The sequence below is a fragment of the Amycolatopsis sp. cmx-4-83 genome (assembly GCF_046548815.1).
GTDB classification, from domain to species: Bacteria; Actinomycetota; Actinomycetes; order Mycobacteriales; family Pseudonocardiaceae; genus Amycolatopsis; species Amycolatopsis pretoriensis_A.
This window is the reverse complement of the sequence record NZ_JAEBEF010000019.1, coordinates 166,550-209,432: the sequence shown is the minus strand read 5'-3', so window position 1 is coordinate 209,432 and position 42,883 is coordinate 166,550. Positions and strand designations below refer to the sequence as shown.

At 72.3% G+C, this 42,883-nt stretch carries 37 protein-coding genes (1 of these 37 only partly in view); 18 read left to right on the top strand and 19 right to left on the bottom strand.

Annotated elements, in window-relative coordinates:
- Nucleotides 1-82 precede the first annotated feature (82 nt).
- Nucleotides 83-775 carry a YoaK family protein gene (locus tag ACLJQM_RS43880; protein ID WP_410636147.1) on the bottom strand — a complete coding sequence of 231 codons (693 nt, stop codon included), beginning with the start codon at nt 773-775 and terminating at the stop codon, nt 83-85.
- Nucleotides 776-1,065: 290 nt separating this feature from the next.
- On the opposite strand from ACLJQM_RS43880, the gene ACLJQM_RS43875 reads away from it, so the two are divergent.
- Nucleotides 1,066-1,917 carry a helix-turn-helix domain-containing protein gene (locus ACLJQM_RS43875; RefSeq protein ID WP_247012272.1) on the top strand — a complete coding sequence of 284 codons (852 nt, stop codon included), beginning with the start codon at nt 1,066-1,068 and terminating at the stop codon, nt 1,915-1,917.
- A gap of 209 nt (nt 1,918-2,126) precedes the next feature.
- Here the strand turns inward: ACLJQM_RS43875 and ACLJQM_RS43870 are convergent, their stop codons facing one another.
- The 6 genes from ACLJQM_RS43870 to ACLJQM_RS43845 are packed head-to-tail and all read right to left on the bottom strand — an operon-like array spanning nt 2,127 to nt 7,607.
- Complete coding sequence (locus ACLJQM_RS43870) at nt 2,127-3,236, bottom strand: amidohydrolase family protein (protein ID WP_410636146.1); 1,110 nt, start codon at nt 3,234-3,236, stop codon at nt 2,127-2,129.
- On the bottom strand, nt 3,233-3,754 hold the full coding sequence (locus ACLJQM_RS43865) for a GNAT family N-acetyltransferase (RefSeq protein ID WP_410636145.1): 522 nt from the start codon (nt 3,752-3,754) through the stop codon (nt 3,233-3,235). The genes ACLJQM_RS43870 and ACLJQM_RS43865 overlap by 4 nt, the downstream gene beginning before the upstream one ends.
- 26 nt (nt 3,755-3,780) lie before the next feature.
- Nucleotides 3,781-4,533 carry a succinate dehydrogenase/fumarate reductase iron-sulfur subunit gene (locus ACLJQM_RS43860; protein WP_247012277.1) on the bottom strand — a complete coding sequence of 251 codons (753 nt, stop codon included), beginning with the start codon at nt 4,531-4,533 and terminating at the stop codon, nt 3,781-3,783.
- On the bottom strand, nt 4,530-6,446 hold the full coding sequence (locus tag ACLJQM_RS43855) for a fumarate reductase/succinate dehydrogenase flavoprotein subunit (RefSeq protein ID WP_360766542.1): 1,917 nt from the start codon (nt 6,444-6,446) through the stop codon (nt 4,530-4,532). The genes ACLJQM_RS43860 and ACLJQM_RS43855 overlap by 4 nt, the downstream gene beginning before the upstream one ends.
- Before the next feature lie 52 nt (nt 6,447-6,498).
- Entirely contained in the window at nt 6,499-7,323 is an 825-nt protein-coding gene (locus ACLJQM_RS43850) for a hypothetical protein (protein WP_410636144.1), read from the bottom strand.
- On the bottom strand, nt 7,320-7,607 hold the full coding sequence (locus tag ACLJQM_RS43845) for a hypothetical protein (protein WP_360767430.1): 288 nt from the start codon (nt 7,605-7,607) through the stop codon (nt 7,320-7,322). The genes ACLJQM_RS43850 and ACLJQM_RS43845 overlap by 4 nt, the downstream gene beginning before the upstream one ends.
- A 253-nt stretch (nt 7,608-7,860) precedes the next feature.
- Here ACLJQM_RS43845 and edd point away from each other — a divergent pair, with 253 nt between their 5' ends.
- The 4 genes from edd (at nt 7,861) to ACLJQM_RS43825 (ending at nt 14,005) form a co-directional block, all read left to right on the top strand.
- A complete protein-coding gene (gene edd, locus ACLJQM_RS43840) occupies nt 7,861-9,756 on the top strand; it encodes a phosphogluconate dehydratase (RefSeq protein ID WP_247012282.1) in 1,896 nt (631 codons plus the stop codon).
- A complete protein-coding gene (gene eda / locus ACLJQM_RS43835) occupies nt 9,753-10,358 on the top strand; it encodes a bifunctional 4-hydroxy-2-oxoglutarate aldolase/2-dehydro-3-deoxy-phosphogluconate aldolase (RefSeq protein ID WP_247012284.1) in 606 nt (201 codons plus the stop codon). The genes edd and eda overlap by 4 nt, the downstream gene beginning before the upstream one ends.
- A gap of 205 nt (nt 10,359-10,563) precedes the next feature.
- Complete coding sequence (locus ACLJQM_RS43830) at nt 10,564-12,720, top strand: PEP/pyruvate-binding domain-containing protein (protein WP_410636143.1); 2,157 nt, start codon at nt 10,564-10,566, stop codon at nt 12,718-12,720.
- A 19-nt stretch (nt 12,721-12,739) separates the two neighbouring features.
- Nucleotides 12,740-14,005 (top strand): MFS transporter, encoded by a 1,266-nt coding sequence (locus ACLJQM_RS43825; RefSeq protein ID WP_360766532.1) that lies wholly within the window; start codon nt 12,740-12,742, stop codon nt 14,003-14,005.
- On the opposite strand, the gene ACLJQM_RS43820 is transcribed toward ACLJQM_RS43825, so the two are convergent.
- From ACLJQM_RS43820 to ACLJQM_RS43805, 4 genes are all read right to left on the bottom strand, one after another.
- Entirely contained in the window at nt 13,995-14,540 is a 546-nt protein-coding gene (locus ACLJQM_RS43820) for a regulatory protein RecX (RefSeq protein WP_247012290.1), read from the bottom strand. The genes ACLJQM_RS43825 and ACLJQM_RS43820 overlap by 11 nt on opposite strands.
- Nucleotides 14,541-14,672: 132 nt before the next feature.
- A complete protein-coding gene (gene recA / locus ACLJQM_RS43815; protein ID WP_247012292.1) occupies nt 14,673-15,719 on the bottom strand; it encodes a recombinase RecA in 1,047 nt (348 codons plus the stop codon).
- A gap of 239 nt (nt 15,720-15,958) precedes the next feature.
- Nucleotides 15,959-16,153: a DUF3046 domain-containing protein gene (locus ACLJQM_RS43810; RefSeq protein WP_247012294.1), complete on the bottom strand. Its 195-nt coding sequence runs from the start codon at nt 16,151-16,153 to the stop codon at nt 15,959-15,961.
- A gap of 163 nt (nt 16,154-16,316) precedes the next feature.
- The gene (locus tag ACLJQM_RS43805; RefSeq protein WP_410636152.1) at nt 16,317-18,170 is read right to left on the bottom strand and encodes an Hsp70 family protein; all 1,854 of its coding nucleotides are present in this window, start codon (nt 18,168-18,170) and stop codon (nt 16,317-16,319) included.
- A gap of 182 nt (nt 18,171-18,352) precedes the next feature.
- Between ACLJQM_RS43805 and ACLJQM_RS43800 the strand changes: the two genes are divergently transcribed.
- The 6 genes from ACLJQM_RS43800 to def all read left to right on the top strand — a co-directional run bounded on the left by ACLJQM_RS43800 (nt 18,353) and on the right by def (nt 27,904).
- Complete coding sequence (locus ACLJQM_RS43800) at nt 18,353-19,492, top strand: four-carbon acid sugar kinase family protein (RefSeq protein ID WP_410636142.1); 1,140 nt, start codon at nt 18,353-18,355, stop codon at nt 19,490-19,492.
- Nucleotides 19,489-20,517 (top strand): 4-hydroxythreonine-4-phosphate dehydrogenase PdxA, encoded by a 1,029-nt coding sequence (gene pdxA / locus ACLJQM_RS43795; protein WP_410636141.1) that lies wholly within the window; start codon nt 19,489-19,491, stop codon nt 20,515-20,517. Before ACLJQM_RS43800 ends, pdxA begins: the two co-directional genes overlap by 4 nt.
- Entirely contained in the window at nt 20,514-21,791 is a 1,278-nt protein-coding gene (locus ACLJQM_RS43790) for an MFS transporter (RefSeq protein WP_410636140.1), read from the top strand. Before pdxA ends, ACLJQM_RS43790 begins: the two co-directional genes overlap by 4 nt.
- Entirely contained in the window at nt 21,763-22,563 is an 801-nt protein-coding gene (locus ACLJQM_RS43785) for a DeoR/GlpR family DNA-binding transcription regulator (RefSeq protein WP_410636139.1), read from the top strand. The genes ACLJQM_RS43790 and ACLJQM_RS43785 overlap by 29 nt, the downstream gene beginning before the upstream one ends.
- Nucleotides 22,544-27,277, top strand: coding sequence for a DEAD/DEAH box helicase (locus ACLJQM_RS43780; protein WP_410636151.1), 4,734 nt, complete (start codon nt 22,544-22,546; stop codon nt 27,275-27,277). Before ACLJQM_RS43785 ends, ACLJQM_RS43780 begins: the two co-directional genes overlap by 20 nt.
- A gap of 126 nt (nt 27,278-27,403) precedes the next feature.
- On the top strand, nt 27,404-27,904 hold the full coding sequence (gene def / locus ACLJQM_RS43775; protein ID WP_247012304.1) for a peptide deformylase: 501 nt from the start codon (nt 27,404-27,406) through the stop codon (nt 27,902-27,904).
- Here the strand turns inward: def and ACLJQM_RS43770 are convergent.
- The 5 genes from ACLJQM_RS43770 to ACLJQM_RS43750 all read right to left on the bottom strand — a co-directional run bounded on the left by ACLJQM_RS43770 (nt 27,901) and on the right by ACLJQM_RS43750 (nt 32,821).
- Nucleotides 27,901-28,962 (bottom strand): GNAT family N-acetyltransferase, encoded by a 1,062-nt coding sequence (locus tag ACLJQM_RS43770; RefSeq protein WP_410636150.1) that lies wholly within the window; start codon nt 28,960-28,962, stop codon nt 27,901-27,903. The two genes, def and ACLJQM_RS43770, sit on opposite strands and share 4 nt — an antisense overlap.
- Nucleotides 28,963-29,036: 74 nt before the next feature.
- Complete coding sequence (locus ACLJQM_RS43765; protein WP_410636138.1) at nt 29,037-29,873, bottom strand: alpha/beta fold hydrolase; 837 nt, start codon at nt 29,871-29,873, stop codon at nt 29,037-29,039.
- Between the two features lie 15 nt (nt 29,874-29,888).
- Nucleotides 29,889-30,620, bottom strand: a complete 732-nt coding sequence (locus ACLJQM_RS43760; protein WP_410636137.1) for a VOC family protein — start codon at nt 30,618-30,620, stop codon at nt 29,889-29,891.
- Nucleotides 30,621-30,678: 58 nt separating this feature from the next.
- Complete coding sequence (locus tag ACLJQM_RS43755) at nt 30,679-31,446, bottom strand: maleylpyruvate isomerase family mycothiol-dependent enzyme (protein WP_360766514.1); 768 nt, start codon at nt 31,444-31,446, stop codon at nt 30,679-30,681.
- Complete coding sequence (locus ACLJQM_RS43750) at nt 31,436-32,821, bottom strand: SAV_6107 family HEPN domain-containing protein (protein WP_410636136.1); 1,386 nt, start codon at nt 32,819-32,821, stop codon at nt 31,436-31,438. Before ACLJQM_RS43750 ends, ACLJQM_RS43755 begins: the two co-directional genes overlap by 11 nt.
- Nucleotides 32,822-33,035: 214 nt before the next feature.
- On the opposite strand from ACLJQM_RS43750, the gene ACLJQM_RS43745 reads away from it, so the two are divergent.
- Together ACLJQM_RS43745 and ACLJQM_RS43740 are read left to right on the top strand one after the other, a co-directional pair.
- Complete coding sequence (locus ACLJQM_RS43745; protein ID WP_247012314.1) at nt 33,036-33,548, top strand: YbaK/EbsC family protein; 513 nt, start codon at nt 33,036-33,038, stop codon at nt 33,546-33,548.
- Nucleotides 33,545-34,117 (top strand): GNAT family N-acetyltransferase, encoded by a 573-nt coding sequence (locus ACLJQM_RS43740; RefSeq protein ID WP_247012316.1) that lies wholly within the window; start codon nt 33,545-33,547, stop codon nt 34,115-34,117. Before ACLJQM_RS43745 ends, ACLJQM_RS43740 begins: the two co-directional genes overlap by 4 nt.
- A 17-nt stretch (nt 34,118-34,134) precedes the next feature.
- On the opposite strand, the gene ACLJQM_RS43735 is transcribed toward ACLJQM_RS43740, so the two are convergent.
- The 3 genes from ACLJQM_RS43735 to ACLJQM_RS43725 form a co-directional block, all read right to left on the bottom strand.
- Nucleotides 34,135-35,004 carry a DMT family transporter gene (locus ACLJQM_RS43735; RefSeq protein WP_410636135.1) on the bottom strand — a complete coding sequence of 290 codons (870 nt, stop codon included), beginning with the start codon at nt 35,002-35,004 and terminating at the stop codon, nt 34,135-34,137.
- A 209-nt stretch (nt 35,005-35,213) separates the two neighbouring features.
- On the bottom strand, nt 35,214-36,899 hold the full coding sequence (locus ACLJQM_RS43730) for a DUF885 domain-containing protein (protein ID WP_247012322.1): 1,686 nt from the start codon (nt 36,897-36,899) through the stop codon (nt 35,214-35,216).
- A 42-nt stretch (nt 36,900-36,941) separates the two neighbouring features.
- Nucleotides 36,942-37,826, bottom strand: coding sequence for a methylenetetrahydrofolate reductase (locus ACLJQM_RS43725; protein WP_247012324.1), 885 nt, complete (start codon nt 37,824-37,826; stop codon nt 36,942-36,944).
- 206 nt (nt 37,827-38,032) lie between these two features.
- On the opposite strand from ACLJQM_RS43725, the gene merB reads away from it, so the two are divergent.
- From merB to ACLJQM_RS43700, 5 genes are all read left to right on the top strand, one after another.
- Complete coding sequence (gene merB / locus ACLJQM_RS43720) at nt 38,033-38,719, top strand: organomercurial lyase (protein ID WP_410636134.1); 687 nt, start codon at nt 38,033-38,035, stop codon at nt 38,717-38,719.
- Nucleotides 38,720-38,780: 61 nt separating this feature from the next.
- Nucleotides 38,781-39,869 (top strand): polyprenyl synthetase family protein, encoded by a 1,089-nt coding sequence (locus ACLJQM_RS43715; protein ID WP_360766499.1) that lies wholly within the window; start codon nt 38,781-38,783, stop codon nt 39,867-39,869.
- Between the two features lies 1 nt (nt 39,870).
- The gene (gene crtI, locus ACLJQM_RS43710; RefSeq protein WP_360766496.1) at nt 39,871-41,343 is read left to right on the top strand and encodes a phytoene desaturase family protein; all 1,473 of its coding nucleotides are present in this window, start codon (nt 39,871-39,873) and stop codon (nt 41,341-41,343) included.
- The gene (locus ACLJQM_RS43705) at nt 41,340-42,248 is read left to right on the top strand and encodes a phytoene/squalene synthase family protein (RefSeq protein ID WP_410636133.1); all 909 of its coding nucleotides are present in this window, start codon (nt 41,340-41,342) and stop codon (nt 42,246-42,248) included. The genes crtI and ACLJQM_RS43705 overlap by 4 nt, the downstream gene beginning before the upstream one ends.
- 96 nt (nt 42,249-42,344) lie before the next feature.
- Nucleotides 42,345-42,883, top strand: partial view of a hypothetical protein gene (locus ACLJQM_RS43700; RefSeq protein WP_410636132.1) — the 5' portion only. Its footprint extends 16 nt past the window's final position; only the first 539 of its 555 coding nucleotides appear in the window; it begins with the start codon at nt 42,345-42,347; the stop codon falls past the right edge of the window.

The window sequence follows — 42,883 nt, the reverse complement described above, 5'->3', positions numbered from 1 at the left end:
TCACGAGGGCCTCCGTTGATCGGTGTAGACGTCGCAATCCACACCGAACCCGGAGGCCCTCCCTCACACCAAGATCATCCGATCACGTGTCGCCCCGTACCCAACCTCCATGGCCAATACAGCTAGCCCCGGTCTGCAGCACCGCCGCCACGGCCAGCACGAGCACCAGGGCGAGCGTCAGCGCGGTCCACATGGCGACGTGCAGCTGGAGCACCCCGCCCCCGAGCGCCCCCGCGAGCATCGCCCCCACGGCGGCGACCTTCCGCATCGGGTGCGCCCCGGCCCCGCCGGCGGCCTTCGAATCGGCCGCGAAGCCGGTCAGCGTCATGGTCAGCACGGTCGTGGTCAGATCGGGCGCCCCGATCCGCCGGACGGCCGCGTTCTGCAGCCCCATCGCCAGCCCGAGCACGACGATCAGCAGCTCGCTGCCCAGCCGCGTACCGCTGCCGAGCGTCGCGGACAGCACGACGGCGACGGCGATCAGCCCCGCCTGCACCGCGGTGGCCCGCCGGAGGGTGTCGTAGTCGTCCCCCGCCCGCCCCAGCCGCCCGCCGGCGAGGGCGCCCCCGAGGAACGCCAGCACGGCCGTCAGCGAGGCGAGCACGGACAGCGTCGTCTCCCCCGCCGCGGCGAACCCGAGGAAGACGACGTTCCCGGTCATGTTGGCGACGAAGACGCGCCCGAGCCCGAGAAAGCTGACGGCGTCGACGACACCGGTGACGACGGTGAGAGCCAGCAGCAACGCGGCCAGGTCCCGCGGTTTCGGTTCAGCCATGCGGGCAGTCAACCACCACGCGCTCCGGCGTTCTCGGCGAACCACTCGGGCACCCGGATCGCGTCGGCCGGTGACATCCCGGCCGTCGCCTCGTACGATTCCCGAAATGGACGCCATTAATGCCCGCGCTACTTAGCGAAGGTGCGAAGCACGCTTCATTGTGCGAAGCTGCTTCGCAGCGCTTCGCGACCGGAACCCGTTGTCACACAGGCAGAACAGCAACATCCCTTCCGGTGAACCGCTGCGTGGCAGAAGCCGTTTTGTCGGTGCTTGCCTTTAACGTGCGGGGCATGACCGAAAAGAGCACGGTGCGCACCCGGGAGATGGGTGTCGAGCTGAAAACCCAGCGCGAGGCGAGACAAATGTCGCTGCGCGAGGTAGCCCGGCGCGCCCACTGGTCGGCGTCGAAGGTGTCCGGCTGGGAGAACGGCCGCCGGATCTCGCCGATCGACGCGGCGATCTACCTGGCCCACTGCGGAACCAACGCGTCCGAACGCGACCGGCTGCTGCACCTGACCCGGCCGCCGAGCGAGCTGTACTGGGTGCGGCCGTACTTCGACAAGCTCGTCGACCCGATGAAGTCGCTGATCATCCAGGAAAACCTGGCGACCGCGGTGATCTCGAACAGCCCGATGGCCCTGCCGGGCATGCTCCAGACCGAAGACTACGTGCGCTCGGTCTACGAGCTGTCCGGCCGGTACACCACGGATCGGCTCAAGGCCCTCGTCCAGGCGAGGATCGACCGGCAACAGCTGCTGCAGCGCCGGAACCCGCCGCAGTGCCTCTACTTCGTGTACGAGCACACCTTGCGGTCGGTCCTGCGCGACCCGGCGCTGATGCACGAACAGTTGCAGTACCTGGTGCTGGCCACCAACCTCCCGCACTGCACCATCCGCGTCGTCCCCGCTTCCGCACCGCCGTACCACCTGGTCGGCAGCCGGTTCACGATCCTCGAGTTCGCCGAACACCCGCCGGTGGCCTACGAAGAGACCTTCGCGGCCGGGCTGTTCATCGACGAACGCGTGGCGGTCGAAGCCTTTTACGTCCTGCGCACGCGGCTAGAACAGATTGCCCTGTCGGAGCACGAGTCCCGGGCGTTCCTGGTCCGGCTGGCCGAGGAGTTCGACGTCATGGCGGGCTGAACCCGGCCTTTCCCGATCGCCGGACCGGCCGGACTTCGAGGACTCGCCGTACGAGCCGGGCAGGTGTCCGGTCCGGGCCGGTCAGCGCGCGGGATGAGCGGTCAGTCATCCCGGATGCCGCGATCCACCTCGGCACCGGAGATCCTCCCGCACCCCCAGAGCATCCGATCACCTGTCGCCACGGTCGCGACCTCCCCTGGACAGAACACCTAGCCGACCCGGTTGCCGTCGTGCCAGACCGCCCGGATCCGGGTGGGCAGGTCGGTCACGTCCAGGTCCGTGCCGTCGAGCAGCACCACATCGGCACGCAACCCCACCTCGAGCCGGCCTCGGTCGTGCTCCAGCCTCAGCAGGCGGGCGGCCTCGGCGGTCGCCGCCTTCAAGGCGGCCGCGGGGCCGAGCACCGCGGCCAGGAGGCGGAGCTCGGTCGTCAAGTCGACATGGGGACGGGGAGCGAGGTCCGAACCGGCGGCGATCGGGATGCCCGCTTCCGCCGCGAGGCGCAGTGATCGGCGGTGCGTTTCGGCGAATTCGCTGTCGCTGATCGGCGAGAGCGTCGGCACGTACCAGGCGTTCGCCAGTGCGGCCACGGCGTCGTCGTCGAGGAACGTGCCGTGCTCGATGCTGCGGGCACCGGCGCGGGCCGCCGAGGTGACCGACTCGGCGGTGTGCGCGTGGGCCAGGACGTCCCGGCCGGTGCGGCGGGCCTCGTCGACCAGGGCGGTGAGCTCGTCGTCGGCCGGCCGGACGTCCGTGCCCTCGCGCACGGCCCGCAGGGCGCCGCCGGCGCCGACCTTGATCCAGTCGGCGCCTGCGCGCACCATGCGGCGGACGGCCGCCCGGGCCGCGTCGGGCCCGTCGAACACCGGGTCCGGCAAGGACGGGTCGCCGAAGTTGTCGACCGTGCCCGCGGGCGGGTCCCAGCTGTCGCCGAGCCCGCCGGTCGGCGACAGCTGGCGGAGGCTGACCAGCAGGTCGGGCCCGTCGATCCAGCCTTCGCGCAGCGCGTGCTTGAACCCGGCGTCGGCACCCCAGGCGTCCCGCACCGTGGTGATCCCGCGCGCCAGCAAGCCGCGCAGCACCGGCACGGCTTCGAGGATTCGCGCGCTGCGCGGCAACGGCTCGGGCCGCGGGAAGGCGACGTGCACGTGGCAGTCGATGAGCCCGGGGATCAGCAGCCCGCCCGAGCAGTCGACACGCCCGTCGCCGTCGAGGCCCGGGCCGACCTCGGCGATCCGGGCCCCGTCGAGCCGGACGTCGGCCCGGACGACGTCGCCGGTGTCGGGGTCGAAGACGTGCGCCCCGGCGAGCAGCGTCACGCCAGGTCCTTGCGGTAGATCAGGAAGTCGCACGGCGTCGCGAGCGAAGGCGCGAGGTGCGGGTAGTCCTCGGCGAGGTCGGCGCGGTGCGTCACGCGGTAGCCGAGCCGGGCGTACCACTCGGCGAGGAACTGCTTGGACGGGTGCGTCCACTCCCGCGGCACGAGCAGCTCCAGCTGCATCTCGCGGCAGCCGGCATCCCGGCACGTCCGCTCGGCGAAGCGCACCAGCTCCCGCCCGACCCCGGCCCCGCGCCGGGCGGGATCGGCGGCGAGCATGCCGAATTCGCCGGTCTCGTCGTCGAGCCGCCGGACGCGGACCGAACCGGCGAGAGCGCCGTCCACCGAAGCGACGGCGATCTCCCCGGCCCGCACGAACGCGCCGACCTCGTCAGCGGAGGTCCGGTCGGTGCTCTCCCGCCAGAGCCCCTTCTCCGACTCGGCGTAGACGAGGTTGACCAGGTCGGCGATCTCCCCGGCCGAAGCGAGGCCGGACGGCGGTGGGGACACGATCTCCATGCCCCCACCATGCCAGGCGGGTCACCTCACTTGTCGCGGCGGAACAGCTTGTTGCCCAGCCAGACGATCGGGTCGTACTTGCGGTCCGCGACGCGCTCCTTCATCGGGATGAGCGCGTTGTCGGTGATGTGGATGCCTTCCGGGCAGACCTCGCTGCAGCACTTGGTGATGTTGCAGTAGCCGAGGCCGTGCTCCTCCTGGGCCGCGTCACGCCGGTCCGCGACGTCGAGCGGGTGCATCTCCAGCTCCGCGATGCGCATCAGGTACCGCGGCCCGGCGAAGGCTTCCTTGTTCTCCTCGTGGTCGCGCACCACGTGGCAGGTGTTCTGGCACAGGAAGCACTCGATGCACTTGCGGAACTCCTGCGAGCGCTCGACGTCCACCTGCTGCATCCGGTACTCACCGGGCTTGAGGTCCGCGGGCGGGGTGAACGACGGGATCTCCCGCGCCTTCGTGTAGTTGAAGGACACGTCGGTGACGAGGTCGCGGATCACCGGGAACGTCCGCATCGGCGTCACCGTGATCACCTCTTCCTCGGTGAACGTCGACATCCGCGTCATGCACAGCAGCCGCGGCTTGCCGTTGATCTCCGCCGAGCACGAGCCGCACTTGCCCGCCTTGCAGTTCCAGCGCACCGCGAGGTCCGACGCCTGGGTGGCCTGCAGCCGGTGGATGATGTCGAGGACGACCTCGCCCTCGTTCACCTCCACCGTGAAGTCCTGCAACCCGCCGCCGGTGTCGTCGCCGCGCCACACCCGGAAACTCGCCTTGTAGCTCATGCTTTGCTCCCGGGGTGCGCTTCGAGCTCGTCGTCGGTGTAGTACTTCCCGAGTTCGCCGAATTCGAACAGCTCCAGCAGGTCCTGCCGCAGCGGCACCTGCTCCTTCACCTCGACGCCGATGTCCGGGACGACCGGGTTGTCCCCGTCCGAAGCCGAGCACACCAGCAGCTTGTGCCGCCACTCGGCGTCCATGCCCGGGAAGTCGTCGCGCGTGTGCCCGCCGCGGCTCTCGGTCCGTGTCAGCGCGGCCTTCGCGACGCACTCGCTGACCATCAGCATGTTGCGCAGGTCGATCGCGAGGTGCCAGCCGGGGTTGAACTGCCGGTGCCCTTCGACCGTGACGCGCAGGATCCGCTGCCGCAGCTCGCCCAGCTTCTCCAGCGCCTGCTCGATTTCGCCGGCCTTGCGGATGATGCCGACCAGGTCGTTCATCGACTGCTGCAGTTCGGTGTGCAGGGTGTACGGGTTCTCGGCCGACGCACCCGCGGGCGGGTCGAACGGCGCGAGCGCCATCTTCGCCGCGGCGTCCACATCGGACTGCGCGACGGCCGGCCGGTCACCGAGGCCGTCCACGTACTCGGCCGCGCCGAGCCCCGCGCGGCGGCCGAACACCAGCAGGTCCGACAGCGAGTTGCCGCCGAGCCGGTTGGACCCGTGCATGCCGCCCGAGCACTCGCCGGCGGCGAACAGGCCGGGCACGCTCGCCCCGGCCGTGTCCGGGTCGACCTCGATGCCGCCCATGACGTAGTGGCAGGTCGGGCCGACTTCCATCGGCTCGGCCGTGATGTCGACGTCCGCCAGTTCCTTGAACTGGTGGTACATCGAGGGCAGCCGCTTCTTGATCTCCTCGGCCGGCAGCCGGCTCGCGATGTCGAGGAAGACGCCGCCGTGCGGGGACCCGCGGTTCTCCTTGACCTCGGAGTTGATCGCGCGGGCGACCTCGTCGCGGGGCAGCAGGTCCGGCGTGCGGCGGTTGCTCTCCTGGTCGGTGTACCAGCGGTCGGCTTCGTCTTCGCTTTCCGCGTACTGGCCCTTGAAGACGTCCGGCACGTACTCGAACATGAACCGCTTGCCCTCGGAGTTCTTGAGCACGCCGCCGTCTCCGCGCACGCCCTCGGTGACGAGGATGCCCTTGACGCTCGGCGGCCAGACCATCCCGGTCGGGTGGAACTGGACGAACTCCATGTTGATCAGCTTCGCGCCCGCGCGCAGGGCCAGCGCGTGGCCGTCGCCGGTGTACTCCCACGAGTTCGACGTCACCTTGAACGACTTGCCGATGCCGCCGGTGGCGAGCACGACCGCGGGCGCCTCGAAGAGGATGAACCGCCCGCTCTCGCGCCAGTAGCCGAACGCGCCGGCGATCTTCCCGTCGGTGGTGAGCAGCTCGGTGACCGTGCACTCGGCGAAGACCTTGATCTTCGCCTCGTAGTCGCCGGTCTCCTTGAAGTCCTCCTGCTGCAGCGAAACGATCTTCTGCTGCATCGTGCGGATCAGCTCGAGCCCGGTGCGGTCACCGACGTGCGCGAGCCGCGGGTACGTGTGCCCGCCGAAGTTGCGCTGGCTGATCCGCCCGTCCGCGGTGCGGTCGAACAGGGCGCCGTAGGTCTCGAGCTCCCAGACGCGGTCCGGCGCCTCCTTGGCGTGCAGCTCGGCCATCCGCCAGTTGTTGAGGAACTTCCCGCCGCGCATGGTGTCGCGGAAGTGGACCTGCCAGTTGTCGTTCGAGTTCGCGTTGCCCATCGACGCCGCGCAGCCGCCCTCGGCCATCACCGTGTGCGCCTTGCCGAACAGGGACTTGCACACGACCGCCACGCGGAAGCCGCGTTCTCTGGCTTCGATCACCGCGCGCAGGCCGGCACCGCCGGCACCGATCACCACCACGTCGTAGCTGTGCCGTTCGACCTCGGTCATGTAGGAATTCCACCTCGGAAATGGGGACGTCGTTGTCGGGAGGGGGCGGAGACTAGTTCACGAATCTCAGGTCGGAGATCGCCCCGCTGGCCACGAGCATGACGTAGAAGTCGGTCAGCACCAGCGTGCCGAGCGTTGTCCAGGCCAGCGCCATGTGGCGGGTGTTGAGTTTCGAGACCTTGGTCCAGATCCAGTACCGCACCGGGTGCTTGGAGAAGTGCTTCAGCCTGCCCCCGGTGACGTGCCGGCACGAGTGGCAGGAAAGCGTGTAGGCCCAGAGCAGGACGACGTTGGCCAGCAGGACGATGTTGCCCAGCCCGAAGCCGAAGCCGTCGGTCTTCCCGTGGAACGCGGTGATCGCGTCGTAGGTGTTGATCAGCGAGACGACCAGCGCGACGTAGAAGAAGTAGCGGTGGACGTTCTGGATGATCAGCGGCAGGCGCGTCTCGCCGGTGTACTTCGCCTTCGGTTCCGCGACGGCGCACGCGGGCGGGGAGAACCACACCGCCCGGTAGTAGGCCTTGCGGTAGTAGTAGCAGGTCAGGCGGAACCCGAGCAGGAACGGCAGCACGACGAAGCCGAGCGGGATGAACCCCGGCAGGTCGCCGAACCAGTGGCCGAAGTGGCTCGAGCCCTCGACGCAGGACGTGGACAGGCAGGGCGAGTAGAACGGCGTCAGGTAGTGGTATTCGGGCACCCAGTACGCGGTGCGCACGAACGAGCGGACCGTCGCGTAGATGATGAACGCCGACAGTCCGAGCACGGTCAGCAGCGGCTGGAGCCACCACCGGTCCGTGCGGAGGGTGCGCTCGGCGATCCGGGCCCGCTTCGGGGACCGGACGCCGGTGCCGACGCCGTTGTCAGCCGGTGCGCTCACCGCTGGTCGCGCTTGTAGCCGCCGACGCCTTCGTCATCGGCGCCGTGCCAGAGCGCCGGGTCGTAGGGGGTGTCGGGTACCGGGACACGCTCGGCGGCCTTCGCCTGCGCGGGCACGGCCAAGGGCGTGCCGTCGAGGTCCGCGATGTCGATGTCGAGGCGCTCCACGTCGTTCGCGAGCCGGCGCACCGCCGAAGCGTCGCCGTAACGAGAGCGCAGTGCGCCGACGCACTGCCGGAGCTGGCCGATGGTTCGCCGCAGCTCGGCGATCTCGGAGGTGGACATCATGCCTCCCGTGGTGGTGGGGCCGACAGGGAACCGGCCGGGCGAGCGTTCGCCCCTACGGCTTTGCCGCGCGTCGTGCAGTGTGACAACTAGCACACTAACGGTTCGCGGGGTGATCGGGGTCACGCGGGTCGATCTTCTGAATCGATTTTGATTCGGCGTTTTCCCGAGGTAGTGTGGCCAGGGTCACGACCCTGAGGCGTCAGCGTTGCCGTCCCGCGGACCACCACACACCAGTGATCCGGAGCCGGACATGAGCCCCGCCCCCACCACGAAGCTGCACCGAGTCGTCGCCGACGTCACCGAGCGCATCGCGAGCCGCAGTGCCGCGACCCGCGGCGCCTACCTCGCCCGCATGGCCGCCGCGCACGAAGAAGGCCCGGTCCGCCGCGGTCTCGCGTGCAGCAACCTGGCCCACGGGTTCGCCGCGATGGACGGCGTCGACAAGGCCGCCCTGCGGGCCGCGCGCGCCCCCGGCGTCGCGATCGTCTCGTCCTACAACGACATGCTTTCGGCGCACCAGCCGATGCAGGAGTACCCGGCCTGGCTGAAGAAGTCCGTGCGCGAAGCGGGCGGCGTCGCCCAGTTCGCCGGCGGCGTCCCGGCCATGTGCGACGGCATCACCCAGGGCCGCGCCGGCATGGAGCTGTCCCTGTTCAGCCGCGAAGTCATCGCGATGTCGACGGCGATCGCGCTGTCGCACGACATGTTCGACGCAAGCCTGCTGCTGGGCGTCTGCGACAAGATCGTGCCCGGCCTGCTGATCGGCGCCCTGTCGTTCGGGCACCTGCCGGCGCTGCTGGTCCCGGCCGGCCCGATGAACTCCGGGCTGCCGAACAAGGAGAAGGCGCGCGTCCGGCAGCTGTACGCGGAGGGGCTCGCGACCCGCGAAGACCTCCTCGACGCCGAAGCGGCGTCGTACCACTCGGCCGGCACGTGCACGTTCTACGGCACCGCCAACTCGAACCAGATGGTCGTCGAGGTGATGGGCCTGCACCTGCCCGGCGCCAGCTTCGTCCAGCCGGGTTCTCCCCTGCGCCGGGCGCTCACCGAGGAGGCCGGACGCCGGGCCGTCGCGATCTCGCGCGGCGAGGAGTACACGCCGGTCTCGCGGATCCTCGACGAGAAGGCGTTCGTCAACGGCGTCATCGCGCTGCTCGCCACCGGCGGCTCGACCAACCACACGATGCACCTGGTCGCGATCGCCGCCGCCGCGGGCATCCAGCTGACCTGGGACGACTTCTCCGACCTCTCGGCGATCGTGCCGCTGCTGGCGCGGGTGTACCCGAACGGCAGCGCGGACATCAACCACTTCCACGCCGCCGGCGGCATCCAGTTCCTGGTCGGCACGCTGCTCGACGCGGGCCTGCTGCACGAGGACGTGCACACGGTCGCCGGGTTCGGGCTGCACCGCTACCGCGCCGAGCCGATCCTGTCCGACGGCGAGCTGGTCTGGCGCGACGTGCCGACCCGCAGCCTCGACGAAGAGGTGCTGCGCCCGGTGTGGCGCCCCTTCGCCGCGGACGGCGGGCTGAGGATGGTCGAAGGCAACCTCGGCCGCGCGGTGGTCAAGGTGTCGGCGGTGGCGCCGGAGCACCGGGTCGTCGAGGCGCCGGCCCGGGTGTTCACCACGCAGGAGGCGTTCACGGCCGCGTTCCAGGCCGGCGAGCTCGACCGCGACGTCGTCGTGGTGATCCGGCAGCAGGGTCCGCGGGCCAACGGCATGCCGGAGCTGCACGGCCTGACCCCGGCGCTGGGCGTGCTGATGGACCGCGGGCACCGGGTGGCGTTGCTCACCGACGGCCGCATGTCGGGCGCTTCGGGCAAGATCCCGGCCGCGATCCAGGTGACGCCGGAAGCCGCGGCGGGCGGCCCGATCGCGCGCATCGCCGACGGCGACGTCGTCCGGCTGGACGCCGCCGCCGGTTCGCTCGACGTGCTCACCGGTGACGAAGAACTCGCCCGCCGTGAGCTTGTGGACGGACCGCCGTCCGAAGCATCCTGGACCGGCACCGGCCGAGAGCTGTTCGCCGCGTTGCGCCGTGCCGTCGGCCCCGCTGACCAGGGTGCTTCGGTGTTCGGGCCCTTGACGCCGGAGCACTTCGGAATGCCCACGCACACTCTGGAAATCCAGGAGGTCGGTCAGTGACCACCGGTCAGGACCTGCTCGCGCTGTCCCCCGTGATGCCCGTCGTGGTGATCGACGACGCCGCCGACGCGGTGCCCACGGCCCGGGCCCTGCTCGCCGGCGGGATCGGGGTCATCGAGCTGACCCTGCGCACCCCGGCGGCGCTGTCGGCGATCGAGCGCGTCGCCGCGGAGGTGCCGGACATCGTCATCGGCGCCGGCACCGTCACCGCGCCGGAGCACGCGAAGCAGGCCGCCGACGCCGGCGCGAAGTTCCTCGTGACGCCGGGCTGCACCGACGCGGTCGTCGACGCGTGCTTCGAGACCGGGCTGCCGTTCCTGCCCGGCGCGAGCACCGTGTCCGAGGCGATGCGGCTGGCCGAGCGCGGGCTTTCGGCGCTGAAGTTCTTCCCGGCGGAGGCGTCCGGCGGCGTCGCGTACCTGAAGTCGATCGCGGGCCCGTTGCCGTCGCTGAAGTTCTGCCCGACCGGCGGGATCACGGTGGCGTCCGCGCCTTCGTACCTGGCGCTGCCGAACGTCGGCTGCATCGGCGGTTCGTGGCTGACGGCGTCGCTCGAACCCGCGACGATCGAGAAGCTGGCCGCGGAGGCCGCGAAGCTGTAGCGGAGATCACCCCGCGTCGGCACCCGCGCCCGAACGGCGGAATGCGCGTCCGCATTCCGGGAGCACCGTTCCAGCACTCTGGAACGGTGCTCCGAGCGGGTGTGGCGGCGGTCATGAATTCCGCTGAATGGCGCATTCCCGTCGCCGGTGGGTGATTTACCGGCCTGTTATCGTTCACCCTCGCTGTTTCGAGCGAGGAGATCCGGTGTCCCTGACCGATGTGGTCGCCCCCAGTCCTGCCCCCGAGAACGTCGCCGCGCTGGTCGGCGAACGCCTTTCGCTGTCCGCCCTCCACCAGCTGGGCGGCACCCTCGGCGGCTATTCCTTCGTGAAGGTCGTGGTGGATCGGGAAAAGTCGGTGATCCACTTCCTGAACGACGCGCGGCATTCCTTTCACGCGATCTATATCGGCGAAGAGATCCTCGGCGTCCCCGGGGAACGGGTGCGCGCGGAGATCGACTCCTACAACCAGGCTTTCTACCACGGGCCGGATCGCCGGTTCCTGCTCGGCATTCTGGCCCGGCACCCGCAGATGCTTTCGCTGGAGACGGTCGAGGTCGACACGATGCCGTCCGCGATGATCCGCGAGTTCCACGCCTTCGTCGCCGAGCACGTCGACCCGGCGCTGCCGCTGGTGTTCAAGCCGGCCAACCAGCTGCAGGAACGGCTCGTCCGGGAGATCCCGGCGGCCGAGCTGCCCCGCGTCTTCGCGCACGAGCTGTTCTCGACGGCGCCGTTCGTGGCGCTGAACCCCGGCACGGCCACCGGCCGGCTGCGCGCGTTCCGCTCCGAGGCCGAGTACCGGGCGGCGACGCTGGACTGGACGGACATCATCGTGATGGACCGCGTCCCCGACGACGTCCCGCGGCTGTCGGGCATCATCAACGCCCGCCACACGACGCCGCTGTCGCACACCAACGTGCTGGCGACCGGCTGGCAGATCCCGAACGCGGTCCAGCTCGGCGCCCTCGCCGAGATCGAGCGCCGCGGCCTCGACGGCAAGTGGGTCGAGTACACGGTGGACACCCAGGCGCTCTCCCTGCGCGAGATCCCCGAGCCGCCCGCCGCGACGCCGCCGAGCTGGTACGCCCAGCGCGTCACGCTGGAGCAGCCGGAGGCCGACCACAGCCCGATCGTGAACCTGGCCCGCCTGCGCGCGGCCGACCGCCACCGCTACGGCACCAAGGCGGCCAACCTCGGCGAGCTGCACCACGTGCTGGCACGCGGCTCCCAGCGGCTGCTCGGCTTCTACCAGGTGCCGCGCCCGCCGAGGGAGAACCTGCTGCCGTACCTGGCCCGCCTGCTGGACGTCCCCACCGGCCCGACGGCGTCCGACCACCGCGCCGAGCCCGCGGCTCCGGGGCGGTTCGCGGTTGAGGACCGGTTCGCGGGTGCCGACCAGCCCGCGGCGCCGGGCCGGTTCGCGGCTGAGGACCGGTTCGCGGGTGCCGACCAGCCCGCGGCGCCGGATCGGTTCGCGGGTGCCGACTCCGCCACCAGCCCCGCGGTCGCCGACCTGACCGTCGCGGCCCGCCGGCTGCTCGACGAGCGCGTGCGCGTCCCCCGCGGGATCGCCCTGCCGTTCTCGCTGCAGCGGCGGTTCCTGGAGTCGTCGCCGCGGATCCAGCAGGCCATCGGCAAGCTGAAGATGGCCCTGGAGCTGGACGCGCGGGAGATCGAGCCGCTGTGCGTCGAGCTGCAGACGCTGATCCGGTCGGCCCGCATGCCCGGCGCGCTGGCCGGCGAGATCGACTCCGCGCTGGTGTCCCAGCTGGCCGGCGTGCGCGCGTTCGTCGTGCGCAGTTCGTCGAACGCCGAAGACCTCGCCGGGTTCTCGGCCGCCGGGATCTACGAGTCGCTCAACCACGTCACCACCACCGAGCGGATCTTCGCCAGCGTCAAGGAGGTCTGGGCGTCGCTGGTGTCGGTGCGCAGCGTCCGCCTGCGCCGCCAGGCCGGGATCTCCCTCGACGACTGCTACATGGGTGTCGTGATCCAGGAGCAGGTCACGGCCGACTTCGGCGGCGTGCTGGTGACGACGAACCCGATGAACCGCGCGGACTTCCGCACGGTCTACGTCAACGTGTCGCCCCGGGTCACCGACGTCGTCGAGGGCTCGGTCCTGCCGATGCAGTACCTGTATTCGACGGTCGAGGGCGGCGGCCGCACGGTGTCGCTGGGCGACGCGCCCGAGGACCTCGACGAAGCCGCCCACGCGCAGCTGCAACGGCTCGCCGTCGCCGGTCGCCTTCTGCAGGGCCACTTCTCGCCCGACTACACGTTCGATTCGCCGGTGGACGTCGAGTGGCTCGCCGACCGCGACCACATCCACATCGTGCAGCTGCGTCCCTATTCCGTTTGATCCTCCAGGAGACACCACCATGCTGGGCTTTCGCCTGCCCGCGAAACCGGCCGTCCAGCGCGCCGTCCGGCTGACCTACGGGTTCCAGTTCTTCTTCGGCCTGCTGCTGTGGGTGCCGATCTTCTACCAGTACCAGAAGCTCGTCGGCCTCTCCGACAGCGAGATCTTCGGCATCCAGAGCATCTACTACGTCGTGTTCTGCCTGCTGGAGATCCCGACGGGCCTGATCGCCGACCGCTTCGACTACCGCACCTCGCTGACGGCGGGCGCCGGCGTGCTGGTGGTGGCGAACCTGGTGCCGGTGTTCCTGGGCTCGTACCCCGGGTTCCTGCTGCACTTCATCCTGATCGCCCTGGCCCGCTCGCTCGTGTCCGGCGCGCAAAGCGCGTACCTGTACGAGTACCTGCACGCCCACGGCGAAGGAGAGCACTACCTCCGCGTCGAGGGTGTCGGCCGCGCGTACAGCCTGGTCGGCAAGATCGTGTACTGGCCGGTGATCGGCCTGCTGATGACGTGGAACCTCCCTTCCCCGTACTGGCTGACGGCGATCAACGCGGCCGTGGCGCTGGCGTTCGCCTGCAAGCTCCCGCCGATTCCCGGCGGCCGTCGTACCTCCGGCAAGACGGCGTCGCTGCTGTCGGGCGTCGGCGGCGCGGTGGCCGCGCTGCGGTCGTCCCGGTGGCTGGCTTTGCTGATGGTGCAGGGCATCGCGATGTTCACCCTCGTCCGGATCTGCCAGGTGAACCTGTTCCAGCCGATCCTGGAGTCGAAGTCGCTCTCGGTGAACTGGTACGGCGCCGTCCTGGCCGCGATGACGGTCTTCGAAGCACTCGGCGCGGCCCGCCCCCACCGCCTCCGCCGCGCGATCGGCCCGGTTGGCTCGGTGTTCACGCTGACGATCGTGATGGCGTCGTGCCTCGGCCTGCTGGTCTGGGCGGGGCCCTTCCCGGCGGTGGTGCTGCTGTGCGTCTTCGCGGTGGCGACCGGCATCGCGTTCCCGGTGCAGAAGCAGCTGCTGAACGACTCCATCCCGGACTCCCGCTACCGCGCGACCCTGCTGTCCATGGAGTCCATTGTGGACCGCGCGGTGTGCGCGCTGGTGGCGGTGGCACTGGGCGCGTACCTGGCGGCCGGGCAGCTGAACGAGTTCCTGCTGCTGACGGCCGTGGTCACGTGCGCCGCGATGGGGCTGCTCGCACTGCTTTTGCTCGCGGTCCGCAAGCACCGCTCCGACCGCCGGGTGCCGGTGGTCCGCGCACCGGCGCCCGAAACCGTCAGTCGATGAAGGCGTCGTCGAGGAGGGTGGACTCCGCGCCGTACTCGCGGAGTTCCTCCTTGATGACGCTGTACGCCAGCCCCTGCGGGTAGCCCTTGCGGGCCAGGAAGCCGAGCAGCCGCCGCAACGCCGTCTGTTCGTCGACGTTGCCCAGCGAGCCGAGGCGCTTGCGGACCAGTTCCCTGGCCATCTGCTCCTCGGACTCGCGGTCGACCTCGCCCGCCGCCTGCGCCGCGACCTCGTCGTCGACGCCCTTGCGCCGCAACTCGGCCATCAGCGCGGTGCGGGACAGGCCCTGGGTCTCGTGCCGGGACTTGACCCACAGCTCCGCGAACTCGGCGTCGTTCACCAACCCCGCCCGGTCGAGCTTGCCGAGCAGGGTCTCGCTGGTCTCCTCGTCGAACCCCTTGCGGCGCAAAGCCTGCCGGAGCTCCTCCTGAGTCCGCGCACGCACGGCCAGGAGGTCGTAACAGATCTCCTTGGCCTTCTTGTAGCGCTCCTCGGGAGGCAGCTCCGCCGGGGGAACCTTCGGCGCCCTCGCCACTCAGCTCACTCCTCGTTCTTCACAAGCCAAAACCAGGCGTCACCACACAACGCGCCCACGCCGGGGGTCCAGGGGGCGAGTGCCTTCCGCGAGCACACTTCGCCCGATCCCGAAACCCTGGAACTCCTTCGATCAGAAGTCGACCGGCGCCGGAACAGCTTCGACGGCCTCGGCGTCGACCTGTGCGCCGATGCCCAGCTTCTCCTTGATGCGCTTCTCGATCTCGTTGGCGATGTCCGGGTTGTCGCGCAGGAACTTCCGCGCGTTCTCCTTGCCCTGGCCGAGCTGGTCGCCCTCGTAGGTGTACCAGGCGCCGGACTTGCGCAGGATCGCCTGGTCGACACCCATGTCGATGAGCGAACCCTCGCGGGAGACGCCGTGGCCGTACAGGATGTCGAACTCGGCCTGCTTGAAGGGCGGGGCCATCTTGTTCTTCACGACCTTGACGCGGGTGCGGTTGCCGACCGGCTCGCCGCCGTCCTTGAGCGTCTCGATGCGGCGCACGTCGAGCCGGACCGACGCGTAGAACTTCAGCGCCTTACCACCGGTCGTGGTCTCCGGGGAGCCGAACATGACGCCGATCTTCTCGCGCAGCTGGTTGATGAAGATCGCGGTGGTGCCGGAGTTGTTCATCGCACCGGTCATCTTGCGCAGCGCCTGGCTCATCAGGCGGGCCTGGAGACCGACGTGCGAGTCACCCATCTCGCCCTCGATCTCGGCGCGCGGCACGAGCGCGGCCACGGAGTCGATGACCAGGATGTCGAGCGCGCCGGAGCGGATCAGCATGTCCGCGATCTCGAGCGCCTGCTCACCGGTGTCCGGCTGCGAGACGAGCAGCGCGTCGGTGTCGACGCCGAGCTTCTTGGCGTACTCGGGGTCCAGCGCGTGCTCCGCGTCGATGAACGCCGCGATGCCGCCGGCGCGCTGCGCGTTGGCCACCGCGTGCAGTGCGACCGTCGTCTTACCGGAGGACTCCGGGCCGTAGATCTCGACCACGCGGCCGCGGGGCAGCCCGCCGATGCCGAGCGCGACGTCGAGGGCGATCGCACCGGTCGGGATCACGGAGACGGGCGCGCGGCCGTCCTGGCCGAGCCGCATGACCGAGCCCTTGCCGTACTGCTTGTCGATCTGCGCGAGCGCGAGCTCGAGCGCCTTGTCCTTGTCGGGTGCTGCAGGCATGGAAGTCCACCTCGCTGGTCGAAGCCCCCCGTCTCGAGGGCTCTGTGTCGGTTCTTCAACTGTCCGGTCCGACGCTAGCGGCGGGGACCGACAATTCCAGGCGCGGCGCCCAATCTGTGGATCGCTGGACCCGATGTGGACAACACGATAGACGAACACGTGTTCGAGGTCGGCAGCGACACACCCTTGCGCTAGGGTTTTCGCCCGCCCGGGTCCGGACCCGGGCGGATCCGCGCAGGTCAGCGCCGTTCGAAGGGGACATCGAAGGCGTCGCAGACCTCTCGCCAGACCTCTTTCGCCGGGATTCCCGCGGTCAGCGCCTGGTCGACGGTGCGCCCGCCGAGCCCGCTGATGACGTGGTCCCTGGCCAGTACCTGGGCCCGTCCGGGGCCGAACTCCTCGGCCATCAGCCGCCGGAAAACCGTGATGCGCATCGAAGCCACTCTAACCCGGCGGCACGAACGGTCCGTTCGCGCCCGCCACCCGCCCCGCCCGGCCACCGCGAGTGGCGCCGGACCCGCGTCCGGACGTCATGAACGACCCTTTCACCGCGTCGGGCGAGGTGAACGACTCGTTCATGACATCGCGGGCCGCCGGCTACTCCCCCGGCTGGACGCTCGCCTCGAAGTAGTTGGCCAGCGTGTCCGGTGTGGTCGCCGCCGCCTGGTCGTTCGAATTCAGCTGGTAGATGAAGCCCACCAGCGGCCGGTCCGATACCGTGAACACGAGCACCGCCGACGTCTTGCCCGCCGCGGACGAGTAGTGGCCCTTGAGCCCGTTGCCGCCCCAGTCGGCCTCGGTGCGGTCGCCGCCCGCGGAGGTGAGCAGGCCGTCGGTGTACTCCTTGAGCGTGTCGGCGCTGTCGCCCTGGACGTAGGTCACCTGCGTGCCCGCGCGGCCGGGCGCGGAGCAGGTCGAGGCCACGCCGAGGCTCTTCGCCGGCGCCGCCGGGCCGTTGCCCATGCCCGCCTTGCAGTCGCCGGTGTCGGCGATCTTCCCGGCGAGCTGGCGCAGGCAGCCGGTGAGGCCCTTGTCGTCCGCCTGACCCGGCGTCCTGCACTGGTCCGCGGTGTAAGTCGGCACCGAAGACGACGACGTCAGGAAGAAGGTCAGCCCCGCGGCGAGCACCACGACGACCGCGGCCGCGATCCCGATGAGCAGCTTCTTCTTGCCGCCGGACTTCGGCTCGGCCTGCTCGGTGGCCGCGGCGGGCGAGTACGCGGGGAAGTTCGACGGCATCGGCTGCGGCCCGCTGGGCGGGAAGTTCGCGTACCCCGGGAACTGCTGTTGCTGCGGCGGAGGCGGCGGTGCGTACTGCGGGCGGTGCGGCCCGGCGCCGGCCGCCACCGCGCCTTCGACGTTCTGCGTCCGCGCGCCCATGCCGTCGCGGGCGACGTGCTGGGCACCGAGCGCCACCGCCGTCTCCGGCTGGTCCAGGCTGCCCGGCACGACGCCGAGCTTCTCCGCGATCATGGCCCCGACCAGCGGCAGCCGGCTCGACCCGCCGACGAGGTAGATGCCGGCCAGCCGGTCCGGGCTCAGCCCCGACGAGCGCAGCGTCCGCGACAGCAGCTCGACGCTGCGCAGCATCGCCGGCCGGACCAGGCCCTCCAGCTCACCGCGCGTGACGAGGACGTCCTTGAACGGCTCGGGCATCGGCACCTCGGTCTGCGGGTGCCGCGACAGCGCCTCCTTGGCCGCCTTCACGTCTTCCTGCAGCGCGCGCCGGGTGCGCCGGTCGCCGGTGGACTCGGGCCGCAGCAGCCGCTGCCAGCGCTGCGGGTCCGAGTGCGAGACCTCGCGCCCGACGTGCACCATCAGCGCCTGGTCGACGTCGAGGCCGCCGAGGTCGGGCAGGCCGTCCTCGGCGAGCACGGTGAAGCCGTTCTGCGTGGCGCCGACGACGGCGACGTCGAAGGTGCCCGCGCCGAGGTCGTAGACCGCGAGGGCCTGCCCGGGCGCGAGCGACTTGCCGGGGAACGACGCGAAGTGCGCCGCCGCGGCGACGGGCTCGGGCACCAGCAGGATGTTCTGGCCCATCCCGGCGAGCCGGGCGGCGGACATCAGGACGTTGCGGCGGGTCTGGCCCCACTGCGCGGGGTGGGTCAGCCGGACCTCGTCGGGCTGCTCGCCACCGAGCTGGCGGGTGGTTTCTTCGAGCACGCGGCGCAGGATCGCGGCCAGCGCGTCGGTCACCGGGACGACGTCGGTGCCGAGCAGCAGGGTCTGTTCGTCGATGCGGCGCTTGGGGTTCGGCTCGAAGCGCGTCGGGTCGAGGCGGGCGCGGCGCTCGGCGTCGCGGCCGACCATGATCGTGCCCTCTTCGGTGGCGAAGACCGCCGACGGCATGTTGGCCGAGCCGTCCACCTCGACGACCCGGGGCGGCATGCCGTGCGCCGAAAGCACAGCGACGGTGTTGGACGTCCCGAGGTCCACCGACAGGATCCGCACTGCACTTCCCTTCACGAAAACCCGCCTTGGCGGCGTTCGCCGTGATGCTGCCACGTGCGCGGTCACCGCACGTGCGGACCCGCGAAAGTCCCCCGCCGCTTGACGGAGAGGTGGATCACGAGGCACGATAGTTGCGCAGTTCGGTCAACCGAGTTGCACGAACCGCGCAAAGGAGCGTTGCGATGCCCCAGCTGCTCGTCCTCGGGGACGACCTCACGGGCAGCAACGCGTCCGGAGGGCTCTACGCCCGCTTCGGACTGCGCGCGGTTTCGGTCAACGCGCCGCTGGAGCCGGACGCGCCCTGCTTCCGCCCGGACAGCGGGATCGACGCGCTGGTGGTGAACCTGGGTACCCGGCACGCTTCGCCGTCACACGCCGAGCGGGCGGTCCGCCGCGCGATCGAGCTCGCCGGGCCGGTCGAGCTGACGGTGAAACGCGCGGACACGACGCTGAGCGGCAACGTCGGCGTGGAGACCGAAGCCGAAAGCCCCGCCGCGCGCGACCCCCTGGCGCCGGTCGCGTCCTCGCGCGTCCGCACCCTCCTCGGGCCGACCCGCCGCGAACTCGCCGAATTGCCGCTGGACGTCGTCGAAGAGGGCGTGGACGCGGTCGAAGCGGCCCTGCGGTGCCCCGCCGGGCTCGTCTGCGACGCCACGACGAACCGGCACCTCACCACCGTCGCCAAGGCCGCGGCCCGGCTGGCGGCCGAGGGCACGAAGTGGATCTCCGTCGACTCCGGGCCCTTCGGCGTCCGGCTGGCCGCAGCGCTGGGCCTCGCGCCGGGCCAAGGCACCGTCTCGCCGGTGCTCGCGGTGGTCGGCAGCATCACCGGCCAGACCCACGACCAGCTGCTGGAAACCGAGCTGGTGCCGGACGCGCGGTACGTCGACGTCGAGGCGGGCCGGCCCGATCCACCGGCCGTCGCGGCGGCGGCCGGACAGCTACTGGCAGCCGGGCACCGGGTCGCCGGCATCCGCACGCGCGCGCCCGCCACGGGCACGAGGGCCGACCCGGCGGTCGCGGCGCGGATCCCGCCGGCGCTCGGCGAAGCGGCCCGGCCGGTGCCAGGCGCGCACCGGATCGGCGGGCTCTACGCCTCCGGCGGCGACATCGCCGTCGAGGTCACGAAGTCCCCCGGGGCCGAAGGCTTCGAGATCGACACCGAAGTCCTGCCGCCGGCGGTCGCCGGGCGGCTCTCCGGCGGTCCGCACGCCGGGCTGCCCTTCGCCACCAAGGGCGGGTCGATCGGCGGCCGGGACGCCGCCGTCCCCTGCCCGGAACACCTGAACCACGTGCTGGCCACCGGAAGGAAGAACCCGTGAGCGACCTCCCCCTCCTCGCCGTCACCCTCGGCGACCCCGTGGGCATCGGCCCGGAGATCACCCTCAAGACCCTCGCCGAGCCCGAGTCCCTGCAGCTGGCGCGCGGGGTCGCGGTCGGCGACGCGATCGTGCTGGAACGCCTGGTCCGCCACCTCGGCCTGCACCTGGAGGTCAACCCGATCGCCACGGTCGCCGACGCGCGCTTCACCACCGGCGTGATCGACGTCCTCAACCTCGGCGTGGTCACCGAAGACCTGCCGTGGGGCGAGGTCAACGCGACCGCGGGCGCCGCCGCCGTCGGCGCGATCGAAGTGGCCACCCGGCTCGCGCTGGCCGGCGAGGTCGACGCGGTCGTGACCGCGCCGATCAACAAGGAGGCGATCTGGGCGGCCGGCTCCCAGCACCTCGGGCACACCGAGATGCTCGGCGAGCTGACCGGCTCGACCCGGTACAACACCATGTTCTGGGTGTCGGGGCTGAAGATCTTCTTCGCCACCCGGCACCTTTCGCTGCGCGAAGCGATCAACCGGATCACGCGGGAGAACATCGAGCACGCGATCCGCGAGGCGTACACCGCGCTCGAGGTGTTCGGCACCGAGAAACCGAGACTCGCCGTGGCCGCGCTGAACCCGCACGGCGGCGAGAACGGCAAGTTCGGCGACGAGGAGATCGTCGCGATCGCGCCCGCGGTGGCCGCCGCGCGCGCCGCGGGGCTCGACGTGGTCGGCCCGATCCCGGCGGATTCCGTGTTCCACCAAGGGATCCAGGGCCGCTTCGACGGCGTGCTCTCGCTCTACCACGACCAGGGGCACATCGCGTCGAAGACGTACGACTTCGACGGCACGGTCTCGGTGACGGTCGGCCTGCCGATCCTGCGCACGTCGGTCGACCACGGCACGGCGTTCGACATCGCCGGCACCGGCCGGGCGTCGCACCGCACGATGGTCGCCGCGTTCAAGGCCGCGGCGACACTGGCGCCGTACGCGCGGAAGCTGCCCGCGATCTACCCACCGGGCGTCCGGTGATCCCCCGCAAGCGCTGGGCGTACGTCATCCCGGTCGCGGTGGTCATGTACATGCTGGCCTACCTCGACCGCACGAACGTCGCGGTGATCCTGCCCTACATCGGCGACGACTTCCCGTTGTCCGCGAGCGCGAAGGGGCTGGCGAGCGGCATCTTCTTCCTCGGCTACCTCGTGCTGCAGATCCCGGCGGCCGTGCTGGCGGTGAAGTGGAGCGCCCGCAAGACGGTGCTGATCCTGATGGTCGCGTGGGCGGTCGCGGCGGTGCTGTGCGGGCTGGTGCGGAACGAAACGCAGCTGCACCTGGCGCGGCTGCTGCTGGGGCTGTTCGAAGGCGGCGTGTGGCCCGCGGTGCTGATCCTGCTGGCGTCGTGGTTCCCGCAAGCGGAACGGGCCAGGGCGAACGCGCTGTGGATGACGTGCCTGCCGATCTCGGCGATCGTCATGTCGCCGCTGTCCGGGCTGATGCTCGACCACATTTCGTGGCGCTGGGTGTTCGTGCTCCAGGGCCTGCCGCCGCTGCTGTGGGCGGTCGTCTGGTGGTTCGCGGTGGCCGACCGGCCGGCCGGGGCCCGCTGGATCTCCGCCGAAGAGCGCGAGTACCTCGAAAGCACGTTGAAGGCCGAAGAAGACGCGAAGCCCGCGTTCGCGAAGCAGGGCTACCGGCAGGCGCTGGCGAACCGCCAGGTGCTGCTGCTGATCGGCGTCTACTTCTTCTGGATCACCGGCTTCTACGGCTTTTCGCTCTGGCTGCCGTCGGTGGTGAAGACGATGACCGGCGGCTCGGCCACCGCGGTCGGGTTCCTGTCGGCCGTGCCGTACGTCCTCGCGCTGGCCGGGATGGTCGCGTGCGCGCACTGGTCCGACCGGACCGGCAACCGGCGGCTCGCGGTCACCGTGCCGCTGCTCGTCGCCATCGCCGGGCTCCTGCTCGGCAACCTCGTGCACTGGCCCGCGGCCGTGCAGCTGGTCCTGCTCTGCGTCGTCGCGACCGGCGTGTACATGCCGTACGGGCCGTTCTGGGCGATCCCCAGCCGGATCCTCGGCATCGAAGTGGTCGCCGTGGCGATGGGCCTGATCAACGCGCTCGGCAACCTCGGCGGGTTCGCCGGGCCCTACCTGGTCGGCTGGCTCACCGACGTCACCGGCAGCGCGACCACCGGGTTCGTGGTGCTGGCCGCGTTCCTCGCCGTGGCCGCCGGCCTGGCGTTCTTCGGGCTGAAACCGGCCGTCGTGGAAGACTCGGCGCATGTCCCAGCCGCGACCAGGAACCCGTGACCGGCGCGCGATGCTGCTCGAAGCCGTCCGCGACGGCTCCGGCGGCATCGCGGAGCTCGCCGAGGAGTTCGGCGTCTCCGAGTCGACGATCCGCCGCGACCTCGCCTCGCTCGCCGGGGCCGGGCACGTCGTCCGCACCTACGGCGGCGCGCTCGACACCGAACGCAGTCCGCGGGAAAAGGACCAGGAGCACGCGGCGGCGAAGGAGACCATCGCCCGCGAAGCCGCCTCGCTGGTCGAGGACGGCGAGGTCGTGCTGCTCGACGCCGGCACCACCACCGGCAGGCTCGCCCGGCACCTCGCGCACCGCGACGGGCTGACGGTGGTCACCAACGGCGTCGACGCCATCCGCGAGCTGGCCGGGTTCGCCGGGATCGACCTCATCGTCCTCGGCGGCCGGCTGCGGCACCCCGACGAAGCGATCCTGGGCGAGAGCGTGCTGGCACAGCTGCGGCACATCTCACCCGATCGGGTGTTCCTGGGTGCGGACGGCGTGGTCGAGGGCCGGGGGCTGTGCTGCCCGTCACTGGAACAGTCGGTGGTCAAGCACGCGATGCTCCACGCCGGGGGCAAGGCGTACGTGCTGGCCGACCACTCCAAGCTGGACCAGGCCCCTTTTTCGTACTGGGCTCCGCTGGACCGCGACTACCGGCTGATCACCGACGGCCCGGCGGTCGACGTCGCGTTCCCGCAGTTCGCCGACAGCGTGATCCTCGCCGGAGGATCGGAAACTGTCGGTGGTGCCGCGCATCATGGACGACGTGGCCACTGACGTGCTCGACCTCTTCTCCCCCGCGACCCGCGACTGGTTCGCGGGGGCCTTCGCCGCGCCCACCGCGGCGCAGGAGGGGGCCTGGCGGGCGGCGCACGCGGGCGAGCACGCCCTCGTCGTCGCGCCGACCGGCTCCGGCAAGACGCTCTCGGCGTTCCTCTGGGCGCTCGACCGGCTCTCGGTGGAGCCGCCGCCGGCGGAGGCCACCAAGCGCTGCCGGATCCTCTACGTCTCCCCGCTGAAGGCCCTGGCCGTCGACGTGCAGCGGAACCTGCGCGCGCCCCTGGCCGGCATCTCCCAGGCCACCCGGCGGCTCGGGCTGCCGGTGCCCGAGATCGAAGTGGGGATGCGCACCGGCGACACCACGGCGGCCGAGCGCCGCTCCTTTAACAAGACCCCGCCAGACGTCCTGGTGACCACGCCGGAGTCGCTGTTCCTCATCCTCACGTCGTCGGCGCGGGAGTCGCTGCGCGGCGTCGAGACCGTGATCGTCGACGAGGTGCACGCGGTCGCCGGCGGCAAGCGCGGCGCGCACCTCGCGCTTTCGCTGGAGCGGCTGGACTCGTTGCTGCCGAAGCCGGCCCAGCGGATCGGGCTCTCGGCGACCGTCCGCCCGGTCGACGAGGTGAGCGCGTTCCTGGCCGGCGGCCGTCCCGTGCGGGTGGTCCAGCCGAAGCTGGCGAAGACCATCGAGGTCCGCGTCGAGGTCCCGGTCGAGGACATGAGCAACCTCGACGCGCCGCGCAGCGGCCCGGCACCGAGCCCGCTCGACGCGCTGGAGTCGCTCGAGTCGCTGACCGAGGCGTTCCCGCCCGGCGACTCCGACCTCAGTTCGGGGGTCCGGGTGGCGAAGCCCCCGGCCCGGGGTGAAGCCCCAGTTGTCACTGCGCCCGGTGGGCTGGGCACGCTGGAGGAGATCGCCGGCAACCCCGTGCAGCGGCCGTCGATCTGGCCGGCCGTCGAGGAACGGGTGCTGCACCTGATCCGGGAGCACCGCTCGACCATCGTCTTCGCCAACTCGCGCCGGCTCACCGAGCGGATGACGGCCCGGCTCAACGAACTGGCCGCCGAGCAGACGGAGCTCACGCCCGCCGACGCCTTCCCGGCCGAAGCCGTCGGGCAGTCCGGCGTCAGCATCGGCGCGCCGGCGGTGATCGCCCGGGCGCACCACGGGTCGATGTCACGGGAGCAGCGCACGCACGTCGAGGAAGACCTCAAGTCCGGGCGGCTGCCCTGCGTGGTGGCGACGTCGTCGCTGGAGCTGGGCATCGACATGGGCGCGGTCGACCTCGTGGTGCAGATCGAGGCGCCGCCGACGGTGGCGTCCGGGCTGCAGCGCGTCGGCCGGGCCGGGCACCAGGTCGGCGCGGTGTCCTCGGGGGTGATGTTCCCGAAGTTCCGCGGCGACCTCGTCTCGTGCGCGGTGGTCGCGGAGCGGATGGCGAGCGGCGCCATCGAAGCCGTGCGCTACCCGCGCAACCCGCTCGACGTCCTCGCGCAGCACATCGTGGCCATGGTGGCGCTGGAGCCGTGGACGGTGGCGGACCTGGCGTCGCTGGTGCGGCGGGCGGCGCCGTTCGCGTCGCTGCCGGACGACGCGCTGCACGCGGTGCTCGACATGCTCGCCGGCCGGTACCCGAGCGAGGAGTTCGGCGAGCTGCGGGCCCGCATCACGTGGGACCGGATCAGCGGTGAGCTGCGCGGGCGGCCGGGCTCGCAGCGGCTGGCCGTGACCTCCGGCGGCACGATTCCGGACCGCGGCCTCTTCACCGTGATGACGCCGGGCGCGGACGACAAGCCCGGTTCGCGCGTCGGCGAGTTCGACGAGGAGATGGTGTACGAGTCGCGCGTCGGCGACACCATCCTGCTCGGCACGTCGTCGTGGCGGATCACCGACATCACGCACGACCGGGTCATCGTGGTGCCCGCGCCCGGCGAGCCGGCGCGGATGCCGTTCTGGAAGGGCGACGCGCCGGGCCGCCCGCTGGAACTCGGCCGGGCGCTGGGGAAGTTCGTCCGCGAACTGTCCACGTCGGACGACAAGAAGGCCAGGGAGCGGGCCGCCGCGGCGGGGCTCGACCAGCGGGCGTCGGACAACCTGCTCGCCTACCTGACCGAGCAGAAGTCCGCGACCCGCCACGTGCCGAACGACCGGACGCTCCTGCTGGAGCGCTACCGCGACGAGCTGGGCGACTGGCGGATCATCCTGCACTCGCCGTTCGGCGCGCAGGTGAACGCGCCGTGGGCGCTGGCCATCGCCGCGCGGTTGCGGGAAAACCGCGGGGTGGACGCGCAGGTGGCGCACTCCGACGACGGCATCGTGCTGCGGCTGCCGGACGCGCTCGACGCCGAGGGCGGCGACGTCACGATCGGCGCGGACGACATCCTGCTCGATCCCGAGGAGGTCGAGCAGCTGATCGTCGCGGAGGTCGGCGGCTCGGCGGTGTTCGCCGCGCGCTTCCGGGAGTGCGCGGCGCGGTCGCTGCTGCTGCCGCGCCGGGACCCGCGGCGCCGCACTCCCCTGTGGCAGCAACGGCAACGCGCGTCGCAGCTGCTTTCGGTGGCGGCGAAGTACGAGCGGTTCCCGGTCGTCCTGGAGGCGATGCGGGAAGTCCTGCAGGACGTCTACGACGTGAGCGGGCTGCGCGAGCTGATGGCCGACGTCCGGGCCCGCAAGGTCCGGCTGGTGGAGGTCGAGACGCCGGCCGCGTCGCCGTTCGCGCGCAGCCTGCTCTTCGGCTACGTCGGGATGTTCCTGTACGAGACGGACGCGCCGCTGGCCGAGCGGCGGGCGGCGGCGCTGTCGCTGGATTCGGCGCTGCTGGCCGAACTCCTGGGCACCGAGGCGATCCGCGAACTGCTCGACCCGGAAGCCGTGCGCGAGGTGGAGCGGTCGCTGCAGCGGCTCGAACCCGACCGGCACGCGCGCTCGGCCGAAGACGCCGCGGACCTGTTGCGGTTCCTCGGCGACCTGACCGTCGAGGAGGCCGCCGAACGCGGGATCCAGGCCGAGTGGCTCACCGAGCTCGAAGCGGCGCGCCGCGCGATCCGGGTGCGGATCGGCGGCACGGAACGGTTCCTGGCCATCGAAGACTCCGGCAAGGTGCGGGACGCGCTGGGCACCGCGCTGCCGGTGGGCGTGCCCGAGGCGTTCACCGAACCCGTCGCGGACCCGCTCGGCGACCTCCTCTCGCGCTACGCCCGCGGTCGCGGGCCGTTCGCCGCGGCGGCGGTGGCCCAGCGGTTCGGGCTCGGCCTGGCCGTCGTCACCGGCGTCCTCGACCGGATGACCGGCGAAGGCCGGCTGGTGCGCGGCGAGCTGAGTCCCGTCGGGCATCCGGACACCCACGGGGCAGGGGTCGAGTACTGCGATTCGGCGGTCCTGCGGCGGCTGCGACGAGCGTCCCTGGCGAAGCTGCGAGCCGAGGTCGAGCCGGTCGAACCGGCGGCGCTGGGCCGGTTCCTGCCGGCGTGGCACGGGTTCGGCGGGCGCGTCCGGGCGGCGCCGACGGCGGACGACGTGCTTTCGGTGGTCGAGCAGCTCGCCGGGGCGCCGCTGCCGGCGAGCGCGGTGGAGTCGCTGATCCTGCCCGGGCGGCTGCCGGGCTACTCCCCCGCGCTGCTGGACGAGCTGACGACGGCGGGCGAAGTCACGTGGGCGGGCTGCGGCGCGCTGTCCGGCGGGGACGGCTGGATCGCCCTCGCTCCCACGGACGTCGCCGACCTGCTGCTGCCCGAGGTCGTCGAGGACATCCCGACCGGGCCGCTGCACGACGCCATCGTGTCCACTTTGGAGGGTGGCGCGCTGTTCTTCCGGCAGCTGGTGGACCGCGCGACCGTGCTGGTGGAGAAGGCACCGGGCGACGCCGAAGTCGTGGCGGCGCTGTGGGACCTGGTGTGGGCGGGGCTCGTCACCGGCGACACGCTCGGCCCGCTGCGGGCCCAGGTCGCCGGGCACGGCGCGCACAAGGCCCGGCGCCAGGCGCCCCGCGGCCGGTACGCGCGGTTGCGGGCCGGCCGGCCGCAGATGCCGTCGCGGTCCGGGCCGCCGACCGTGGCGGGCCGGTGGGCGCTGACCCCGCCCCGCGAAACCGACGCGACCCGGCGGGCCCACGCCCGCACGGAAGCGTTCCTGGAACGCCACGGCGTCCTGACCCGCGGCGCGCTCGACACCGAACGCGTCACCGGCGGGTTCTCGGGCATCTACAAGGTCCTGCGCGGCATGGAGGACACCGGCCAGGTGATCCGCGGCTACGTCGTGGAGGGCCTCGGCGCGGCCCAGTTCGCGGCGAAGGGCGCGGTGGACCGCTTGCGCGCCCTGTCCGGCCCGGGCCGGCCGGCCCCGGGCCGCGCGGTGGTCCTGGCCGCGGCGGACCCGGCCCAGCCCTACGGCGCCGCCCTCCCCTGGCCGGCGGCGACGGGCGACACGAAACACCGCCCCGCGCGCAAGGCCGGCGCGCTGGCGGTCCTGGTGGACGGGGTCCCGGCCCTGTACGTCGAGCGAGGAGGCCGATCACTGCTGAGTTTCACGGAGGAACGCCGACCGTTGTCGGACGCGGCCCAAGCGCTGTCGGCCGCGGTCCGCGAGGGCTGGCTGGGCCAGCTGGCCGTCCAGCGCGCGGACGGCGAGCAAGCCCTGACCTCGGAGCTGGCGGAAGTGCTGCGGGAGGCGGGTTTCCGGGCGACGCCGTCGGGCTTGCGCCTGCGAGCCTGACCCGGGATCGGCGCCCGCCCGCGGGTGGCCCGCGCGCCCGGGCCCGCCGGGTTGCCGATTGCCCGGCGACCTCGGTGCGGGCTGCCCTAAGCTGCCAGTCCGACACGCACGAAGGATGTTCTGCTCATGGCGATGCGCGAACTGCGCTATTTCGGCGATCCGATCCTCAAGTCCGTCTGCGACCCGGTCACCGTGTTCGACGAGAAGCTCGAGGCGCTCGTGCGGGATCTGGTCGACTCGGTCAAACCCGCCGGGCGGGCCGGGCTCGCCGCGCCGCAGATCGGTGTCGGGTTGCGGGTTTTCAGCTACGACGTCGCCGGGCTGACCGGGTACGTCGTCAACCCCGAGGTCGTCGAAGTGTCCGAAGAGACGCACGAAATCGACGAAGGCTGCCTGTCCGTGCCGGAGCTGTGGTTCCCGACCCGGCGCGCGAAGCACGCGAAGGTCCGGGGCGTCGACATCCACAACGAGCCCATCGAGGTCGAAGGCGAAGACGTGCTGGCGCAGTGCCTCCAGCACGAAACCGATCACCTCGACGGTGTCCTCTACCTCGACCGGCTCACCGCCGAGCGCAAGAAGTCCGCCATGCGCGAAGCGCGGGACAAAGACTGGTTCTGGAAGCGCTAAGCGGGCAGGAACAGCCGGAGCTTGGCGCCGTCCTCGGGGGCGCGTTCCGTCCGCAGGCCGGCCCGGGCCGCCGTGCGGGGCAGGACGTCGTCGCCGGTCAGGCAGTCGGCCGTCAGCTCCGTGATGCCCTGGGTTTCCGCGAGGACGGCGAGCCGGGTCAGCAGGGCCGTGCCGATGCCCTGCTGCTGCCAGTCGTCCTCCAGTAGCAGCGAGATCTCGGCGGGCCCCGACGCGCTCGGGATGAGCTGCGCCAGCCCGATCACCTCGCGGCCGAACACCGCCAGCACGCTGGTTCCGCGCGGGGGCACCAGCAGCCGGTGCAGCCAGCGGCGCGGGACCGTCCGCACGCCCGAGTGGTAGCGCCGGAAGAGCGTCGCCATCGAGCAGCGGCGGTGCAGGTCGGCGACCGCGTCGGCGTCGCCGGGGAGGCCTTTGCGCAGGACGATCGCGGCTCCGTCCGGGCGGTCGAGCACGACCGGGCCGGCCGCGTTCCGGGCCGCCGCCGTCAGCAGCGCCACCAGCGCTTCGGCACGGGTCAGTTCCAGCTGCACGAACGGGGCCCAGCGGCGGCGCGCCACCAGTGCGCGGTCGCCGGCCAGCGCGAACACCGCCCGGTGCCCGCTTTCCGTGCGAGCCGGGTTCGCTTCGGTGGCGGGCACGAGCGTCACGACGTCCGCGGCGAGGACGTCCTTGAGCACCTCGGCGAGGCGGGCCGGGTCGTCGACGGCGCGGCGGGCCGCCAGCAGCGTCGACGCGGCCGGGTCGACCAGCTCGTGGACGTCGGCGTCGATGATCGCGGTGCATTCGCAGCCTTCGGCGCGGATGGCCTCGGCGAGGTGCCGGCGGGGCAGGCCGGTCGCGGGGCGCAGCACGATCTCGTCGAGCACCCCGCCGGGCACCGGCAGCACGCTCAGGCCGAGGATGTTGCACTCCAGGTCGGCGAGCCGGATGGCGAGGCGAGCCAGGGTGCCCGGGTGGTCGTGCATCCGGACCCGCACCCGCCACGCCGACGCGACGGCGGGTTCCTCGACGACGGCCGTCCGGCCCGGCTGGGGCAACGCTCTGGAGGTCTCCATGCCCCCACGGTCCCGCGTGGTTGTTGCCAAGCCAGGACGCCGGTGTTTCGCGCAGGTCAGCGTTCGACGCGGCTCGGCAACCCCGGCGAAACACTCGTCAGCCAGGAACGCAGCTCCGTCGCCAGCGCGACCGGGGCATCCAGCTGGACCAGGTGCCCGGCGTCGCGGATCGGGGTGAACTTCGCGCCCGGGATGCCCGCGGCGAGCCGCTCGCCGATCCCGATCGGGATCCAGGTGTCCTCGGTGCCCCACAGCACGTGCACGGGCAGGTCGACGCGGTCCAGCAGTCCCTCGATCTCGGCGAGGTAGCTCTCGTCGTACGCCGCGATCTGGCGGTACAGCGCCGGCTGGCCTTCTTCGCCGAGCCACGGCGCGGCGAGCTCGTCGACGTCGGCTTCGCGCAGCTCGCGGTGGCTCGCGTTGGCGACGTAGGCCCGGACCAGCGCCTCGTGGATGTACGGCGGCACCCGGGCGAGCACGTCCGGGTGTTCCTTGACGAGCTGGAAGAACGGCGAGCCCGACGGCGGGATGGCCACGGCGTCGACGAGCAGCAGCGACGCGTACGGCACGCCGTGGACCAGGTTGGTGCGCAGCGACACGACGCCGCCGTAGTCGTGGGCGACGACGTGCGGCCGGTCGAGCTCCCAGTGCGCGAGCAGCGCCCGGAACGCCTCGGCTTGGACGTCGAAGCCGACTTCGTGCCCGGCGTCCTTGGACGATCGGCCGTAGCCGGGCATGTCCCAGAGGTAGACGGTGAAGTCGCCGCTCAGCGCTTCGGCGAAGGGCCGCCAGAGCCACGAGGACCACGGCGTGCCGTGGCAGAACACCACCGGGGGCCCGGAGCCGGCACGGTCCCAGGCGATCCGGCGCCCCTGCCAGTCGAAGGTCTCCATGACCTCCAAGCTAGGTCACCGCGGGGTCAGCACGCAGAACTCGTTGCCCTCCGGATCGGTCAGCACCCGCCACGGCAACGGCGGCCCGCCCAGGTCCGCCGGTGCCGCACCGGCCGCGACGACCTCCCGCACCGCCGCGGCGTGGTCCGCGCCCGCCGGGGGCGCGACGTCCAGGTGGACGCGGTTCTTGCCGCGCTTGGCGTCGTCGTTGCGGAGGAACTCCAGCCACGGCCCGCGCCCGGACGGCGCGCGCAGCCCGACCAGGACGTCACCTTCGCGGGCTTCGACCGGCCGGCCCGTGAGCCCTGCCCAGAACGCCGCCAGTTTCTCCGGGTCGTGGGCGTCGACCAGGATCGACGCCACCGCGCCCGTCTCCGCGTAGCGCTCGCGGGGCTCGAGGACGCAGAACTCGTTGCCCTCCGGATCCGCCAGCACGACCCACGGGACCGCGCCCTGGCCGACGTCGACGCGGTCGCCGCCCAGCTCGAGGGCGCGCGCCACCAGCGCGGCCTGGTGCTCGGGGGTCTTGCTCGCCAGGTCCAGGTGGATCGGGTTCTTCACCTCCTTGGGGTCCGGGACCGGGACGAAGACGAGGTCCAGGTCCCAGCCGTCGGTCTCCGGGGCGCGCACGTCGACCTCGCCGAGGTCTTCGACGGCGACGTCCCAGCCGAGCAGCGCGGCCCAGAAGTCCGCGAGGACCTCCGGGCGCGCCGCGTCGATCACCAGGTTCACCAGGCGCGTGTTCATGCGGCGCAGGCTAACCGCCACCCCCGACAGTTCCGGTTCGGCTTCCCCACCGGCCGGTTCATCGGGTCGCGAGCCGCAGCAGCGCCCAGAGCTGGGCCGCCTGGTCGTGGACGCCGCGCACGGTCACCGAGGTCAGGGACGCGCGGCCCCAGAGCCACAGGTAGACCTGCGCGGGCTTCGCCGTGACGACGTCGTCCGCGGCCTCGGCCTCCTCGGCCGAACAGCGCCAGGCTTCGGTGGTTTCGGGCCCGGCGCGCGCGATCCAGCTGTGGGCGCCGGTGCGCACGCCGACCGAGCCCGCTTTCGTGCCGGTCAGCCCGAGCATCGGCAGCTTGTGGCCGAACCACAGGGTGAGCGCTTCGTCGATGCCGTCGATCGCGAGGTCGTCGGGCACGCCGCGCGGGTCCGCGCCGGACGCCTGCTCGACGTCGACGCGGTGGATCAGCGTCTCGTGCAGCATCCGGCGCCGCCAGAACCCGTAGGTCGGGTCCGCGGGCCACCAGGTGTCGGCGCGCTCCCGCGGTTCGTGGGCGGCGAGTTCGTCGAGCAGCTCGGCGAGGCCCGTCTCGAGGAACTCGTGGAGCGGCCGGCCCGGTTCGGGGTCGCGCTGCCAGTCTTCGGGGGTGCGGCCGTCCGCGAGCCGGCGCCGGACGAGCCGGTAGAGGCTGCCGACGTGCCGCGCCACCTCGCCGAGCGACCAGCCGGGGCAGGCGGGCACCGGCGCTTCGAGCGGAGCGGCGTGCACGGCCTCGGCCAGCACGCGGCCTTCGATCCCCAGCGCCGTGAGCAGCCGCCCCGGGTCGACCGGGCCGTGCTCACGCGACATGGGCTTCCCCACTGACCGGCAGGCCGTGCACGAGCCGGCGCACGAGCTCCAGGAACAGCCCGGCGACGCGCACCAGCTGAGCGGCCGACTCCCCGGTGACCTTCCCGGTGATCCCGGCCTGCGCGGCGGCGCGCGTGGCGGAGTTGCCGGCGAAGAAGGCGGACCACTCGTGCAGCTCGGGCGCGACGGAGTCGAGCAGCATCCAGCTACTGGCCGGCCGGGCCCGCCCCCGGTGCGGCCGCCCCCGCGCGGCGAGCACGGCGGCGGCACCGCGCAGGGCGGCGAGGTAGGCCCCGATGAACCGCTCGGCGGGGGCGGTCTCACGTTCGGCTTCGGCGAGCCCACGCCGAGCTTGGGCGAGCAACGCGGCCGCGGCGGGCGGTGCGGGAGGGTGGAGCGACATGGGCAGCTGGGACTGATCGGACTCCGCGACGGGCGGGCTGAGGGGCACGCGTTGAGGAGGCACGGCGACCTCGGGCGCATCCGGGACCGGGGCGGGTGCCGGCTCGGGCGCCGTCGAGTCCGCAGCCGGGGAGGCCGCGATGGCGACGGGCGGATGCGGCACCCCGGGCTGCGCAGGCGCGACGGTGGCCGGCAGGTCGGTGGCGGTGGCGGCGGGCGAGTGCGACAACGCGAGCTGCGCGAGTTCGGTGGCGGCGGCGGCCGGGACGGCCGCCGGCAGGTCCGCGATGACGGCGGGCGAGCGCGACGACGCGAGCTGCGGGGGTTCGGTGGCGGCGGCCGGGACGGCCGTCGGCAAGTCCGCGATGACGGCGGGCGACTGCGGCAACGCGAGCTGCGGGGGTTCGGTGGCGGCGGCCGGGACGGCCGTCGGCAAGTCCACGACAACAGCGGGCGACTGCGGCAACGCGAGCTGCGCGGGCGCAGCGGCGGTGGCGGCCAAGCTCACCGTGGCGGCAGCCGAGGCGACCGCCGGCAAGTCCGCGACAACAGCAGGCGACTGCGGCAACGCAAGCTGCGCAGGTGCGGCGATGGCGGGCAAGCTCGCCACGGCGGCAGCCGAGGCGGCCGCCGGCAAGTCCGCGACGACAGCGGGCGACTGCGGCAACGCGAGCTGCCCAGGCGCGGCCGTCGAGTCCGCAAGCGCCGCGGGCGACTGCAGCGGCAGCCCGGGCCGCACCGGGTCCCCCGCTCCCGACGGGCGCGATCGGCGCCGCCCCGCCGCGTCGGCCTCTGCCGGGTGCGGGGACATCGGCAGCTCCGGCTGCCTCGGCTCCGCGGCGGACGGAGACGGGCGCGGGCGGCGGGGACGGCCGTGGTGGGTGCCGGGGGCCGGTGGGGTCACCGGAGGGCGCAGCGACATGGGCAGCTGGGGCTGTCCGGGTTCCGTGGGGGACACGACCTCGACGGACATGGCGACCCTCCTCCTGCGCGGCGTGAGCTCGATCCGGTACCCGGCGCCGAGACGCTTCCCCCGTCCCGGAGCCGGGCACCCGACCGGTGCGCGCTCACCAGATGTCGAACGTCTGTTCGAACAATTTCCAGAGTAACCCCGGACCGGGCATCCGCTCAACCCCAGGGGTGGAATCCCGCGGGACAGCAGGTCGGTGGCGTGATCTCATAGGCGCATGAGTTCGCTGGACCACCCCGCCGTCGCCAAGGTGGCGGCCGCGCTCGCCGAAGCCGGGCAGCACGCCGCCGCCGAAGGCATCCGCGTTCTGGCCGCCGAGGTGCGGACCGCCGCCCAGGCGGCCGACGCGCTCGGCGTTCCCGTCGGCGCCATCGCCAACAGCCTCATCTTCCGCCTGGGGTCCGACAAAAACGCGCTCCTCGCCCTCACCTCGGGGGCGCACCGCGCGGATCCGGCCACCCTCGCGCGGCTGGCCGGGGGCGAAATCGGCAAGGCCGACGCCGATTTCGTGCGGGCGCACACCGGGCAGCCGATCGGGGGCGTCGCGCCCGTCGGGCACCCGCGGCCGCTGCCGACGCTGGTCGACACCGCGCTGCGGGCCCACGACGTCGTCTGGGCCGCCGCCGGGCACCCCAAGACCGTCTACCCCACGACCTTCGCGGACCTCGTGGCGTTGACCGGGGGCACCCCCGGCGCGCTCGGCGGCGCGGAGGAAGATGGCTCGCTGTGACCGCGATGCCCGCCGGCTGCTCCCGCTACGTCCAGCTCTCGACGGACGAGTTCCGCGCGCGCCTGCCCGAAGCGCTCGACATCTACGTGCGGGCGATGCGGTACCCGGCCGGCACGGCCGAGCAGCGGGCGCCGATGTGGCTCACCCACGCGCTGCGCGAGGGCTGGCGCTGCATGGCCGCGCTCGACGCCGACGACGTCCTGCTCGGGCTGGCCTACGGCTACCGTGGCCGGGCCGGGCAGTGGTGGCACGAGCAGGTGCGCCACGGCCTGAGCCGCCGCTCCGGGCCCGCCGAGGCCGACCGCTGGCTGGGTGACTACTTCGAGCTGACCGAGATCCACGTCAAGCCGGAGAACCAGGGGCACCAGATCGGCGAAGACCTGCTGCGCGGCCTCCTCGACGGCGTGCCGAGCGCGAACGTGCTGCTCTCCACGCCCGAAGGCACCAGCAGGGCGTGGAAGCTCTACCGCCGGACCGGGTTCGTCGACGTCCTGCGCGACTACCACTTCGCCGGCGACCCGCGGCCGTTCGCGATCCTCGGGCGGGCGCTGCCCCTCGAGCCGCGCTGAGGGGCAGCACCCGGGTTTCACCGCGGTTCGGGCCGCCAGTAGCCGACCGCCAGCGCCGCGACCAGCACGGCCGCACCGCACCACGCCGTGCCGCTCAGCCGTTCGCCGAGCAGCACCGCGGACAGCACCGCCGCCGTCAGCGGCTCGAGCACCGCCGACAACGCGCCCAGCACGGGGTGCGCGTCGGTCAGGCCGCGCAGGTACGCCGCGTACGCGAGCGCGGTGGGGACGGCGCCGAGGTAGCAGGCCACCAGCAGGACGTCCGCGTGCAGCGGCAGCGCCATCCCGGTCCAGCTCGCGACCGGGGTGAGCAGCAGCCCGCCGGTCAGGCAGCCGAACGCCGTCGTGGGCAGCGGCTCCAGACCCTCGACCGGCTTCGCCGTGAGCAGCGTCAACGCCGCGAAGCCGACCGCGGCGAGGAGCGCGAAGCCGAGACCGCCGAGCGTGGCCACGGCGTCCGGTGCCCAGCGCAGCAGCACCAGTCCGGCGAGCGTGCCCGCCACCGAGGCCAGCGTCCAGCCGCCGGGTTTCCGGGTGCCGGCGAGGGTGACCACGACGGGCGCGGCGCCGATCGTGGTCATCGTCGCGATGCTGACCGAGCTCAGCGAGACGGCGGCGAAGTAGCTCGCCTGGAACAGCGCGAACAACCCGCCGACGGCGAGGACGCGCTTGACCGCTCCGGCCGTGCGCGGGAAGGTGCCGCCCTTCAGGAGGACGAACAGGGTGGCGAACACGCCGCCGACGAGCAGCCGGTAGGCGGCGACGGCGAGCGGGTGGAGACCGGCGAGGTCGCCGAGCAGCGAGCCGGCGAGGCCACCGGTGCCCCAGAGGACACCGGCGAGGACGAGCGCGGCCGAAGAACGGGCGCGCGTGGGCAGAGACACCAAAGGAACGCTCCTGCGTCGAAGGAAGGGGGAAATCGACGACGCGGGGCGGCGCGCAAGACGAAGCGGCCGCGGGCGCTCAGGCCACGCGGCGAGGAACCACCCCGCTCAGGCGCGGGGCGGTGGGGTGACGAGGAAGATCCGGTGCACGAGGGGAACCTAACGGCGGACCGCGCGGCGGGGCCACCGGTTTTCCGGTGACCCCGCGCACGTCAGTCCAGGTGGGCCAGCTGCTCCCGCAGCGTGTCCAGCCCCATCCCGCCCAGCTTCAGCGCCTCGGTGTGGAACCGCTTGATGTCGAACGCGGCTCCCGCGCGGGCCTGCGCCTCCGCGCGGGCGGTCAGCCAGAGGCGCTCGCCGATCTTGTACGCCGGGGCCTGGCCGGGCCAGCCGAGGTAGCGGTCGATCTCGTCGCGGAGGTGGGCCTCGTCGGTGATCGTGCGGGTCAGCATGAACTCCAGGCCGAGCTCCGGGGTCCAGCGCGCCCCCTCGTGGAAGCCGGTGCCCGCCGGGATCGTCAGCTCCAGGTGCATGCCGAGGTCGACGATCACCCGGGCGGCGCGGAACAGCTGCTCCGAGAGCATGCCCAGCAGGTCGCCGTCGTCGGAGAGGTAGCCCAGCTCCTCCATCAGGCGCTCGGAGTACAGCGCCCAGCCCTCCGCGTGGCCCGACGTGAAGGCCATCAGGCGCTGGTACTTGTTCAGCGACGCCGACTGGTCCACCGCCGTCGCGATCTGGAGGTGGTGGCCCGGCGCGCCCTCGTGGTAGACGGTGCTCGTCTCGCGCCACGTGCTGAACTCGTCGCGGCCGGCCGGCAGGGACCACCACATGCGGCCCGGGCGGCCGAAGTCCTCGCTGGGGCCGGTGTAGTACGCGCCGACGCCGCCGCCGGGCGGGGCGATCTTGCACTCCAGGGCCATCACGCGGTCGGAGATCTCGAAGTGCTTGCCGCGCAACGATTCCAGGGCGCCGTCGGACAGGCGCTGCATCCACGCCTCGAACTCCGCACGGCCCTGGACACGGTAGCGCGGGTCGGCGTCGAGGATCTCCGCGGCTTCCTTCGGGGTCGCGCCGGCCTTGACGCGGTTCGCGACCGCTCGCATCTCCGCTTCGATGCGGGAAAACTCGGCCCAGCCCCATTCGTAGGCCTCGCGCAGGTCGAGCGCGGCACCGACGAAGTACCGCGACCACAGGCGGTAGACGTCCTCGCCGACGGCGTCCTTGACCGGGGCCTTCGGCGCCAGCTCGGCGCGCAGGAACCCGGCGAACTCGGCGAACGCCTCCTCGGCGGCGCGCGCGCCGTGCGCGAGGTCGGCCTTGAGCGCTTCGCCCTGCGAAGCCGCCCCGGCGACGAGCTCGGCGAAGAAGCCCTTCGCCTCCTTCAGGCCGGCCCACGTCTCGCACTGCTCCGCCACCTTCGAGACCTGCCGCAGCGCCGCGACGTGACCCGCGTCGGCGCCCGCGAGGAGACCGCTGCGGACGCCGGCCAGCGCCTTCGGGACCTCGCCGATGCGGGCCGCGACGACCGACCAGTCCTGCTCCGACTCCAGCGGCATCAGGTCGAACGCCATCCGCAGCTCCTGCACGGGGCTGGAGATGACGTTCAGGCTCGCCACGTCGAGACCGGCTTCGTGGATCTCCAGCTCGAGGCCGAGGCGCTCGGTGAAGACGGCCTGCGCCGCCCGTTCCGCGGCGTCGCGCGGCTCGGCGGCCGCGACGGCGGCGTGCGCCCGCGCGGCCAGCCCGGCGCGCTCGGCGAAGCCGTCCGCGGAGTAGTCGGTCAGCCGGTGGTCGTGACCGGTGATGCCGTAGGAGGTCGCGGCGACCGGGTCCGCGGCCGCGTAGTCGTCGACGTAGCGGTCGCAGACACCGTTGACGTCTGAAGCAGTGGAAGCCATGACGGGCACGCTACCGGGCCACCCAGACCCGGTGGTACGTACTTAAGCACGGGCCGGGACGAGACCCAGCCGCGCGATGACCTCGCGCGTCGCCTTCGAGCGGTTGAACGTGTAGAAGTGCAGGTTCGGCACGCCTTCCGCGATCAGCTTCTCGCACAGCTCGGTGATGACGTCGATGCCCGCGGCGCGGAACGCCTTGGGGTCGTCGGCCAGCGGTTCCAGCCGGTCGAGCAGCTTCCGCGGGGCCGGGGCGCCGGACAGCTTGATCGTCGTCTGCAGCGTCCGCATGGTCGTGAGCGGCATGACGCCGGGCAGGACCGGGACGTCGCAGCCGGTCGCGGCCACCCGGTCGCGCAGCCGCAGGAAGTCCTCGGCGTCGTGGAACAGCTGCGCGATCGCGAAGTCCGCGCCCGCGCGCAGCTTGCGGACCAGGTACTTCGTGTCGGTGTCGAGGTCCGGCGAGCGGGGGTGGCCGTAGGTGGACGCCGAGACGCCGACGCAGAAGTCGCCCAGCTCGCGGACGAGCTGCACCAGCTCCTCGGCGTAGGTCAGGCCCTCGGGGTGCGGGATCCAGTCGCCGTAGACGTCGCCGGGCGGGTCGCCGCGCAGCGCGAGGATGTTGCGGACGCCGACCGAGGCGTACCAGCCGATGACGTTGCGCAGCTCGGCGACGGAGTGGTTGACCGCGGTCAGGTGGGCCATCGGCACCAGCGTCGTCTCGGTCGCGACGCGGGCGATGCTGCGGATCGTACCGTCGCGGCTGGAGCCGCCCGCGCCGTAGGTGATCGACATGTAGGCCGGGTCGTACGGCTCGAGCTCCCGGACCGCCTTCCACAGGACGGCCTCGTCCGCCGCGTCCCGGGGCGGGAAGAACTCGATGGAGAACTTCGGCCCGTCTCCGCGCAACCGCTCGATCACCGACGTCATACCCGCATGTTAAGGGCCGACGCCCGCCATGCGGGAGCCCCCGTCCGCGTCGCGAGACTGCGGTTCGACTCACATTCGAGGCGCTATGGCGGACACTGTGCCGATCGTTACCGATCCGACCACAGCCACGGCCGAATGGCTTCGCGACAACGTCACGTCCCGCGCGGGGGTCGGCCTGCTTTTGGCCGGATCGGTAACCTGGTCCGGTGCGGGACGATGCCGGCTGGGACGAGGACGTGCGCCTCGCGGTCTACCACGCGTTCGCCGACCACGGCCGGGCGCCGACCGCGCCGGAGCTGGCCGACGCGGCGGGCGGCTCGCTGGCCGTCGCGAAACAGGCGCTGCACCGCCTCGCCGACGCCCACCACCTGGTGCTCGACGACTGCGAGCACGTCGTGCTGGCGCACCCGTTCGCCGCGAAACCGCTCGGGTTCTCCGTGATGGGCGCGCGCACCCTGTGGTGGGGCGGCTGCGCCTGGGACTCCTTCGCCATCCCGCACCTGGTCGAAGCCGAGCCGGAGGTGCTGGTCGCGACGCGCTGCCCCGGCTGCGGGCAGCCGCACGCGCTGGTCGTGAACCGGGCCGAGCCGCCGGAAGGCGCCCAGGTCGCGCACTTCCTCGTACCCGCATCGCGGATGTGGGACGACGTGCTGCACACGTGCGCGAACCAGCGGCTGTTCTGCTGCGAGTCCTGTGTGGACGCCTGGCTCGCGGAATCCGGGCAGGACAAGGGTTCCGTGCTGGACCTCGTGACGCTGTGGCGGCTCGCGCGCGGCTGGTACGAGGGCAGGCTCGAGCGCGGCTACCGGCGCCGCGAACCGGACAGCGCGGCCGCTTACTTCGCCGAAGCGGGCCTGACGGGGTCGTTCTGGGCCGCCAAGGCCGGAGTCTGATTCACCACATCCGGGTGCCCCGGCGGGCCGCGCACCCGCGGGTTCGGCGAGGATGGGCCGCATGAACGCGCCCGCCGACACCGACCTGCCCGCCCACGTCGAGCGGGCGCTCGCCGGGTTCCTCGACCGGGCCGGCACCGAGATCCTGGCGACCGAGCCGACGGTGGCCGCCGGCATCGACGCGCTGCGCGGGTTCGTGCTCGGCGGCGGCAAGCGGCTGCGCCCGACGTTCGCCTGGTGGGGCTGGCGCGGCGCGGGCGGCGACCCCGAGGGCCCGGACGCCGAGGGCGTGCTGCAGGCGGTGGCCAGCCTCGAGCTGATCCAGGCGTGCGCGCTGATCCACGACGACCTCATCGACTCCTCCGACTCCCGCCGCGGCTTCCCGACCGTGCACATCGCGGGCGCGAAGCTGCACGCCGACCAGGGCTGGCTCGGCTCCCCCGCGACGTTCGGCCTGGCCACCGCGGTGCTGGTCGGCGACCTGGCGCTGGCCTGGGCGGACGACATGTTCGCCGACGCCCCGCTGCCCGCGCGGACGCTCGCCGCGGCCCGCCCGGCGTGGCGCGCGATGCGCACCGAGGTGCTCGCCGGCCAGTACCTCGACGTCCGCACGCAGGCCACCGGCGACGCCTCCGTCGAAGCCGCCCTCAAGATCGACCGGCTCAAAACCGCCGCCTACACGGTCCAGCGGCCGCTGCACCTGGGCGCCGCGCTCGGCGGGGCCGCTCCCGAGCTGATCGCCACGCTGCTGGAGTTCGGCGGCGAGGTCGGCGTCGCGTTCCAGCTGCGCGACGACCTGCTCGGCGTGTTCGGCGACCCGTCGGTCACCGGCAAGCCCGCCGGGGACGACCTGCGCGAGGGCAAGCGCACCCTGCTCGTGGCCCTGGGCCTGCAGCTCGCCGCCGAGAAGGGCGAGCAGGCCGCGGCCACCGTGATCGCGGACGCGATCGGCGACGCCGACCTGTCCGACGAAGGCGTCGAGACCGTCCGGATGGCGTTGCAGCAGGTCGGCGCGGTCGACGCGGTCGAGCGCCGGATCGACGAGCTGACGACGGCGGCGATGGCCGCGCTCGAGCGCGCGCACCTGGCCGAGCCGGCGCCCGCGGCGCTGACCGGCCTGGTCGTCAAGGCCACCCAGCGGACGTACTGACGTGCGGACCATCGAGGGGCCTGCCGACCACGTCGTCGTGATCGGGGCCGGGCTGGCCGGGCTTTCGGCGGCTCTGCACCTGCTCGGCGCGGGCCGGCGCGTCACGCTGCTGGAGCAGGCGGACACCCCGGGCGGACGGGCCGGGCAGCAGAGCTTCGACGGCAACGCGGTCGACACCGGCGCGAGCGTGCTGACCATGCCCGAACTGCTGGAAGAGGCGTTCGCCGCGGTCGGCGAGTCCCTGGCCAAGAACCTGCGCCTGACGCGGCTCGACCCGGCGTACCGGGCGCGCTTCGCCGACGGCAGCTCCCTCGCGCTGCACACCGACGGCGACGCGATGGAAGCCGAGATCCGCGAGTTCGCCGGTGCCCGCGAAGCGGCGGGTTACCGGGCGCTGCGGCGCTGGCTGAGCGAGCTGTACGCGGTGCAGAAGGACCGCTTCATCGGGACGAACTTCGACTCGCCCGCCGACCTGGCCCGCCCCGAGCTGGCGAAGCTCGCCGCGCTGGGCGGGTTCGGCAGGCTCGGCCCGCGCATCAGCCGCTACCTGCTCGACGAGCGCGTCCGGCGGTTGTTCTCCTTCCAGGCGCTCTACGCGGGCCTCGACCCCGCGCGCGCGATCGGCGCGTACGGCGTCATCTCGTACATGGACACCGTCGGCGGCGTCTACTACCCCGAAGGCGGGATGGGCGAGATCGGCCGGGCGCTGACCGGTGCCGCCGCGCGGGCGGGCGCGGCCGTCCGGTTCGGCACCGAAGCCGCCTGGCTCGAACGGGTGAATTCGCGGGTGCGCGCGGTGCGGACGCGCTCGGGCGAGCGGATCGCGTGCGACGCCGTCGTGCTGGCCACCGAGCTGTCCACGGCGTACCGGCTGATCGGCGCGCGGCCCCGGCGTCCGGTGCCGTTGCGCTACTCGCCGTCCGCCGTGGTGCTGCACGGGCGGACCACCGAGAAGTGGGACCTCGGCCACCACACGATCTTCTTCGGCGGTGCCTGGGAGCGGACGTTCGCGGAGATCATCCGCGAGGGGAAGCTGATGAGCGACCCGTCGCTGCTGGTCACACGCCCGACGGCGACCGACCCCGGGCTGGCCGGGCGCGGTGGCGAGATCGTCTCGGTGCTCGCGCCCGCGCCGAACCTGCACCGCGGCCGGGTCGACTGGGACCGCTTGCGCGGGCCGTACCGCGAAGAGCTGTTCCGCACGCTGGAGGCCCGCGGGCTGACCGGCTTCGGCGACGAGTTCAGCGTCGACGAGACCATCACCCCGGCGGACTGGGCGGCGCGCGGGCTCGCGGCGGGGACGCCGTTCTCGCTGGCGCACACGTTCGCGCAGACCGGCCCGTTCCGGCCGGCGAACCTGGTGCGCGCGGCGGGCAACGTCGTGCTCGCCGGCTGCGGCACCACCCCCGGCGTCGGCATCCCGCCGGTGCTCATCTCGGGACGACTGGCGGCGGAAAGGATCACCGGCCGGTGAACGAACTCGACGCCGCGGGCATCACGGCGCCGGACCTGCGGGCCGCGTACACCGAATGCCGGCGCATCAACGCGCACCACGGGCGCACGTTCTTCCTGGCGACCCGGCTGTTGCCGGCCCGCGCCCGCCCGGCGGCGCACGCGCTGTACGGGTTCGCGCGGATGGCCGACGAGCTGGTCGACAACCCGGCCCCGGGCAGCGACCCGGCGGCGGCCCTCGACCGGGTCGGCGACCTGGTCGACGTCGTCTTCGACGGCGGGACCCCGGACGACGCGGTGCTCGTGGCGCTGGCCGACACCGTGCGGCGCTACGACCTTTCGCGCGACCTCTTCGCCGCGTTCCTGAAGTCGATGCGGATGGACCTTTCACCGGTCGAGTTCGCGACGTTCGCCGAGCTGGGCGAGTACGTGTACGGCTCGGCCTCGGTGATCGGGCTGCAGATGCTGCCGGTGTTCGGCACGATCGGGCCGCCGGCCGACGCCGAGCCGGGCGCGATCGCGCTGGGCGAGGCGTTCCAGCTGACGAACTTCCTGCGCGACGTCGGCGAGGACCTCGACCGGGGCCGCCTGTACCTGCCGCTCGACGAACTGGCCGCGTTCGGCGTCTCGCGTTCGCTGCTCGAGGAGCGGCGGCCGGACCCGCGGATCCGCGCGGCGATGGCGTACTTCGTGGCGCGGACGCGGGCGGTGTACCGGCGGGCCGAAGCCGGGGTTCCCTTGCTGCGCCCCGAATCCCGGCCGTGCGTGCGGACGGCGTTGACGCTGTACCAGGGCATCCTCGACGAGATCGTCGCACTGGACTACGACATCCTGACGCGGCGGGCGGTGGTGCCGAAGTCGCGAAGGCTGATAGTTGCCGCGCCAGCCTTGGCGAGGGTCACGCTGAGCCGCCGATCACGGGCGTAACAACAGCGGACCCACCGGCGACTCGACCGCACGGGCCAACGAAGCCGACGCCCGCGGGACGGGGCAGCGAACCTGCAGGCGGCGCGTCAAGCGGCAATGGCCTCGATTCGCGGGTCGCTGGCATCACTCGCGGGCTACGAGTACTTCGAGGCGAAGATCATCCGCCCGACGCTGAAGACCCACGGCGGCTTCCGCACCAAGGCGGACACATCCGCGCGCGTGGCCTGGAAGCTGACGTCCGAGCAGGAGTACTACGTCGACGGCTACCTTGAAGTGCCGGTTTGGTTCGGTTTGGACCAGATCGTCTACCGGGAGAAGATCTTCGGTGCGGGCTGGTCCGCAACCCCGCTGGAGCGGGACAAGGAAAAGGTCTGGCAAGAAGTCCGGACGTACCTCGCAGACCTGGTGGTACTGCTCGACACCCGGACCCGCAACAAGCAGCTCGACCGCGACATCTCGGCGAAGTACGGCCTCGACCACGACCAGGTCGTCGCCGAGCTGGACAGGGTGCTCGGGCTGAGCACGCCCTACCCGACCCCCGAGGAGCTGCCACCAGCTGTCGATCTGGCAGGTCTCGACAAGCTGCTTGTTCGTGAGCGAGCGGCCCGGACGTGGCTCGACCACGGCACCTCGCC

Bases quoted from the DNA above. Each gene is read 5' to 3' on its own strand.
- ACLJQM_RS43880 (WP_410636147.1), bottom strand. From the start codon at position 775: ATGGCTGAACCGAAACCGCGGGACCTGGCCGCGTTGCTGCTGGCTCTC.
- ACLJQM_RS43875 (WP_247012272.1), top strand. From the start codon at position 1,066: ATGACCGAAAAGAGCACGGTGCGCACCCGGGAGATGGGTGTCGAGCTG.
- ACLJQM_RS43865 (WP_410636145.1), bottom strand. From the start codon at position 3,754: ATGGAGATCGTGTCCCCACCGCCGTCCGGCCTCGCTTCGGCCGGGGAG.
- ACLJQM_RS43860 (WP_247012277.1), bottom strand. From the start codon at position 4,533: ATGAGCTACAAGGCGAGTTTCCGGGTGTGGCGCGGCGACGACACCGGC.
- ACLJQM_RS43855 (WP_360766542.1), bottom strand. From the start codon at position 6,446: ATGACCGAGGTCGAACGGCACAGCTACGACGTGGTGGTGATCGGTGCC.
- ACLJQM_RS43845 (WP_360767430.1), bottom strand. From the start codon at position 7,607: ATGTCCACCTCCGAGATCGCCGAGCTGCGGCGAACCATCGGCCAGCTC.
- edd (WP_247012282.1), top strand. From the start codon at position 7,861: ATGAGCCCCGCCCCCACCACGAAGCTGCACCGAGTCGTCGCCGACGTC.
- ACLJQM_RS43825 (WP_360766532.1), top strand. From the start codon at position 12,740: ATGCTGGGCTTTCGCCTGCCCGCGAAACCGGCCGTCCAGCGCGCCGTC.
- recA (WP_247012292.1), bottom strand. From the start codon at position 15,719: ATGCCTGCAGCACCCGACAAGGACAAGGCGCTCGAGCTCGCGCTCGCG.
- ACLJQM_RS43810 (WP_247012294.1), bottom strand. From the start codon at position 16,153: ATGCGCATCACGGTTTTCCGGCGGCTGATGGCCGAGGAGTTCGGCCCC.
- ACLJQM_RS43800 (WP_410636142.1), top strand. From the start codon at position 18,353: ATGCCCCAGCTGCTCGTCCTCGGGGACGACCTCACGGGCAGCAACGCG.
- ACLJQM_RS43785 (WP_410636139.1), top strand. From the start codon at position 21,763: ATGTCCCAGCCGCGACCAGGAACCCGTGACCGGCGCGCGATGCTGCTC.
- ACLJQM_RS43780 (WP_410636151.1), top strand. From the start codon at position 22,544: ATGGACGACGTGGCCACTGACGTGCTCGACCTCTTCTCCCCCGCGACC.
- def (WP_247012304.1), top strand. From the start codon at position 27,404: ATGGCGATGCGCGAACTGCGCTATTTCGGCGATCCGATCCTCAAGTCC.
- ACLJQM_RS43765 (WP_410636138.1), bottom strand. From the start codon at position 29,873: ATGGAGACCTTCGACTGGCAGGGGCGCCGGATCGCCTGGGACCGTGCC.
- ACLJQM_RS43760 (WP_410636137.1), bottom strand. From the start codon at position 30,620: ATGAACACGCGCCTGGTGAACCTGGTGATCGACGCGGCGCGCCCGGAG.
- ACLJQM_RS43755 (WP_360766514.1), bottom strand. From the start codon at position 31,446: ATGTCGCGTGAGCACGGCCCGGTCGACCCGGGGCGGCTGCTCACGGCG.
- ACLJQM_RS43750 (WP_410636136.1), bottom strand. From the start codon at position 32,821: ATGTCCGTCGAGGTCGTGTCCCCCACGGAACCCGGACAGCCCCAGCTG.
- ACLJQM_RS43745 (WP_247012314.1), top strand. From the start codon at position 33,036: ATGAGTTCGCTGGACCACCCCGCCGTCGCCAAGGTGGCGGCCGCGCTC.
- ACLJQM_RS43730 (WP_247012322.1), bottom strand. From the start codon at position 36,899: ATGGCTTCCACTGCTTCAGACGTCAACGGTGTCTGCGACCGCTACGTC.
- ACLJQM_RS43725 (WP_247012324.1), bottom strand. From the start codon at position 37,826: ATGACGTCGGTGATCGAGCGGTTGCGCGGAGACGGGCCGAAGTTCTCC.
- ACLJQM_RS43715 (WP_360766499.1), top strand. From the start codon at position 38,781: ATGAACGCGCCCGCCGACACCGACCTGCCCGCCCACGTCGAGCGGGCG.